The sequence below is a fragment of the Metabacillus sp. KJ11-3 genome (assembly GCF_055808295.1).
This window is the reverse complement of record NZ_CM147865.1, coordinates 5,104,215-5,161,885: the sequence shown is the minus strand read 5'-3', so window position 1 is coordinate 5,161,885 and position 57,671 is coordinate 5,104,215. Positions and strand designations below refer to the sequence as shown.

General features: G+C 38.4%; 47 protein-coding genes, 1 pseudogene and 1 riboswitch (2 of these 49 cut by a window edge). Of the genes and pseudogenes, 9 read left to right on the top strand and 39 right to left on the bottom strand.

Translation table 11 applies throughout. From position 1 onward, the window contains the following. From AC0L8O_RS25375 to AC0L8O_RS25295, 17 genes and pseudogenes are all read right to left on the bottom strand, one after another. On the bottom strand, positions 1-586 hold the 5' portion of the coding sequence (locus tag AC0L8O_RS25375; RefSeq protein ID WP_473446045.1) for a DUF4097 family beta strand repeat-containing protein. Its footprint begins 497 nt before the window's first position; the window shows 586 of its 1,083 coding nt (coding positions 1-586); it begins with the start codon at positions 584-586; the stop codon falls past the left edge of the window. A 12-nt stretch (positions 587-598) separates the two neighbouring features. Beyond that, positions 599-925 (bottom strand): magnetosome magnetite crystal formation protein family, encoded by a 327-nt coding sequence (locus AC0L8O_RS25370; RefSeq protein ID WP_026559667.1) that lies wholly within the window; start codon positions 923-925, stop codon positions 599-601. A 119-nt stretch (positions 926-1,044) separates the two neighbouring features. Then, positions 1,045-2,607 (bottom strand): glycoside hydrolase family 32 protein, encoded by a 1,563-nt coding sequence (locus AC0L8O_RS25365; RefSeq protein ID WP_473446044.1) that lies wholly within the window; start codon positions 2,605-2,607, stop codon positions 1,045-1,047. A gap of 76 nt (positions 2,608-2,683) precedes the next feature. Beyond that, on the bottom strand, positions 2,684-4,144 hold the full coding sequence (locus tag AC0L8O_RS25360) for a glycoside hydrolase family 68 protein (protein ID WP_473446043.1): 1,461 nt from the start codon (positions 4,142-4,144) through the stop codon (positions 2,684-2,686). 186 nt (positions 4,145-4,330) lie between these two features. Then, entirely contained in the window at positions 4,331-5,593 is a 1,263-nt protein-coding gene (locus AC0L8O_RS25355) for an ABC transporter substrate-binding protein (RefSeq protein WP_473446042.1), read from the bottom strand. 9 nt (positions 5,594-5,602) lie between these two features. Then, positions 5,603-6,796, bottom strand: a complete 1,194-nt coding sequence (locus AC0L8O_RS25350; RefSeq protein WP_473446041.1) for a response regulator — start codon at positions 6,794-6,796, stop codon at positions 5,603-5,605. Positions 6,797-6,828: 32 nt separating this feature from the next. Further along, complete coding sequence (locus AC0L8O_RS25345; protein ID WP_473446040.1) at positions 6,829-8,634, bottom strand: sensor histidine kinase; 1,806 nt, start codon at positions 8,632-8,634, stop codon at positions 6,829-6,831. A 300-nt stretch (positions 8,635-8,934) separates the two neighbouring features. Continuing rightward, positions 8,935-10,626: a methyl-accepting chemotaxis protein gene (locus AC0L8O_RS25340; RefSeq protein WP_473446039.1), complete on the bottom strand. Its 1,692-nt coding sequence runs from the start codon at positions 10,624-10,626 to the stop codon at positions 8,935-8,937. 437 nt (positions 10,627-11,063) lie between these two features. Further along, a complete protein-coding gene (gene uvrA, locus AC0L8O_RS25335; RefSeq protein WP_473446038.1) occupies positions 11,064-13,940 on the bottom strand; it encodes an excinuclease ABC subunit UvrA in 2,877 nt (958 codons plus the stop codon). A 7-nt stretch (positions 13,941-13,947) separates the two neighbouring features. Beyond that, positions 13,948-15,933 carry an excinuclease ABC subunit UvrB gene (uvrB, locus tag AC0L8O_RS25330; RefSeq protein ID WP_473446037.1) on the bottom strand — a complete coding sequence of 662 codons (1,986 nt, stop codon included), beginning with the start codon at positions 15,931-15,933 and terminating at the stop codon, positions 13,948-13,950. Between the two features lie 338 nt (positions 15,934-16,271). Next, complete coding sequence (locus AC0L8O_RS25325; protein WP_473446036.1) at positions 16,272-16,505, bottom strand: DUF2198 family protein; 234 nt, start codon at positions 16,503-16,505, stop codon at positions 16,272-16,274. 20 nt (positions 16,506-16,525) lie between these two features. Beyond that, positions 16,526-16,969: a GNAT family N-acetyltransferase gene (locus AC0L8O_RS25320; RefSeq protein ID WP_473446035.1), complete on the bottom strand. Its 444-nt coding sequence runs from the start codon at positions 16,967-16,969 to the stop codon at positions 16,526-16,528. Between the two features lie 89 nt (positions 16,970-17,058). Beyond that, positions 17,059-18,645 (bottom strand): annotated as a pseudogene (locus AC0L8O_RS25315) (peptide chain release factor 3). A 288-nt stretch (positions 18,646-18,933) separates the two neighbouring features. Then, complete coding sequence (locus AC0L8O_RS25310; protein WP_473446034.1) at positions 18,934-19,104, bottom strand: hypothetical protein; 171 nt, start codon at positions 19,102-19,104, stop codon at positions 18,934-18,936. A 70-nt stretch (positions 19,105-19,174) separates the two neighbouring features. Further along, positions 19,175-20,314 carry a CapA family protein gene (locus tag AC0L8O_RS25305; RefSeq protein ID WP_473446033.1) on the bottom strand — a complete coding sequence of 380 codons (1,140 nt, stop codon included), beginning with the start codon at positions 20,312-20,314 and terminating at the stop codon, positions 19,175-19,177. Positions 20,315-20,417: 103 nt separating this feature from the next. After that, complete coding sequence (locus AC0L8O_RS25300) at positions 20,418-21,416, bottom strand: anion permease (RefSeq protein WP_473446032.1); 999 nt, start codon at positions 21,414-21,416, stop codon at positions 20,418-20,420. Positions 21,417-21,430: 14 nt separating this feature from the next. Then, the gene (locus AC0L8O_RS25295; RefSeq protein ID WP_473449149.1) at positions 21,431-22,051 is read right to left on the bottom strand and encodes a DUF47 domain-containing protein; all 621 of its coding nucleotides are present in this window, start codon (positions 22,049-22,051) and stop codon (positions 21,431-21,433) included. Positions 22,052-22,382: 331 nt separating this feature from the next. Here AC0L8O_RS25295 and desA point away from each other — a divergent pair, with 331 nt between their 5' ends. Continuing rightward, on the top strand, positions 22,383-23,411 hold the full coding sequence (gene desA, locus AC0L8O_RS25290) for a Delta(5) desaturase DesA (RefSeq protein WP_026559680.1): 1,029 nt from the start codon (positions 22,383-22,385) through the stop codon (positions 23,409-23,411). A 136-nt stretch (positions 23,412-23,547) separates the two neighbouring features. Next, positions 23,548-23,709 carry a hypothetical protein gene (locus AC0L8O_RS25285; RefSeq protein ID WP_156931887.1) on the top strand — a complete coding sequence of 54 codons (162 nt, stop codon included), beginning with the start codon at positions 23,548-23,550 and terminating at the stop codon, positions 23,707-23,709. A gap of 252 nt (positions 23,710-23,961) precedes the next feature. On the opposite strand, the gene cls is transcribed toward AC0L8O_RS25285, so the two are convergent. After that, on the bottom strand, positions 23,962-25,410 hold the full coding sequence (cls, locus tag AC0L8O_RS25280) for a cardiolipin synthase (protein WP_473446031.1): 1,449 nt from the start codon (positions 25,408-25,410) through the stop codon (positions 23,962-23,964). A gap of 171 nt (positions 25,411-25,581) precedes the next feature. Between cls and AC0L8O_RS25275 the strand changes: the two genes are divergently transcribed. Further along, complete coding sequence (locus AC0L8O_RS25275) at positions 25,582-26,874, top strand: aminotransferase class I/II-fold pyridoxal phosphate-dependent enzyme (protein WP_473446030.1); 1,293 nt, start codon at positions 25,582-25,584, stop codon at positions 26,872-26,874. 275 nt (positions 26,875-27,149) lie between these two features. Here AC0L8O_RS25275 and AC0L8O_RS25270 read toward each other — a convergent pair whose 3' ends face one another. From AC0L8O_RS25270 to AC0L8O_RS25210, 13 genes are all read right to left on the bottom strand, one after another. Continuing rightward, on the bottom strand, positions 27,150-28,286 hold the full coding sequence (locus AC0L8O_RS25270; RefSeq protein ID WP_473446029.1) for a mannitol-1-phosphate 5-dehydrogenase: 1,137 nt from the start codon (positions 28,284-28,286) through the stop codon (positions 27,150-27,152). A 1-nt stretch (position 28,287) separates the two neighbouring features. Further along, on the bottom strand, positions 28,288-28,719 hold the full coding sequence (locus AC0L8O_RS25265) for a PTS mannitol transporter subunit IIA (RefSeq protein ID WP_026559684.1): 432 nt from the start codon (positions 28,717-28,719) through the stop codon (positions 28,288-28,290). Between the two features lie 3 nt (positions 28,720-28,722). Further along, on the bottom strand, positions 28,723-30,828 hold the full coding sequence (locus tag AC0L8O_RS25260; protein ID WP_473446028.1) for a BglG family transcription antiterminator: 2,106 nt from the start codon (positions 30,826-30,828) through the stop codon (positions 28,723-28,725). A 366-nt stretch (positions 30,829-31,194) separates the two neighbouring features. Continuing rightward, positions 31,195-32,637, bottom strand: a complete 1,443-nt coding sequence (locus AC0L8O_RS25255; RefSeq protein ID WP_473446027.1) for a PTS mannitol transporter subunit IIBC — start codon at positions 32,635-32,637, stop codon at positions 31,195-31,197. Between the two features lie 446 nt (positions 32,638-33,083). After that, entirely contained in the window at positions 33,084-34,055 is a 972-nt protein-coding gene (locus AC0L8O_RS25250; RefSeq protein WP_473446026.1) for an ABC transporter substrate-binding protein, read from the bottom strand. 2 nt (positions 34,056-34,057) lie between these two features. Further along, positions 34,058-34,843, bottom strand: a complete 786-nt coding sequence (locus tag AC0L8O_RS25245) for a heme ABC transporter ATP-binding protein (protein WP_473446025.1) — start codon at positions 34,841-34,843, stop codon at positions 34,058-34,060. A gap of 13 nt (positions 34,844-34,856) precedes the next feature. Then, positions 34,857-35,915, bottom strand: a complete 1,059-nt coding sequence (locus tag AC0L8O_RS25240) for a FecCD family ABC transporter permease (RefSeq protein ID WP_156931889.1) — start codon at positions 35,913-35,915, stop codon at positions 34,857-34,859. 22 nt (positions 35,916-35,937) lie between these two features. Beyond that, positions 35,938-36,936 (bottom strand): HD-GYP domain-containing protein, encoded by a 999-nt coding sequence (locus AC0L8O_RS25235; protein ID WP_473446024.1) that lies wholly within the window; start codon positions 36,934-36,936, stop codon positions 35,938-35,940. Between the two features lie 454 nt (positions 36,937-37,390). Beyond that, positions 37,391-38,716: a hemolysin family protein gene (locus AC0L8O_RS25230; RefSeq protein ID WP_026559692.1), complete on the bottom strand. Its 1,326-nt coding sequence runs from the start codon at positions 38,714-38,716 to the stop codon at positions 37,391-37,393. Positions 38,717-38,766: 50 nt separating this feature from the next. After that, a complete protein-coding gene (locus AC0L8O_RS25225) occupies positions 38,767-39,453 on the bottom strand; it encodes a zinc metallopeptidase (protein WP_026559693.1) in 687 nt (228 codons plus the stop codon). 6 nt (positions 39,454-39,459) lie between these two features. Continuing rightward, on the bottom strand, positions 39,460-39,888 hold the full coding sequence (locus AC0L8O_RS25220) for a MerR family transcriptional regulator (protein ID WP_473446023.1): 429 nt from the start codon (positions 39,886-39,888) through the stop codon (positions 39,460-39,462). 377 nt (positions 39,889-40,265) lie between these two features. Then, positions 40,266-41,327 (bottom strand): hemolysin family protein, encoded by a 1,062-nt coding sequence (locus AC0L8O_RS25215; protein ID WP_473446022.1) that lies wholly within the window; start codon positions 41,325-41,327, stop codon positions 40,266-40,268. A 61-nt stretch (positions 41,328-41,388) separates the two neighbouring features. Next, positions 41,389-42,705: a hemolysin family protein gene (locus AC0L8O_RS25210; protein WP_473446021.1), complete on the bottom strand. Its 1,317-nt coding sequence runs from the start codon at positions 42,703-42,705 to the stop codon at positions 41,389-41,391. A gap of 745 nt (positions 42,706-43,450) precedes the next feature. After that, a riboswitch (purine riboswitch) is annotated at positions 43,451-43,551 on the top strand. A 58-nt stretch (positions 43,552-43,609) separates the two neighbouring features. Between AC0L8O_RS25210 and AC0L8O_RS25205 the strand changes: the two genes are divergently transcribed. Both AC0L8O_RS25205 and AC0L8O_RS25200 read left to right on the top strand, forming a co-directional pair. Continuing rightward, on the top strand, positions 43,610-44,938 hold the full coding sequence (locus AC0L8O_RS25205) for a 5'-deoxyadenosine deaminase (protein ID WP_473446020.1): 1,329 nt from the start codon (positions 43,610-43,612) through the stop codon (positions 44,936-44,938). A gap of 173 nt (positions 44,939-45,111) precedes the next feature. After that, on the top strand, positions 45,112-45,720 hold the full coding sequence (locus AC0L8O_RS25200; RefSeq protein ID WP_473446019.1) for a hypothetical protein: 609 nt from the start codon (positions 45,112-45,114) through the stop codon (positions 45,718-45,720). Here AC0L8O_RS25200 and AC0L8O_RS25195 read toward each other — a convergent pair. Then, positions 45,706-46,203: a small multi-drug export protein gene (locus AC0L8O_RS25195; protein ID WP_473446018.1), complete on the bottom strand. Its 498-nt coding sequence runs from the start codon at positions 46,201-46,203 to the stop codon at positions 45,706-45,708. The two genes, AC0L8O_RS25200 and AC0L8O_RS25195, sit on opposite strands and share 15 nt — an antisense overlap. A 219-nt stretch (positions 46,204-46,422) precedes the next feature. On the opposite strand from AC0L8O_RS25195, the gene AC0L8O_RS25190 reads away from it, so the two are divergent. Beyond that, positions 46,423-47,247 (top strand): STAS domain-containing protein, encoded by an 825-nt coding sequence (locus AC0L8O_RS25190; RefSeq protein WP_473446017.1) that lies wholly within the window; start codon positions 46,423-46,425, stop codon positions 47,245-47,247. Between the two features lie 21 nt (positions 47,248-47,268). On the opposite strand, the gene AC0L8O_RS25185 is transcribed toward AC0L8O_RS25190, so the two are convergent. Next, positions 47,269-49,149: an LTA synthase family protein gene (locus AC0L8O_RS25185; RefSeq protein WP_473446016.1), complete on the bottom strand. Its 1,881-nt coding sequence runs from the start codon at positions 49,147-49,149 to the stop codon at positions 47,269-47,271. Between the two features lie 463 nt (positions 49,150-49,612). Between AC0L8O_RS25185 and AC0L8O_RS25180 the strand changes: the two genes are divergently transcribed. After that, complete coding sequence (locus tag AC0L8O_RS25180) at positions 49,613-51,247, top strand: alkaline phosphatase (RefSeq protein WP_473446015.1); 1,635 nt, start codon at positions 49,613-49,615, stop codon at positions 51,245-51,247. A gap of 176 nt (positions 51,248-51,423) precedes the next feature. Further along, a complete protein-coding gene (locus AC0L8O_RS25175) occupies positions 51,424-51,858 on the top strand; it encodes a VOC family protein (RefSeq protein ID WP_473446014.1) in 435 nt (144 codons plus the stop codon). A 114-nt stretch (positions 51,859-51,972) separates the two neighbouring features. Here AC0L8O_RS25175 and AC0L8O_RS25170 read toward each other — a convergent pair whose 3' ends face one another. From AC0L8O_RS25170 to AC0L8O_RS25155, 4 genes are all read right to left on the bottom strand, one after another. Next, on the bottom strand, positions 51,973-52,212 hold the full coding sequence (locus tag AC0L8O_RS25170) for a hypothetical protein (protein ID WP_473446013.1): 240 nt from the start codon (positions 52,210-52,212) through the stop codon (positions 51,973-51,975). Continuing rightward, positions 52,209-52,715, bottom strand: a complete 507-nt coding sequence (locus tag AC0L8O_RS25165) for a hypothetical protein (RefSeq protein WP_473446012.1) — start codon at positions 52,713-52,715, stop codon at positions 52,209-52,211. Before AC0L8O_RS25165 ends, AC0L8O_RS25170 begins: the two co-directional genes overlap by 4 nt. Before the next feature lie 79 nt (positions 52,716-52,794). Further along, positions 52,795-52,989 carry an IDEAL domain-containing protein gene (locus AC0L8O_RS25160; protein ID WP_026559705.1) on the bottom strand — a complete coding sequence of 65 codons (195 nt, stop codon included), beginning with the start codon at positions 52,987-52,989 and terminating at the stop codon, positions 52,795-52,797. Positions 52,990-53,300: 311 nt separating this feature from the next. After that, complete coding sequence (locus tag AC0L8O_RS25155; RefSeq protein WP_473446011.1) at positions 53,301-54,779, bottom strand: SulP family inorganic anion transporter; 1,479 nt, start codon at positions 54,777-54,779, stop codon at positions 53,301-53,303. Positions 54,780-55,201: 422 nt separating this feature from the next. Here AC0L8O_RS25155 and AC0L8O_RS25150 point away from each other — a divergent pair, with 422 nt between their 5' ends. After that, entirely contained in the window at positions 55,202-55,831 is a 630-nt protein-coding gene (locus AC0L8O_RS25150; protein WP_473446010.1) for a helix-turn-helix domain-containing protein, read from the top strand. A 520-nt stretch (positions 55,832-56,351) separates the two neighbouring features. Here the strand turns inward: AC0L8O_RS25150 and AC0L8O_RS25145 are convergent. Both AC0L8O_RS25145 and AC0L8O_RS25140 read right to left on the bottom strand, forming a co-directional pair. Next, positions 56,352-57,527: a PDZ domain-containing protein gene (locus AC0L8O_RS25145; RefSeq protein WP_473446009.1), complete on the bottom strand. Its 1,176-nt coding sequence runs from the start codon at positions 57,525-57,527 to the stop codon at positions 56,352-56,354. 81 nt (positions 57,528-57,608) lie between these two features. After that, positions 57,609-57,671, bottom strand: partial view of a swarming motility protein SwrAA gene (locus tag AC0L8O_RS25140; protein ID WP_473446008.1) — the end only. Its footprint extends 285 nt past the window's final position; only the last 63 of its 348 coding nucleotides appear in the window; its start codon lies off the right edge, out of view; its stop codon occupies positions 57,609-57,611.

Genomic DNA, 57,671 nt, shown 5'->3' with positions numbered 1-57,671 from the left:
CGTTAAACAATTTCACTTTAACTTGTTCATATGTCTGTTCTGGCAGTCTGACAATCATGTTTATTTTCATCGTCTTTTTCTCTGTAAAGAACACAAAACGGTTTCCTTCCACTTGGCAATCAACACCGGCTAAAAAGGTTTCTCTTGCTTGTTCAGTGTTTTCCACACGGAACACTTTTACATCACACTCAACCCGAATATCCTTTTCAGACCAAGGTTCGAAGCTGACACTTCCATTTGTAAGCTGAATATCAATATCTTGGAACGAATCACCTTGAAATTGAAAAATATGCTGAAGACCGATTGATTTACCAAAATTAAGATCTAAATCCATATCCTTCACCTTTTTGACGGCTGAATCGACCCAATCCATTAATTTATTTCCTATTGACTGCTTTTGTTCTGCAGAATTGTGGTCATCATTATAAGACTGCTTATCTCCCAGAACCTCGGTAGACAAAGCGGTTATCTTTTCTTCTTTCACCGCTTCCTCTTTTTCTAAGGCTTCAATAAGTGATAATGCTTCTTCGGCGGAAAGTTTTCCTTCTTCTACCAATCTTAAAATTCGTTTTCTTTGCTCTTTCATCCAAACTCCTCCTTAAGATTCTTTTGTGAAAATTTTAATTCCTTTAACAATGTTCCAAATAAATACAATAAGATTGATTAACCCGACTAGTACAAAACCAATAATGATAAGAAAAAAGGCGGTATCTTCTGAAGAACTTGAGGCTGCTGCAAAGAAAATCGTGATGAATAGACCTATAATTGATAAGAACGGAATAATGTGTGAAACAAGGGCTTTTTTGGCATGCTGTTTTACTTCGAGATGATCGACAACAAAATAAATGATGATAGGTAATAAAAATGGGGCAATACACACACTAAAATAATTTAATGAAGCAAGGAATTTATTCGTATTATCCATTTCCTTCACTCTCCTTATCTTTAGTACGTATGAAAAAGGAAGAGGTTTCAGTATTGTTTCATAAATTTTTTTATTTAATGGTAAAGGAGTTAGACCAAATCATCAAGCGATTTGGTCTGTTAGTTGTTGGCTGACTTCATATTCGTAAACGTAAGGTTAGAAAAAACAGCTTCTCCTCCTTCTGAAAAGAGTGAGATTCCTTGATCTTTTTCTTCCGGAAAAATAACTTGTGAGTGCACTTTTTTTCCATCGTCAATGAAAACCTCTATGCTGGTTGTGTCAACGAGGATCTTCAGATGAACCTGTTTCTTGTTTGTGTTAAAGGGTGATGTACTTTCTACTAATTGCAGGTTCTTATCCGGATGGCCTGTATTGGAGCGATTTACATAAAAGTAAGGCTGCTCCGGGTTATAGAAAATCCCCACATCAACATGTTTCTTCTTATCAGCCGATTCACGTAGTCTTAGGCCGACATTTTTTAATTTTTCCCATGAGATATCAGCTTCTAGTTGATAGACATCTCCTTTTAATGGGAGAAGTTTAGATCCATTTACGTTTATGTTCTTGATTGATTCTGTTGTTGTTTCCAACTTGTTCAGGGCTTCAATTGGTTGTGAGGCCAGGTAATAGTGATTGTCACCTTCATGTTTTAATTCTATTTGACGGACAATTGAATCCATCCCATTAAAATCTTCCTGTAATGTTGGAGTGTTATTGGCGTATGCCCAATTATTCATCCAGGCGAAGGCATAGCGTCTTGTTAGGTTATCTTTTTCTGTTCCATCTTCAAAAGTAACTCCACCATACCAATCAAACCCGTAATCAAGCCATTGGGGATCATTCTGTTCAGCAATGAATTCTTTTCCATTGAAATCACCGATCCAATAAGCATACGTATTTGGCTTGTTTGTTGAAAGTCCGTTTGCACTCACTCCAAGCACCCATTTTAAAGCCCCATCATCCGCTTGCATAAGATAGAGATCTGGACATTCTACAATACCCATTCCCTCGGTTGTAAAACCACTTGTATATTCCCAGTTTATCAGGTTATTTGATTCGTAGAACCCTATTTTAGCTCCTTCTGCCATGACCATTTTCCACTTTTCATCCCGCTCATCCCACATCACCTTTGGATCCCGGAAGTCATGTGTTCCCGGATTTTCCATAATTGGTTTATCTCCATAAGGAGTGAATGTTTGTCCTTTGTCGGTGCTGTACCATAAAAATTGTTCCTGCTTCCCACCATCAGCTGAAGGCTGTGTCACAATGGCAACGAAAGCCCCTTCTCCAAATCCTGCTGTATTCTCCCAATCTATGACAACTGAGCCTGACCATGGATCTCCATTTTCATTCGTATATTTCGGAATGGCTACACCTTCATCCTGCCAATGAACAAGATCTTCTGATGTGGCATGCCGCCATTCTGTACCATTTCCATCTGGGTAATCACGGTTATAAAGGTAGTAATAATGATATTTCCCATTCACATAAAGGGGTCTTTGAGGATCGTTTTTCCATTTATCAGGTACGGTAAAATGATAGTGAGCACGAATGGAGGACGTTTCTGCTTCTTTTTTATTGTTTTGAGATGGTGTTTCTTTTTTTGAATTCATGACAAACACAATTACACTTACAATCAAAATAATAATAAGGAGAAAGCTGACTTTTTTATATTTTTTCATTTTTATCACCACAGTTTTTTTCAGTATATAGAAAAAGAAAATGCCTATGTAAAGCGGCATTTTCTTTTCAACTGAATTATTTAATCGTTATTTGACCTTGCTCAAGAATTCCATTCTTCACAACAGATGTTTTATCACCTTTAATGTTTAATAGGAAGCTTGGTGCAAAGGTAGATTGATGGTCTTCAAAATACCCTCTGTTTGTCATATAACTTGTTACGACTGTATTATCGCTTCCTTCTTGCGGAATCGCGAAATGTGCGTACGTCCATGTTACATCATATGGATCAAGATCTTGATGTAACACAAGTCCTGTTTTGTTTAATGGCTTATATGGACCTGTTAATGAGTTTGACACATAACCTAATAGATAAATATCTTCATCATCAATGCCATCAATTGTCATTTTAGATCCTCTTGAGCTTGTAAATAGATACCATTTCCCATCCTTTTTAAAGATGTTTGGACGCTCAATTTCATCTGTTACTGTGTTTGAAGCAATTAGTGGTTTCATGACTTTCTTTAATGAGTAATCATCATTAATTTCAATAATTCCAAGTGCACCGTTTGATATTTCCGCTAAATCCTTTTTAGGACTATTTAATAGATTGCTTTTTTCACTTTGGAAGAATGCTTCACTTTTCCCATAATAAGCTTTATTAAATAATGAGTTCTCACCTTGGTAACCTGTTTCTGTTCCTGTGTTCGCTTCGAAAACAAGGTATTTTCGGCCATTTTCTTCAATATAATGAGGATCTCTCAGTGTATGATTATCTGAATAATTTCCACCGCCAAATGCCTGTTGTACTGTTTGATAGTTTTTTCCGTCTCCATCAAAGATTGATTTGTGGTCTTCAATTCCATCTACTTTCAATGTGTTTTCACTTGGCTCAGACACATTGATTTGTGCAGTTGTTAATGTTTGCTTACCAAAGAATCCATTTGCAGGATCCCATCCATGACGGTTTGTATAAAATAAACGAACTTCTCCGTCAGACGTTAATGTTGCAGAACCAGACCATTCTTCTGCTTGGTCTCTTAAATTTTGCTCATCTGATTTAAATTTGTCGGAATCTTTAAAGACTCTTCCTGCATTTTTCCAGCTATCAATTGAATTGTCGCCAACTTTTTTATAGAACATGTAAATGAATGTGTCCCAGCCTCTGTCAGGGTCACCTGCTAAACCAAAAACAATTTGGTAGCCGTTATAAGTTGCGACAGTCCCGTCTGCATTTTGTAATGGCCATGTATCCCATACGTCTAAATTAATTAAATTCCCTAGCTCATCATATCCTTTTGCAGATGAGATATTTTTAATTTTTGACTCATCAAATTTTGGAACAGTGTATTTAGAATCTCCTTGCTGTTCAATGAGTTTCTGCATATCATAACGTGTGATATGAGAAATTCCATAGTCCTCTTTGTGATCACGGGAATCTTTTTCTTTCGCAGACGCAAAAGACCCACCGCCCCCTAATAAAATAGCTGTACTAAGTGTTACGACTGTTGCTTGTTTGGCAAAACTCTTAAAGTTCATCGCTTATCCTCCTAGCAAGTTTTTGTTTACAACTAAAATTATAGGGTAATAGCGCTATCCGAGGATATGTCACAAATTGATCGGAATTTCGTCGTAAATTGATATATCATAGGGACAAAGGCGCTGGGGCTGAATGGGACAAAGGGACAGGTACACTGTCCCGGAATGGGACAAGGGACCTGTCCCCTAGTCCCAGGTTTCTTGAAGTTCTTGCAGCAGTTGGTCGCGGTTTAGTTGGTTGTCGATGTATAGCTGCATGGAGGAGCCGAATTCTTCTCTGATGCCGACGGGGAAGTGGAACCAGTTGGAGGATAGGGTTTTTCCTTGTTTGTAGTAAGTTAAGGTGTCGTGTGCAAGTGGGCCTAGGTGGTTTGTTTCAATGTTCTTAAACGCCGGGATGAATTTAAATTGTTCGGTCATATATGATTGACCTTGAGTTGATGAGACCATCCATTGTAAGAATTTCTTTGCTTCTTTTTTCTTTTCGGGTGATGATTGTTTATTGATAACCCAATAATTTGGAACGCTCACGACAAGAGCATCGTTTTTCGGTTCATCATTGATTGGGATCGGCATAAAACCAATATTCATATTCGGCGATGCTTGGTCTATCATCGGTTGAACCCAGTTTCCTTGAAGGAGAATGGCTGCTTCACCTTTTGTAAACATGTTTAATTCCATTGAATAGTCAGTCGTTAATGGTTGTTCATTTCCATATTTTACGGTTAGGTCAAGCAAGTCAACCAGCTCTTTGAATGCCTGATTTGTTGTAATTTTTTCACTTCCTGAATGAAGATTTTTTATAAATTCATCAGGATCATCTTGCTGAGCAAAGGCAATGTTTAATAGAAAAACCCCGAGTTTCCATTCTTCATAATATCCATTTGCAAAAGGAGTAATACCCGCCTTTTGTAATTGCTTTGCTGCTTTTTCCAATTCTGTTCTTGTTGTTGGAGGGGTTTGAATTCCTGCTTTTTCAAATAAATCTTTATTGTAGATAAAGCCGTATCCTTCCATATTGACAGGCATTCCATATAACTTTTCATCAAACGTCATAGGGGTTAATGTTTCATTATAGGCATGTGTTACCCATGGCTGATCTGATAGATCTTCTAATAGGTTCTTCCATAGCTTACCTTGCTCATATCCATTATTTGTAAAAATATCAGGACCTTCTCCTGCTGCAATATGTGCTTTTAGATCAGCAAGATCATCTGTTGCTCCTCCAACCGTTTCAACTTGAATGTCTATGTTTGGGTTTTCCTTTTCATAAGCCTTCGCCATTTGCTCAAACTGTTTTGATATTTCCACTTTTGGATTTCTAACTTGTAGTGTCAATTTGGGCTCAGCTGCTGCTTGCGATTCCTTTAGTTTCGTCGCTTCCTGACATGCTGAAAGGGTAAGACTTAAGCCTCCAACTAATAATAAACCTGCGATCCTTTTTTTCATTCTTTCACCTCAGTATGTTTCACATTCCTTACTGGTCAATGCTTGTTTTTCTTTTGCATTTCGATACTCAAAAGGTGTCATACCAACCACTTTTTTGAACAGTTTTGAAAAGTACTTTTCATCCTGATAGCCGAGCATTAATGAAATAGAGAGGATACTCTCCTCTGTTTCCATAAGCCACGTCTTCGCTTGATTAATTCTTAGGTTCATGACATATTTGGACAGTGGTAATCCTGTTTGTTGTTTAAACTTTCTTGAAATATGTTCACGACTTAAGAAAAAGCGGTTTGCCAGTTTTTCCAAACTTAGTTCTTCCATATAATACATCTCTACATATGCTACGATATCCTGCATCCGGCGGGCATCATCCAAGTCATTTACACGATGAATAGATCGATAGTTTTGACCTTCCATTTCCCTTTGTAAATCCCGAAACGACCTTGGGATTTCATTTAAAAACCTGATCGGCTTGCCGCTTACAAGTCTGATCGGAATATCAAACTGCTGACTAATCCATTCTTCAATCAAAAACCAGTTTGATTCATTTGACATCACGAGACAAAGTGTGGAGTCATGCTGAAGTGCAAAGGCATTCCCCCATCCCTTTTTCATAAGTTCATCAGCTAGTTGCTGTACATATGGTTCAGCATGATGCATTTGATAAAAAGATATAAGTGTTAATTCGTATTGATCTGCATGAGGAAGAAATGAAGCTATTTCCAACTCGTCAAATTGTTCTCCTATACAGGCTTGTGTCACGACCTGGTTCATGCGAAACCTTTTAACACTTTCCATATCTCCATTTACTTTGTTCTTTCGTTCCTTTTCTTCCTTTTTCCACGCTTCAACTGCTGCAGCCAATGTGTGATTAAACGGCTCGGCTTCAATGGGCTTTAATAAATAATCAAAGCTGCTAAACTGTATTGCTTTTCGCATGAAGGAATAGTCATCATAGCCTGTGATGAAGATCACTTTTCCTGTATATGAGTTTGCATGCAGCCATTCAATCAGCTCCATCCCGCTCATTCCTGGCATTTTTATATCAGTGAAAATGATTTCCGGACTTTCCCTTTCTATGATTCTTTTGGCTTCTTGTCCATTAGCCGCTTCAAAAAGAGTCGTAATTCCATATTTCGCCCATTCACCTAATTGCTTCATTACAAAACGGACATTGATTTCATCATCGATCATGAGAGCCTTCATTTTATCCCGTCCTCCTTTGATGTAGAAAAAAATCAATAGATGTTAGATTTATCTAAAAAGATCGTCTGCTCATCCTTTTGAATGACACCCTCAAGCGGAATAATAAGTTCCACACAAAAGCCTTCCCCATCCTTCGTATCGAGCTTTAGGCCTGCATTCTCCCCGTAGTTTAAAACTAAACGATCATGAATGTTTTTCAGACCGATATGCTCGTGGGAATTTGTTCCCTCATAAGAAGAGGAATAGATATGTTCTCTTAATGAGTTCAATTTGGAAGAAGAAACACTTGACGTGTCATTTTCCACGGTAAGGATGACGTTCTCACCTGTTCTTTTTCCATAAATGCTTAAACTGGCATCATAGAAACCTTCTTCATAACAATGCTTAAAAAAGTTCTCAACTAGCGGCTGTACGATCATACTCGGAATCTTCATGTTTAAAAGTTCTTTGTTTAACTGTATGGAAACATTCAGTTCATGTCCGAAACGCTCTCTTTGGAGAGAAAGATAACGTTCAATATACTCGACCTCATCCCGTAAGAATACCCATTGATCAGCACGAATCGAGTACCTCATCATGTTGGATAAAGTGGTTACTAATTTATAGACATTTGGAGCATCAGATCTTAATGCCACAGCCCCGATTGATTGAAGGGCATTAAATAGGAAATGCGGATTTACCTGGGCCTTCAGTGCTCTAAATTGATTTTTTCTATTTTCAATTTCCAGTTTATATTCCCGGTCAATATGAAGGTTGATTCGATCCATCATTTCCTTCATGTGATTGTCTAAATGACCGATTTCATCTTTTCTATCACTACCAAACGGAACCTGCCTATTTCCGCCCTCGATGGACCGAACTTTTTGGCTAAGAGTTTTGATCGGACGAGTAATTCTGTAGGAAACATATCCAATCATCAAAAGTCCCATCAATCCGACTCCGATCCCAACTAAGATATTGATAATGGCTGTTTTCCTCGCCTCTTGAAATAAATAGTGACTAGGTGTGATCTTCACCAATTCCCATTGATCTAGCGGTCCGGATAATGATTTTGATAAAATAATCTCTCCATTTGAATTCATGTTTTTTGCATTCATTTGCTCCATTAACCCTTTAGGTGCGGACTTTCCAATTAATGACGCATCAGTGGCGTACATGACACGATCATTCGCATCAATAAGCAACACTGATTCTTCATTCTCCTCAATCAGACTGTTACACAACCTGGCATAGACATCAAGATCCAGATCAATGGAAATGAAGCCAAGAACTTCATTTGATAAAATATCAACTATTTTATGGTGAATCGTCAATACAACCGTTTTGTCAGACTCCGGTACAATCGCCGCATCATTATAATTTTCAATCTGATGCGGCGGTTCAATCAGATCAGAACTGTTCGAATTGTATAGTTTTTTAATAGATTCTTCATTCAATACGTCCGGTTTTTGCTTCGGAGCACTCACTTTTGCATGATAAGCTGTAATCGACTCTTTCTTTTTATCAAAATAAAAACGCACCTGACGGATTTCATTTCTCATTAAGTAAAACGTTTCAACACTGTTTTCTTTTGATTGTTGAGAAAAGTCTTTTGACTCGTCTGTGAAAATAGTAAAAAAATCAGGATTTCGATAAATCAGGTAAGGCAGATTAACCATTTCATCAAAATATTGCTCCAGTTCCTCCGAAAGTTTATCCATCTGGCTATGACTAGCCTTAAGGGCTTGCTGTTCCACTCTATTTTTTGTATATCCATAAATGACAAAAACAGATAAAAAATACGGGATGATAATAAAAATAAGAAGCATAAGGAATAAACGACTTCTAATGCTCTTCATTCATATGCTCCTTTCTATAAATCCAAATCTCTTCTTACCATATCTAATTCTATTTTTAAGCTTTCGTCAACTTGGATAAATGTGTAAAACCAACACACAAAAATGCGCTATTTCCTATTCTAATAGAGTTTGTGAACGGTTACTAAACGAAATGTCCCTTCCTTCTTTTTGGAAGAAATGAACCTATTGTACTAGATGAGAAGGTATTATGAGGGGAAAATAGTGAGAAGGAACGGAATTCATAAAGTTCAAAATAGAAAAACCCGCAAGTATAGACGGGTTTTTTCGTTTTTTATCTAATTAAATCTTAAAACTACCAACAACCGTTTTTAACTCTTCAGCCATATGGGCAAGAGCCTGGGCTGATGCATCGATTTCCTGCATTGACGCCAACTGTTCCTCCGTTGATGCAGCCACTTCTTCAGAACTAGCCGCATTCTCCTGAGCCAAACGGGAAACCTCCATCGCCGAGTTCGCAATTTCATCAATACTAGCTGAAATTTGCTGTACCGTTGCTGTTACTTGTTCAATCTGCGGGGTAATACTCTTTGTACTTGCCAGGATCTGAGCAAACTTTTCAGAAGTTATTTCTGATACTTTTACCCCTTCCTCCGCATTCTGTACAACTTCATTCATAATATTGACCGATTCTTCGGTATCTTTTTGAATGAAAGTAATTAAATCTGCAATACTCTTTGTAGATACTTGAGATTGCTCCGCTAACTTACGAACTTCATCTGCAACGACAGCAAAACCTTTTCCATGTTCACCAGCTCTCGCCGCTTCAATGGCTGCATTTAACGCCAGTAAATTTGTTTGATTCGCGATGTCACTAATCACATCCAATATAGAACCTATTTCTGTTGATCGCTGTGATAGTGTTTGAACAACTTCATTTGAACGTCCAACTGATTCACGAATAAACCTCATTTGAGTCAGGCTGTTTTTCACATATTCTCCGCCTTCTACTGCTTCCTTTGTTGTTTCTCTTGATAGCTCAGAAACAGTTGAGGAACTTTCGGAAATATGATGAATTCCTTGTAAGACTTCATGTAATGAGCTTGAATTAAGTTCCAGCTTTGTCGTTGTTTCCTCTGCACTGCTTGCAATTTCTTGAATCGCCGATGAAACGGTTTCTGTTGCTTTGCTTGATTGCTCTGCGCTTGCATTCAATTGCTCTGCTGAAGCTGCAACCTGATCTGAATGATCAGCTATCGAGCGGATCATTTCCCTCAAGTTATCTGTCATGGCATTAAATGATTCATTAAGATCATGAATTTCATCTTTATTCTTCATGGTTATCTTTTCCACTTGGAGATTTCCTGAAGCCACCTGCTTTGCTGCATTCCCCAACCGTACGATAGGTTTTGTAATAAAAATCGAGATAACCACTCCACAGAAAATAGCAAAAACAGCAGCAACACTGCTTAGTACGATTAGAGTTAATTGTGCCCGATCAGACTCGTCCTTTGTTTCTTTCACTCTTTCTTCTAAAATATCATCCCTTAACCAGTTATTCATAGAAAGAGCTTCCTCTGTTAAATTCGTACTGATTGGGACAATCAGGTTTAAGCCATCCTCATTTGCCTTTGCTTCATCGATTGATTTTTCATCCATGACACGGTTCGCCGTTTCTTTAAATTGATTATTCAGCTCCTGAATGGACTGAAGACGATCCTTTGTTTCTTGTAAGGTAGATAGCTCAAGTCCTCTGGATATACTTTCATTTAATTGAGTATTTGCTTCATTCATCTTGTCTCTAAAGCTCTCATCATCGTAAAGCATATATGCACGATAATATCCTGACTGTAGGGCTGTATCTGTTTGAATTGCTTGAGTAACGGCTCTTAACTCTGCCACCGTTTCAATCACATATTCATATGATTCATTTGATTGTTTCATATTTTGATAGGAAAACAGCGAAGCTGCCCCAAAAATAATGGAGACAATCAAAAAGCTCCCAATTATTTTTCGCTTGATTGATAAATTCATGATGTTCTAAATCCTCTCTACTTGTTATTCTGGATGGTCTATTTTGGTATAGCCTTCTTGCACAATAAAAAAACACCTCTAATCCTAGGAAAATATACTTCAGCCTGGAATCAAACGCGCTTTTAGCAAGTGGCAGGATCGCTACCCTTGTACCAAATTAACTTTTGCAGAATGTAAATAAACAATTAAAAAGAAACAGGTTCGCTATTACTTGTTAATGGTTTATTTTATAAAATATTCACTTTTATAATCTGGTTTGTGCTTCGGCATCAAGGGTAATCGATTTGCCCCTTAAAAAGCCTTGTACAAGTTCTATCCCTTCCAGGATATTATATCGGCTAAAATTTTCTATTATTAAGGAAATCGGGGATTGTTTTTTTATATATAAACGTCAAAAAAAGCTGATTCCCAAAGAAATCAGCTTTTCTTCCAGAAGATTAGCTTTGTGCTACCTCTTCTTTTTCTTTTATTAATTTCCTCATTCGATCCCTGTCCCGTTCTATAACCGGTTTTAAATATTTTCCCGTATAGGATTGTTCATTGTTCATAATATCCTCCGGAGTTCCGTAGCCGACGATTTGACCGCCTTTGTCTCCACCTTCAGGACCTAAGTCAACCAAATAATCTGTTGCTTTGATCACATCTAAATTATGTTCAATGACAAGGACGGTATCACCATTATCTACCAGGCGTTGCAGGACTTTTAATAATCGTGCAATATCATCCACATGAAGACCTGTTGTAGGTTCATCCAAAATATACAATGAACGGCCTGATGAGCGTCTGTGCAGCTCTGATGCCAGCTTCACCCTTTGGGCTTCTCCGCCTGAAAGAGTTGTTGCAGGCTGTCCAAGCGTTATATAGCCAAGACCTACATCATAAATTGTTTGCAGTTTACGCTTGATTTTAGGAATATTTTCGAAGAACGAAACAGCATCCTCTACCGTCATCTCCAAAACGTCAGAAATGTTTTTGCCTTTATATGTGACCTCTAGTGTTTCACGGTTGTATCGTTTTCCATGGCACACTTCACAAGGAACATATACGTCAGGTAGGAAATGCATTTCAATTTTAATGATTCCATCACCGCGGCATGCTTCACAACGTCCGCCTTTTACATTAAAGCTGAAGCGTCCTTTTTTATAGCCTCTCACCTTTGCTTCATTTGTCGTTGCGAAAACATCACGGATATCATCAAAAACACCTGTATATGTTGCAGGATTTGATCGAGGTGTCCGGCCGATTGGTGACTGGTCAATATCAATGACTTTCTCTAGGTGCTCGATTCCTTTTACCTCTTTGTGTTCACCTGGCTTTGCCTTTGCCTTGTGAAGCTTTTGTGCTAGTGTTTTATGAAGAATCTCGTTTACTAACGTACTTTTTCCTGAGCCTGAAACACCCGTTACCGCAATAAAAGTTCCTAATGGTAACTTCACACTCACATTGCGGAGATTGTTTTCCTTCGCACCTTTTATTTCGATATAACGGCCATCAGGTTTTTTACGTTCATATGGAAGCGGAATAAACTTCTTCCCAGATAAGTATTGCCCTGTTAAGGAATTGTCATCATTCATCACTTCTTCAGGCGTTCCGGCTGAAATGACCTCTCCACCATGAATTCCGGCTCCTGGACCAATATCAATTAAATAGTCTGCAGCCATCATCGTATCCTCATCATGCTCAACAACGATAAGGGTATTTCCGATGTCACGCATATTTTGAAGGGTTTGAATTAAGCGATCATTATCTCGCTGGTGAAGGCCGATGGAAGGTTCGTCAAGAATGTATAAAACACCTGTTAAGCGCGATCCGATCTGAGTAGCAAGACGAATTCGCTGTGCCTCTCCCCCAGATAATGTCCCTGCAGCACGATTAAGGGTTAGATAATCGAGTCCAACATTATTTAAAAACCCTAATCTTTCACTAATTTCCTTCAAAATAAGATTGGCAATCTGCATTTCTTTTTCTGTCAGGGATAGATTTTGAAAGAATTCAAGTGACTCTTGAACAGATAGTTTTGTAATTTCCCCGACATGATTTCCCTGGATTAACACAGCAAGAGTTTCCTTTTTAAGTCGATATCCTTTACAGCTCGGACAATTTTGTTGGCCCATATACTTTTCCATTTGCTCACGAATGAAGTCTGAGGTTGTTTCCTTATATCGTCTTTCAACGTTTCGAATAACCCCTTCAAATTGAATATAGTTTTCGCGAACTTGGCCAAAGTCATTTTCATAACGGAAATAAATTTCCTCACCATCACTGCCATATAGTACTTTATCTAATAAATGCTTGGGAATATCCTTAACTGGGATATCCATGTCAATTCCATAATGATTGCATACAGCTTCAAGCATTTGAGGATAATATTGTGAGCTTGTTGGCTCCCACGGTGCAATTGCATGCTGCTTAAGAGACAGATCTTTATTCGGAAGCACAAGATCCAAGTCTACTTTTAGTTTTGATCCCAAACCGTCACACTCAGGACACGCACCAAACGGGCTATTAAACGAAAACATTCTCGGTTCCAGTTCCCCGATTGAAAAGCCACATTGCGGACAGGCATGATGCTCACTGAACAGAAGCTCTTCTTCTCCCATCACATCGATGATCACTCTGCCTTCTCCTAGACCTAAAGCTGCTTCAAGTGAATCAGCTAATCGTGAAGCAACCCCCTCCTTCACGACAATACGGTCAATCACAACTTCAATGGAGTGCTTTTTGTTCTTCTCAAGCTCAATTTCTTCTGCAAGCTCATGCATTTCCCCATCAACACGAACACGTACATACCCCTGTTTTTTGATATCTTCAAATACTTTCACATGTGTTCCTTTTCGTCCTGACACAATAGGAGCAAGGACTTGAAGCTTTGTTCGTTCCGGATATTCCAATATGCGGTCAACCATTTGTTCAATGGTTTGGGAAGATATTTCAATCCCATGAATAGGACAGGTTGGACGGCCAACTCTTGCATAAAGCAAGCGCAGGTAATCATAGATTTCCGTCACAGTTCCAACAGTTGAACGTGGATTTCGACTTGTTGTTTTTTGATCAATTGAGATGGCTGGTGACAGCCCTTCAATCGCATCAACATCAGGTTTGTCCATCTGGCCTAAAAATTGACGGGCATATGCTGATAGTGATTCAACATAACGCCGTTGTCCTTCAGCATAGATGGTATCAAAGGCCAACGATGATTTACCTGAACCAGATAAGCCTGTTAAAACAACAAGCTTATCACGCGGAATGGTCACATCTATATTTTTTAAGTTGTGGGCACGCGCTCCCTTCACAACAATATGTTCCATTGCCATAATTGCTTCATCCTTCCGCTTTCAGTTCTAAAATTAAGTCACGAAGCTCGGCAGCACGCTCAAAGTTCAACGATTTTGCCGCCTCCTTCATTTCAATTTCCATTTCAGCTATGACTTTATCTCGTTCTTTCTTCGTTAACTTCGTCAATTTACTTGCAACCGTTGTTTCATACTCTTCCTGGTCTTCCGCTGCCATTGTTGCACGGATCACGTCACGAATTTCTTTTTGGATCGTTTGCGGAGTAATACCATGCTGTTTGTTATATTCCTCTTGAATCTCACGGCGACGTTTTGTTTCATTGATCGCGATCTCCATTGAGTTTGTCATTTTATCTGCATACATAATCACATGGCCTTCTGAATTACGGGCTGCACGACCAATTGTTTGGATAAGTGAGCGTTCCGAACGCAGGAATCCTTCTTTGTCCGCATCTAAAATCGCAACAAGTGAGACCTCCGGGATGTCCAAACCTTCCCTTAAAAGGTTGATGCCGACTAACACATCATATTTTCCAAGACGAAGCTCGCGAATGATTTCAATCCGCTCTAACGTTTTAATTTCTGAATGAAGATAATTGACCTTAATGCCAATTTCCTTCAGATAATTTGTTAAATCCTCTGACATTTTCTTCGTTAATGTTGTAATAAGTACACGCTGATTTTTCTCAACTCTTGTTTGAATTTCTCCAATTAAATCATCGATCTGACCTTCAATTGGACGAATATCAATTGTCGGGTCAAGTAACCCTGTTGGACGGATAATTTGTTGAATCATTTCAGGTGAATGTTCTATTTCATATGGACCAGGTGTGGCCGATACAAATACGATGTTCTCGATATGTTTTTCAAATTCCTCAAAACGCAGCGGTCTGTTGTCCTTTGCAGATGGCAAACGGAAACCGTGATCAACAAGGACCTGTTTACGCGCTTGGTCTCCATTAAACATACCCCTAATTTGCGGCACAGTAACATGTGACTCATCAATAACAATAAGTGAGTCCTCTGGGAAGAAGTCCAGCAGCGTATATGGTGTGGAGCCTGCCGGGCGTAAAGTTAAATGTCTGGAATAGTTTTCGATTCCGGAGCAAAAGCCCATTTCTCTCATCATTTCAAGATCATATCTTGTTCGTTGCTCAAGACGCTGTGCTTCAAGAAGCTTGCCATTTTCGCGCAATTCTTCCAATCGCTCCTCAAGTTCTACTTCAATGTTCTTGATGGCTTTTTCCATTTTCTCTTCTCTTGTAACGAAGTGGGAAGCCGGATAGATGGCTACATGCTCACGGTCTCCCATGATTTCACCTGTTAATGCATCCACTTCACGAATCCGGTCAATTTCATCGCCGAAAAATTCCACACGGATACAATGCTCATCACGGGAAGCAGGGAAAATTTCTACCACATCTCCACGAACTCTGAATGTTCCTCTTCGGAAATCTATATCATTTCGTTCATATTGCACATCAACCAGTTTTCTTAGCAATTGATTTCGTTCAATTTCCATCCCTGTTCGTAATGAAACAACTAACTCTTTATATTCCTCAGGTGAACCGAGGCCATAAATACAGGACACACTGGCAATAATGATGACATCTTTCCGTTCAAAAAGCGATGATGTAGCCGAGTGACGAAGCTTATCTATTTCATCATTAATACTGGCGTCTTTTTCGATAAATGTATCTGTTTGCGGCACATAGGCTTCCGGTTGATAATAATCATAGTAGCTGACAAAATACTCAACAGCATTATTCGGGAAAAATTCTTTAAATTCACTATAAAGCTGTCCAGCTAATGTTTTGTTATGAGCAATAATTAAGGTTGGTTTATTTACTTCTTGTATCAGGTTTGAAACTGTAAAGGTTTTACCTGTACCAGTTGCCCCCAGCAATGTTTGGAATCGCTTGCCTTTCTTTATTCCTTCAACTAATGACTGAATGGCCTTAGGTTGATCACCCTCAGGTTTATATTTTGAGACTAATTCAAATTGATCGCTCACTCATAAGCCTCCATTCCGTTATTATCTCTATGAATAGTTTACCATATAATAGTGGAAAAACACCAAAAATACGAACTATAGTTCGTATTTTATTTTTTGTTATGTATTCGTATGCTGATCGCTTTCCTGATGTAGGGGAATTTTGCAACTTTTCATGTATTTTTGCAACGATCTAGGTTTTTTTTGCAGGTTTGCATTTATTTTTGCAAGTTCCAGGATTTTTTTTGCAACTTTTACATATTTTTTTGCAACCTTGAAATAGCCAATTTTTTATATAAAAAAAGAGCTAGTACAGCCCTTTCCTACTTAAGTATTTCTCTTTTAGTGAAACCTCAAACCTATTTCTTCTTTAGCAGCTCTGCCTTCATTTTTCTTGCGTAGAAAAACCCGACAGCAAGTGACACAATGTCGATAAAAAAGATACTTGGTCCATGGGTATATCCTTTCATATAGGAAGCAAGAAGCAGGGCCGCTGTTAATGCCGTTCCAACATAATGGTTATAACTTACCCGTGTAAAAAGAAGGACAAGAAGAAAAGGCATAATAAGTGCTAAAATCACCTTTATCATCATTTATAATACCTGTTCTTTCATTATAGTGATAAATTGTAAAAATACACAGTATCCTCTTTTTTATAGCCTACCGACTCGTAGAGGGCTTGTGCTTTTACATTATCTTTCGATGTTTCTAATAAAATTCCTGCTGCATCCGTTTGCATCGCAAATTCTTTCGCTTGATTCATTAGTGCTTTTCCAACACCGTGACGGCGATATTCTTCAGCAACAAACAAATCATTCAGCAGCCATTTTCGTTTCATTCCGACGGAAGTGAAAATCGGATAAAGCTGAACAAATCCGGCAGGAAGTCCGTCATTGCTTTTTGCCAGGAATATGGTTGATTCATTTAGCTCCATTCTTTCCTTTATAAAGGATATTGCTCCTTCAAGGTCAGATGATTGTCCATAAAAAATTCGGTAATTGTTAAACAATACAACTACATCGTCTAAGTCAGATAATGTTGCTTTTAAAATATTCACATGCTTCCCCTCGATTCTAATCATATATAGCCAATTCTATCATGAAAATCGAGCAAAAGAGGGCTAATTTTATCATTAGCCCTCTTCGTTTATTTCTGTGAAGTAACACCTTGGTAGTCGTTTTCTTCTAAAAGATCAACTAACTCGATGTCTTTTTGATTTTCTAAAAAGTATCGCAATGTAAATTCATTTTCAAACAGTACCGCATAGGCACCAAAACGGTCACGAACAAGCATGCTTCTTGAATCAAAGAAACGTTTATCAAACTTCTCGCTCTTGATCCATCTTGGAATTCGTTCTCCAAGGGCAGTGAATTCAATCTCGACATTATATTCAGCCTTCATTCGGTATTCAAACACCTCAAACTGAAGTTGACCGACTGCACCAAGGATGATCGAGTCATTTAACTCTTGGCGGTATAGTTGAATCGCGCCTTCTTGAACAAGCTGTTCAATACCTTTTCGGAATTGCTTCGACTTCATGACGTTTTTCGCACTGAACCCGCTTGAATAGCTCAGGTGGGAATTGTGGCAGCTCTTCATATTGATAAGAGTCTTTCCCCCCGATTAATGTATCACCAATTTGATAAATATTCGGGTCATAAATTCCAATAATATCACCAGGATACGCTTCATCTACTGTGTCACGGTCTTTTGCCATAAAGGCCTGCGTTTGATTTAGCTTAATCGTTTTATTTGTACGACTTAAGTTCACACTCATGCCTCGTTCAAATTTTCCGGAACATACACGGAAAAAGGCAATACGGTCACGGTGTGCCGGGTTCATATTGGCTTGGATTTTAAAGATATAACCTGAAAATTGATCTTTTTCCGGCTCAATTAAGCCTTGATCTGTTTTACGCGGCTGTGGTTGGGCAGCAAATTGTAAAAACGTATCAAAGAATGTTTGCACACCAAAATTAGCAAGGGCACTACCAAAGAAGACAGGTGTTAGCTCTCCTTTTTCCACTCGCTCAGGTGAAAATTCATTCCCTGCTTCTTCAAGCAGTTCCAGCTCACCTAATGTATCTTGATAGATGACATTTTCCTCAATATCTGTTCCAGATAACTCGCTTAGAGGGATCACTTCTTCCTCTTCATCACCTTTGAAGCGAACAAATTGTTTATTAAAGCGGTCATGAATACCTAAGAAACGTTTCCCGCTTCCAACCGGCCAGTTCATTGGATAGGATTCAATCCCAAGTACTTCCTCAATTTCAGAAAGCAATTCCAAAGGATCTCTTCCTTCACGGTCAAGCTTGTTGATAAATGTAAAGATCGGAATTCCTCTCATCCGGCAAACTTTGAAAAGTTTAATGGTTTGAGGCTCAACACCTTTTGTTGAATCAATGATCATGACAACACTATCTACCGCGGTTAATGTACGGTATGTGTCTTCACTAAAGTCTTCGTGTCCCGGTGTATCCAAAATATTGACGTGGAATTCATGATACGGGAAGCTCATGACACTTGATGTTACCGAGATTCCACGTTTTTTTCAATTTCCATCCAGTCAGATGCGGCAAATTTTCCTGATTTCTTTCCTTTAACTGTTCCTGTTGAACGGATAATTTGACCAAAGAAAAGGAGTTTTTCTGTTAACGTCGTTTTCCCTGCATCCGGGTGGGAAATGATCGCAAACGTACGTCGTTTATTTATTTCCTGTTGTAAGCTCATTCGCAATAACCTCTTTTAATTAAATTCGTGCTTCAAATATACTACAAAGCGCTTCAAAGAACAATTTTAATAAGGCTGTTTTTAATATGAGGCCGTTCCATTGCGCTCCAGACACTCGCTTTCCGCGGGGAGGAAGCTAAGCCTCCTCGGCTTCGCCTGTGGGGTCTCAGCCCTTCCTCACTTCCCGCAGGAGTCGAGTGTCTTCCGCTCCATTCCACTAACATTTTAGAGTAAGTTTTAAAAGCAACATAATTTAACATAATAAAAACAGGGACATCGTACCCCTGTTTAGCGCTGATATCGTCTTTTGTATTTTTTTCTTTCTTTATTTTTCTCCGTTTCAACTAGATTCCATGCGGTGGTGTATCGGTATTTTTTTCCCCAGATTTGAATGAGCATTTTCATTCCGGTTATAAAGCATAGAAGTAATAGACTAACAATTAGAAATAAAATGTCCATCTGCGTTCCCCCAATCATTCTTGTACACATGTATATGTTTGAGATGGGAAAACATGATGGTTTTTACTCATCATGTAAATGAAAATGTAAGTTCTGGAACCCACTGATTCATATGCTTTTTGATTTCTTCGTAAAGCTTTTCTTTACCTGATAGTTGCTCGAGCGGTTGAACATGGTATATTTCATTTACGAAGGTTGGGACGAAGGATGGTTCTTTTAGGACGATATCACCGGTTTCGAGTTTCTTTTCGACGTTTAGTTTTAAAACTCCTCCGATATCTTTGTAATCTTCGGTTTGACCTGTAAAGAAATTACCGAGTGAATAGGCAACAAATGAGCGTTTTCCATCTTCTCTTTCGATCCATTCCATTGGTTGAAGAACATGTGGATGGTGTCCGATGATAATGTCTGCTCCTGCATTTGCCGTTTTAATAGCTAACTGTTTTTGCTCTTCATTTGGCATTCTTTCATATTCTTTTCCAAAATGAAGACTTACCACAACAACATCAGAGATGGTATTCGCTTGTTCAATCTCTTGTTTGATGTTTTTCTCATCTATTCGATTCACTAAGTAAGGCTTATCTGTCGGGGTTTCAATACCATTCGTCCCATATGTATAAGCAAGGAATGAAAAAACGATTCCATTCTTTTCGATTGTGCGAATGTTCTTTTTATCTTCTTCCGATAAAAAAGCTCCGGTATAAGGAATCCCTAGTTTATTCCAATGGGAGATGGCACTTTGTATGGCCTTTTCACCACGATCCAAAGTATGGTTGTTTGCTATTGTGACTAAGTCAATACCGCTTTCTTTTAATATATCTCCCACTTCATACGGACTATTAAATGATGGATAAGTGGAAAGTCCAATTTCAGTGCCGCCAATCATTGATTCCTGGTTGGCAATTGTTATATCCGCATTGCTTAATAAGGACTGAACATTTTTCAGATGAGGGGTGAAATCATATTTTTCATCACCAATTTGTGCAGGCTCATACACACGGTCGTGGATTAAAATATCACCTATAGCCGAGATCGATGCCGTTGTCGTAATAATTTCTTCTTTTTCCTTCTCTTTCTCCACAATCTGCGGATCCTGTTTTTCTTCCACTTTCACAATTTGATTTTCAGGAGCTGATGCTAGTTTGCCAAAATATAAGCCCAGACCACAAACTAGAAGAACGAGTAGGGTGAATGTGATGACCTTTTTCATTAGGGTTACTCCTTTTTAGAAAACTACTACTTCTAGTTTAACGTATAACTTGGAAGAAATTAACCAAAAAGACAGAACTCTGTCGAATTCTGCCTTACTTTTTTTAAAGAATGAAGGTAAGAAAATAATATACTATTCCTGCAAAAACTGCTGATGCGGGCAAGGTGACAATCCATGTAAAAACCATAGCTTGAGCTGTTCCCCAATTAACTCCTTTTATTCGGTTAGAAGCTCCTACTCCGAGAATCGATGAAGATATCACATGTGTTGTGCTGACTGGGAGATGAAGAAAAGTTGCACTTAAAATAATGGAGGCTGAAGAAACGTCTGCAGCTACTCCGCTTACAGGTCTTATCTTCATAATTTTATTTCCAACTGTTTGAATAATTTTCCAGCCACCTACTGAAGTCCCGAGTGCCATTGCAAGCGCACAGGACAGCTGAACCCAAAACGGGATATCCATTGTTTTATGATAGTTATTGGCAATTAGGGCAAGTGTAATAATGCCCATCGCTTTCTGGGCATCATTTGTTCCGTGTGTATATGCCTGAAATGCCGCTGTAATAATTTGAATTCTGCGAAATCGATTATTGGATTTCGTTAAAGAATGATTTCTAAATAAGACCTTAAAGATACTGAATACGATGAAACCGATGATAAATGCTAATATTGGTGATAAAAAGAGAGACTGTGCAATCTTAGAAAAACCCGCATAATTAATACTGCCAAACCCTGAAGCGGCAATCGCTGCCCCAACAATAGAACCGATGATGGCATGTGAGGAACTGCTTGGAATTCCGTAGTACCATGTGATAAGGTTCCAGGCAATCGCTGAAATAAGAGCTGATAAAATGACAACAGACCCATTATGTAACGTAAACGGATCCACAATACCGCTTGTAATGGTTTTAGCAACACCTGTAAACGTAAGTGCTCCGATCAAGTTCATGAACGAGGCTAATATGATCGCATGCCTCGGCTTTAAAGCTTTTGTTGAAACACTTGTGGCAATGGCATTTGCTGTATCGTGAAAGCCATTAATAAAATCAAAAGCCAACGCACCAATCACAATCAACACCGTAATCATTAATGTTACATCCATATCTCTATGTCCCCTTACGCATTCTTCATGACGATGCTATCTAATGTGTTGGCAACTTTACGACAGCTATCCACAATGCCTTCAAGTGACTCATATATATCTTTATATTGAATGATTTTAATCGGGTCCTTTTCTGTTGCAAATAAATTTTTCAATGCGGTCCGCAGCAGGTTATCACTGTTTGATTCATGTTCTTTTAATGCTGATGAATGGACCGGAATTGACTGTAGTTTTTTCAATGATAATAAAGTGATTGCTTCTGAGATTTCGGTTGCACATTGATGATTGATGCGAAAAAACTTTTTCATCTGATCTGTCAGGCTAGTAACTGAATACATTTCAAGCAGTCCCGCAATATGCTCAATTCCATCTAATACATCATCAATATGCAGAGCAAGCTGTAAAATATCTTCCCTGTCAATCGGTGTAATAAATGTTTGATTCAATTCTTTTGTTATCTTTTGAATCAATTCGTCACCGGTTGATTCATACTCCTTAACATGTTCTAAAAATAGTTGTAATTCATGATGATTTGAAACCGGTTTTTCAACACAGAAGTATGTAGTTTCCTGCAGATTGCTTGTTATGCTTAATAATAACTCTGAAAATTTATCTTTTTTCCCTTTTGAAAACATCATAGTACGAATCCTCCATCGGTAAAAACTTGTCCTATATTATGAGTACGTCTGTCATCAATCAAACATACCTTCTCTATGTAAATTACTACGTATTGTAGCGTAAATCCCATGTTAAAAGCTAGCTGATCGGAAGATTATTAACTACTTTTCAGTTAATGGGAGAGTTTGGTCTGATAAATAGCCGGGTATAATTTTGATACACCCTATGTATCCCGGCTGGCTCTGCTGATAAAGATTTAATAGAACTGTATTTCCACAAACCTTCAAAGGCACTAATCGTTTTCTTTACGTAGATAAACAATATCAGGAAAGGGGAAACCTTAAAAAAATGAATGAACAGAACCCAAGGGCTTTGAGAAAATTGGTTAGCCCTTATGAAAAATCTGATTTACAAAAAAGCAATTGGCAAATCATTAACACATTGGTACCATTTTTCCTCTTATGGTGTTTGGCATATAAGAGCCTGTCAATTTCTTATTTCCTTACATTAGCGATTTCTGTCGTTGCGGCTGGTTTTCTAGTGAGGACCTTCATCATCTTTCATGATTGCTGCCACTATTCTTTTTTTAAGAGCAGAAAGGCGAATCGAATCCTTGGAACAATAACAGGAATTTTGACTCTTCATCCTTTTGACCATTGGGCACACGACCATTCTGTCCATCATGCGACAAGCAGCAATCTGGACAAACGCGGGACGGGCGATATTTGGGTACTAACCGTTGAGGAATATAAGGAAGCCTCAACTAAGACAAAAATAATGTACCGTTTGTACAGAAATCCGTTTGTTATGTTTGTTATTGGGCCGATTTACGTCTTCGGAATTACCAACCGTTTTAATCGTAAAGGAGCAAAACGCAAAGAACGGATGAATACGTATGTAACAAATCTGGGTATCGTCGCTTTGGCAGCACTTTTATGTTGGGCAATCGGCTGGCAAAATTTCCTGCTGGTTCAGGTACCAATTTTTATGATATCGGGATCCCTCGGAATTTGGATGTTTTATATTCAGCATACGTTTGAGGATTCTTATTTTGAAGAAGATGAGCACTGGGAATATGTAAAAGCAGCCGTTGAGGGAAGCTCTTTTTATAAGCTTCCAAAAGTTATGCAATGGCTAACAGGCAATATCGGTTTCCATCATGTTCATCATTTAAGCCCAAGAGTTCCAAACTACAAGCTTGAAGAAGTACATAACAGCACTGAACCATTGCAAAACGTTCCAACCATTACACTGGCAACAAGCCTTAAGTCGTTAAAGTTCCGTCTATGGGATGAAGAAGGCAAAAAATTTGTTGGTTTTAACCACTTAACAGATGCCTCTAACAACCAAGCATCAGAGCGGCTAAGATCGGATTAACTAAACTCCGCTAAATAGATATGTGAATGTTGAATCAATCTTAACTTCTCCATCCAGATGTTCGTATGTATATTCCTCATATTCCATTACCTTTTGGGAATATTAGTTCATAATCGATAGGAAAAGGAGGATGAGAATGTTTGGACTAGGAAAGAAGATCAATACGCTGTTTTGGATTGCGATCTTTGGCCTCATTTTAACGACCATCTATTCAGCTATTCTCCTTTATCAGGGGATAGACTCAAAACGAAAGTTAAATTTTATTTGGGGCAAAAGCAAGAAGGAAACTGAAGGCTAAACAAACAAGGACCTGTTTTTCAGGTCCTTGTTTCATGTTATAAATTGGATAAATCTTGGTACTTAAGTTTTAGTGCCTAGCTTCAGCGCCTAGCCCCTAAGCACAGGACGTGCAAGTGCAGTCTTTGCGACAGGACGTCGCATTCTTAGACTGCCTCTAGGGTCTAGCCACAAATGAATGGAAGACAAAGAACGTCTTCTATTCATTTGCGTCTTATGCTTGTCGGGTCTGATCAAGGCGCTTAAGCTTTTCTTATAAAATCGGCGAAAGAAGCCGCGAGACAGATTCTTTTATCCGGATTGTTCTAGAACGCTGAACATAAGCCTCAATGGTTAATTGTCTTGATTTCTCCATATCCTCGATAAATGACTCATACAGCTTTGTCGCTATCTCAACATCATATAAAAAGGCATTGACTTCAAAATTCAATCTAAAGCTTCTCATATCAATGTTTGCCGTTCCGACTGATGCAATTTCATGATCAACGACAATTGTTTTTGCATGGATAAATCCATTTTCATAAATGTAGATGTTTGCTCCGGATTTTAATAACTCACCAGCGTAGGAAAGTGTTGCCCAATACACAAAGGGATGATCAGGTTTATCCGGGATCATCAATTTCACTTCAACACCTGATAGACATGCAATCTTCAAGGCATCTAAAATACTGGCATCAGGGATAAAGTAAGGTGTTTGGATGTAAATCGACTCACTTGCTGATGATATCATCTTCATATAACCATTTTTAATTTGCTCCCATTCTGAATCAGGTCCGCTTGTCACGATTTGGATGCTGCTATCACCTGTTTTCGGCTGCTCCGGAAATAATTCAGGACTGTAGGAAATCACCCGTTTTTCTGTTGCTTGATTCCAATCAAGTATGAACCGGGCTTGAATCGCATGGACAGCTGTTCCCTGAATTTTCAGGTGTGTATCACGCCAATAGCCAAAAGACGGATCAAGCCCCAAATATTCATCACCAACATTAAAGCCTCCAACATACCCGATGCTTCCATCAATAATGACTAGTTTTCGATGGTTTCGATAATTGAGCCGCAAATTGATCCATCTAAGTTTTGATGGAAAAAACACCTCAACTTCTCCTTCTGCTTTCCGTAGATCTTTAAAAAACCTGGGCCTTAAGCTTCTTGATCCAAGATCATCATATAAAACCCTGACCTTCACACCTTGCTCAGCTTTCTTCGTTAACGCAGTAACTAACCGCTTACCAAGTTCATCCTTTTTTAAAATATAATACTGCAGGTGAATATGATGTTTTGCCTGTTCGATATCCTTCAATAATGTCTCAAATTTCTCATTTCCATCTGTAAATATCTCTACATCATTATCGTCCGTTAACAAGGCATCATTATTGAGCACATGCATGTTGATCATTTGCTTATATTTTTTGGCGATCTCACTTTTAAAAACAAATGAATTATTTCTGATCTCTTCTAATTGAGTAGCTAGCAGCTTATCGATTCCCAGCTTTTTCCGATCGTCCCATTGAAACATCCGATACCTGCTTAAATTTTGACCAAAAAGCAGATACAGTAAAAACCCCAATAACGGGATAAAAAACAAGACCAACAGCCATGCCCAAGACGATGAGGCATCTCTTCGTTCTCTAAAAATCATGACAATCGCAAAGAACGTATTTAAAAAGAAAATAAACCCGAGTAAAATTGAACCAATTTCCATATGAATTCCTCACATATCTTTTTCTACTATTAATCATAGTATATCTTGAAAGATAAATTATTTGTCAGTTTTTTTCATCTAACTACTGTGAGAACACTCTTCACTGTGATAAAATATCTCTTAATGAATTTTCAAAAATTTTTATTTCCTATAGAGGTGAAAAAAAGGATCATGAATGAATTAGCACAAGCTTTAAATCAAGCAATGAAAGAAGATAACGAACACGTTTATAACATGTTGTCTCAGCTTGGGAAGGAAATGTTCTATCCAAAAGGCATCTTAAGTCAATCGGCAGAAGCAGGGAAAAAAGCTCATCGTTTTAATGCAACAATCGGAATTGCAACTGAAAACAATCAGCCTATGCACTTTCAACACTTGCAGGACCTTTTTGGCGATAAAGTAGCACCAAAGGATCTTTACCCATATGCACCACCTCAAGGAAAAGAAGAATTACGTAAAGTATGGCAGGAAAAAATCTTTAACGATAACCCAAGTTTAAATAAAGATGTCGTAGGTTCACCAATTGTTACAAATGCCCTTACTCACGGTTTAAGCATTGCAGCCGATTTATTCGCTGATGAAGGTACACCGGTTATTGTACCTGATAAATATTGGGGAAATTACAACATCACATTTAAAACACGCCGTGGTGCAAATGTAGCCACTTTCCCATTATTTAATGAAGAAAACGGTTTTAACACAGCAGGCTTAAAAGCAACAATTGATGCACAAAAATCGGCTGATAAAGTGATTGTTCTTCTAAACTTCCCGAACAATCCAACTGGTTACACACCACTTGAGTCTGAAGCAAAGGAAATTGCCGCTGTCTTAACAGAAGCTGCAGAAGAAGGCTTAAACATCGTTGTGCTGATCGATGATGCTTACTTCGGATTATTTTACGAAGATTCAATGACTGAATCCATTTTCAGTTACCTAGCAGATGCTCACGAGCGTATTTTAGCTGTAAAAATTGACGGAGCTACAAAAGAAAACTATGTATGGGGCTTCCGTGTTGGTTTTATCACATATGCGAGCAAATCAGCAAACGTGCTGAATGCATTAGAGCAAAAAACAAAAGGCTTGATCAGGGGTACAATCTCAAGCAGCTCCCACCCTTCACAATCACTGATTTTACAGTCATTAAAATCAGACGAATTTACTGTTGAAAAAGAACAGAAATTCGCTTTAATGAAAAGCCGTGCAGACAAAACAAAAGAAGTGCTTGCAAAAGAAGAATATCAAAAATACTGGACATACTATCCGTTCAACTCAGGCTACTTTATGTGCTTGAAGCTGCACAGCATCAATGCAGAGAAATTACGTTTGCATCTGTTAGATCAATATGGAGTTGGAACCATTTCCATCAACCCAACAGATCTACGTATTGCGTTCTCCTGTGTAGAAGAAGAGGATATTGAAGAATTATTTGACTTAATTGCTCAAGGTGCTGCTGATTTGCAGTAGTTTGCGGCTGATAGTTGCTCACTGCCGATTGGTAGTGGGCATTTTTGCTTTTAAAAAGGGGTTGGAGGGTTGGAACTTCGGGCCAATGAGGTGGAATCTTGCAGATTTTCTATTAATTTTGCAAGTTTGTCGATAATTTTGCAAATTCCCAAGGAATCTTGCAAGTTTTCCGATAATCTTGCAGCTTTGGACTGGAATTTTGCAAGTTGAAAAGAATAACCTATCATTCGGCAATTTCAAAAAGCCAGCACCGAATCGGTGCTGGCTTCTTCTATTTAGAACTTCTCCGCTACACTTACAACTAACGGGTGATCCATCGCTAAACCTGAAATCTCACTAAATGCTGCAGCAGCACCTTTTTCTTCGACCATCTGCTTAAGAGTAAGTGATTCCTGATCTTCCTCAGAAACAAACTGCAGGGCAGCTACAATGACCTTCACAAGATGTGCCGGCACGTCACCGAACTCCTCAATATACACAAGGGCTGGTGCCACTAAGCGATCTTTTGCGCCAAGCTTACGCAGCGGTGCTCTTCCTACCCGTTGCACATCGTCTACGATATACGGATTTGCAAAGCGTCCGATGATTTTTTCGATATACGCTTGATGCTGATCTGCGTCAAAACCGTATTTGGTTGTTAGGACTTTTCCTGTCTCTCCAAGAGTACCTAGTACATCTTGCTTCACTTCATCTTGAGCGATAGCTTCTGCAATTGTTTTATAACCAGCTACGTTGCCTAGATAGGCTGTTGCAGCATGACCTGTGTTTACAGTAAATAGCTTACGTTCGATATAAGCTTGGAGATTTTCCACAAATAGAGCTTCTTCAATTTTAGGTTGCTCGCCCCTCATTCCAGTTGAATCGATGACCCACTCATGGAAAGGTTCAACCAATACATCGAGTAAGCGTTCATTGTTTTGATTTGGTACAATGCGGTCTACTGCTGAGTTCGGGAAGCCGACATTCTCTTCAACCCAAGCGACTTCTTCTGCACCAAGTTTTTCAACAACATGCTTTTTAAGCTCACTGCTTCCACCGACCATGTTTTCACAAGCAATGATATTCACTGGGCCTCTGTTATTTTGCTGACGTTTTTTCAACCCTTCAGCAATAAGTGGAGCAACGAATTTTAAGATATTTGGTCCGACTGCTGTTGTCACGATATCTGCTTGTGAGATCGCTTCAACAACAGCATCAGGATGTTGCTGACTATTGATTCCTGACACATTTTCAACAAAGAACTCTTGCTTCTCTTCGTTTGCCAGCATCACCCGGTACGCTTTTTCTTTGTTTAACTCATTGATTAACGTTTCATTCACATCAACAAATTCGACTGCATAGCCTGATTGATGTAACAATAAGCCGATAAAACCTCTTCCGATATTACCGGCACCGAAATGAACAGCTTTCAAGTTAGTTCACCTCGCTAAGAAGTTCGATGATTTCCTCTTTTGATTGTGCTTGGACAAGTTTTTCTACATTTTCTTCTTCAGATAACACGATCGCGATTTTTGAAAGGATTTCTAAATGCTCATCACCTTTTCCGGCAATTCCGATTAAAAATTTCACGATGTTTCCGCCGCCGAAGTCAACACCACCCGGTACTTGGATAACAGATAGGCCCGAATTTAGCACAGCAGATTTTGCATCTTCAGTTCCGTGTGGAATGGCAACAAAGTTCCCCATATATGTAGAAGATAGTTCTTCTCTTTGCATCATAGCATCGATATAAGAAGCTTCTACATAGCCTTTGTCGACTAAAATTTGTCCTGTTGCTTTAATCGCATCTGTTTTGTTATCAAATTGTTGGTTTAATAAAATATTTTCTTCATTTAAAATTGACATGTGTTAAACACTCCTTAGTTGTTGTAAATAGTTTGTGAAATATTTTTGGCTAATATAATGAGTTAATCCACTCTTTGTACCTTTTTCAAACATATGAATGCTTTCTTGCGACTCAATAATACTTGCACTAATAAAGCTCATGATTTCCAGCTCTTCTGCCTCAGCATTTTCAGGTGCAATGAGCAAAAGTATTCTCGATACTTCATTTAATTCATTGTCCATTGCCCTTAGCTTCATCGGTGTTTGAAGATCAATCATGTGGAAGCTCGGTCTCACTACAGCTTCATTTCTCGCGTGAAACAGAGCCAAGTTTGTTTCCGGAATGGCAAGCCCTCCTATATGCTCCCGTTCCAACAGCGCCTCTACAATTCTTTGTTCATTTTCTACAAGTCCTATTTGCTTCAGCTGCATACTGACAGGTAGTAGAATACTTTCAACATGATTTGTGTTATTGAGTTGAAAAACTTCCAGTTCCTTCAAAAGTCTGATCAACCGCTGTGACTGGCTTGTAAATTGTTCATATTGTTGTAAGCTAATTGTAATGTCTACCGGTTCATCAGATTCTTCAAACGACGTACTTTGTTCAATTTCAAGACCCTTTTCTTCAATATAGTCTTTGATTTTTTCCAGCTCTTGAGTCGTTAAAATTGGACTTACGAGCAGGTAATCTGTTGAAATATCCTCGATTGGTATTGTCGAAAGAATGAGATCATATTTGGTCACATCTGTTTCCTTCAGTTCAAACGCTGAAATATTGCGCAGCTCTGCAATATGTGGAAACTGATTGTTAATTTGCGTTGCCAGCATTTTTGAGGTGCCAATACCACTTGAACAAATAATAAGTGCTTTTAATTTCCTGATCGATTTCCTTTTATTTAAGGCGGCTCCAAAGTGTAATACTAAATATCCTATTTCTTCCTCAGGAACTGCATCAAATGGAAGAGCAGCTTTTACAGCTTGTTGAACAACTCCGAAAAGCTCATGATGATCGCGTTTTATTTCCTTTAATAACGGATTCGTAATTTTCATTCCTTGCTTCAAGCGATACACCGCTGGCTGAAGGTGAGCAAGCAAGCCATGAAATAAAGATGTATCATGCTTCAATTCTTTGTTTTTTAGCAGTTCTACTTGTTCAATTAACCTTTGGACAAGATAAGCAATCTCTACATTTTCATCTTGAATATCAACTTTTCCTTCGAACCGCAGCTTTGCTCCCCGCAAATGCATCGTAATATAACCTTTTTCATCCTCAGGAATCTTGATTTGAAAGGTTTCCTCAAGTTTTTCGGCTATTTCCTCTGCAAAAGCAAATTCCCTCGAGACTTTTAGTTGTTTTAGATAATCACCTTTTATTGTGATGTTTTCACCACGTTGTATACGCTCAATTGCAAGTGCAAGGTGAACAACCAGCCCAACATATGAGCTGTCTGCCAATGGATATGGCAGGCGTGAATTAATTTTGTTAATTAAATCCTCAATGATGATGAGCTTTTCCTTTTGAACAAGTCCCAGTAAACGCTCAGATATGGAATCAATCTTATTTGTTGATTTTCGTTCTATATTTTCCCGTACCATTCGTAAAAAGTCCGGCACATCAAACCTGTCTGAAATTAAGCTTTTAATTGCCTTACGCTTCGCTTCTTCCGACCCTGTCAGTTCAATCCCATACCCTCTTCTTCTAATAAGAGTAAGTCCGTATTCTTCAACAAACGGCTCCATTTTATCTAAATCATGGCTAATCGTAGCTGTTGTCACACCAAGATCATTCGCCAAACTTTGGAGCTTAATTGGATCGTGATGATCAAGCAGTGTACAAAGGGCAACAATCATCCGTTCATCTGGCGTGTATTCCTTATAATCCTGCTTTTGAATCGCAATCCTTAGTTCTGTGAGACTTGTTTCACTTCCCACCATTTTGATTCCGATCCCCGCCCGCTTCACGAGCTGGAGATTAAATTTATGCAGGACAGATTCAATATTTTTCAGATCACGATGAATCGTCCGCTCACTAACATCGATTTGTTCAGCAAGTTCCTTAATCGTCACTTCCTGATCTGCGTCTTCCATCAGCAATTGCACGATCAGACGCTCTCTTGCGGAAACAATCATGGAAATCAACTCTCTTTTATATGAGTTATTGACATAGTTTAATTATACGCCTGTATATATACAGGTTTCAAAAGATAGAAAGAGCAGTTTTTTCAATTGTGTTGCTGACATTATTTAATTAGAATGTCCTTTGGGTTTGAAAATAGCCGGGGTGAAGCAGGTTATTTTCGATTTTGCGGTTATATTTGCGATTTTGAGATTTTATTTGCGATTCTCGAAATTTATTTTCGATTTTCAAGTTTTATTTGCCATTTTACAAAATTCGACACATTTCAGCACGCATTCAACAGCACGATCCCTACTTTTTCCTCTAACCCAAAAATGGTGCCACTACCCTCCAGGTAGCCGCACCATTTTTTCACGATCTTATTTTAATTTACCCACAATCTCATCATATTTCGGGCTATTTAAGAAATTATCAACAGATACGTGGTACGCAGTTGGCAGCTTTGCTACTGCACGATCTGTTAAGTCTTTATGTGTAATAACGATATCAGCGTCAGAAGGAATGTTGTTAATTGATGTATTTGTCACATCTACTCCTTCAACTTCTGCTTTTTTCACTTTGTTACGTAAAATGGATGCACCCATTGCACTTGAACCCATACCTGCGTCACAAGCGAAGATAACTTTTTTCACGTTACCGAAATCAAATTCTTCAGAAGTTGTTGCTTCCACTTCAGCTTCCGGTTGTGCTGTAAGATTGCTGCTTACAGAACTTTTCTTCCCTTTCATTGCTTCCATTTTCGCTGTAGCTTCTGTTATATCTTCTTCTTTTTGCTTGCTTGTTTTTAAAATAAGTGATGCAACTAAGAATGATACAGCTGCAGCTACAATGACACCTAGAATGACCCCTACGTAGCCGCCTCTTGGCGTCATTGCTAGTAAGGCAATGATACTACCAGGTGATGGACTTGCTACTAAACCTGCATTGAAGATTGAGAATGTGAACACACCACTGATTCCCCCTGCGATTGCTGCAAGAAGTAACATAGGTTTCATTAAAATGTATGGGAAGTAGATCTCATGAATACCGCCCAGGAAGTGAATAATCACTGCACCAGGAGCTGTTTGTCTCGCCGAACCTTTGCCAAAGAACATATAAGCTAAAAGAATACCTAAACCAGGTCCAGGGTTTGACTCAAGTAAGAATAAAATAGATTTACCTGCATTTGCTGCTTGCTCAATACCAATCGGGCTTAAAATACCGTGATTGATTGCATTGTTTAAGAACAGAACCTTTGCCGGCTCGATGAAAATACTTGCTAATGGCAGTAAACCTGCATCAAAAATTGCTTGAACGGCACCTGCTAATACTCTGTTTAACCCTTCAACAACAGGGCCAATTCCAACTAGGGCAGCTAATGTTAAGATCGCACCTAAAATACCAGCAGAGAAGTTGTTCACTAGCATTTCAAAGCCTGAACGAACTTTATCTTTTAATAAGCCATCAAGCTTTTTAATTAAGTATCCACCAAGTGGACCCATAATCATGGCTCCGAGGAACATTGGAATTTCCGCTCCTACAATAACCCCCATTGTTGCGGTTGCACCAACGACACCACCGCGGACATCGTATACCATCTTACCACCTGTGTACCCGATTAATAGTGGAAGTAGGTATTTGATCATTGGATCAACCAATGATGCTAGTGTTTCATTTGGTGCCCAGCCTGTTGGGATGAATAGTGCTGTAATAATCCCCCATGCAATAAAAGCACCGATGTTTGGCATGATCATTCCACTTAAATGACTACCAAATCTTTGTATTTTAACGCGAATATCACCTTGCTTTTGATTCGCTTCCATGTAAGTCACCTCTTTGTTAGTTCTTGTCTTAATGATAAAGCGATTTCAGTGGAGAAACAATTTAAACTAAACTCGATTTTGTCTGACACAATGTTGACAAGATTAATTTTGGAAAGAAGTGTTAGGATTTTGTCAACAGCTAATATTGTCGAAAAATCTTTAATTTTATATAAAATATGAAGGTTTATATTCAAAACCTTCTTGCTCTGTCATTAGTCATGTGATGGTTCATTTCCGCTACAGGTTGCTCGCTTTCCGTGGGGCGTGAAGTGAGCTTCCTCGACTCAAGCGCCTGTGGGATCTCACCTGCCAAGCTGTTCCCACAGGAGTCTCACATCTTTCGCTTCAATCAACCAAAACTTATATGTTAAATAGAAAATGATAAAAACAAAAAAGGTGAATCCCTTAATGAATTCACCTTTTTAGCATCTCTAGTAAACATAAGTTTATTCAAATTTCTCCGGATAAAATCCTTTTGCCAGCGTTTCAACGGCATATGCCATTCGGTCTCCTGGCAGGACGCTTTCTAATGTGATGGAGACAAATCGTTCATTTTTCACACTGTCCAATTGTGAGAGGGCAGGGTCGTTTTTAATGTCTTTTATTTTTTGTTCTAGTGATGGAGCATCATAATCATGGACTAAAATGACATCCGGCTGTCTTGCTAAAACTTCTTCATAGCTTACGGTTGTCCATTGTTTATCTGTGATATCGTCAAAGACATTCTTTCCGCCGGCAAGTTCAATTAAGAGTGTTTCGAAGTTTGTTCCACCTGCTGTGAACACGCCGTCTCCACCGCTATCGTATACGAGCACATTTACTGGTTCCTGACTTGAAACCTTTTCCTGAACTGCAGCAATTCTAGATTTTTGATCAGTAACAAAATCGGTTGCAACATCTTCTATTTCAAAGATTTTACCGAGATCATGGATTTCCTGATAAATCTCATCTAGTGTGGTCGCACTGTTCATGTATGTTTTGATGCCAAAGCTTTCGAGCTCCTCCACATCTAGGCCTTCTCCCCCAAATTCCCAATCAATTCCATAGATAAAATCCGCTCCGCTTGTTGTAACGGCTTCTCGGGTAGCAGATCCGTATGTTAGTTCCGGAATTTTCTTGTATTCGGCCTCATATTCAGGAAGCGGACCCCGGCTATGATTGTCCAGACTATTACCGATAACATAATCTGTCAAACCTAATGCAACGAAAAGCTCTGTACTATTCGGGCCCAGTGTTAATACGTTTTGCGGTTTTTCTGTAATTTCTACGTCTCTGCCGTAATTATCAAATGTTCGAGTTTCATCGTTTTCTTCTGATTCTTTTTTCATTGGCTCACTTGAAGTAGACTGACATCCAACTAGTAAACCTGTCATCACTAAAGCTAACGCTGTAAATCCTAAAACGTGTTTTTTGCTCACATTCAAATCTCCCTTTTATCTAAACTTTTTGGTAAATATGTAATCGATACCTTATTTGTTTTCGGGTGAACCATCACGTCAACATGAATACCGTACACCTCGTATATGACTTCAGGTGTGATTATTTCCTCCGGTGTTCCGGCTTTGTATAAACGTCCTTCTTTTAACACATACATTCGATCACAATATAGTGCGGCAATATTCAGATCGTGGATGGCAGCCAAAACGGTTACACCTAACCCCTTAACCAAATCGAACATTTGCAATTGATAGTAAATATCTAAATGATTTGTTGGTTCATCTAACAGTAAAAAGTTTGTTTGCTGGGCCAATACGCGTGCAATGAGGACTCTTTGCTTTTCTCCACCTGAGAGCTGGATATAGTTTCTTTGAGCTAAACCTTCAATACCCGTTTGTTTTAACGCATTTGTGACAATCTCTTTATCTACTTGTGTATCCCCTTCAAACAGCTTTTTATATGGGTTACGTCCCATTGCGACGATTTCTTCTACTTTAAAATCAAACGGAATGGAGTTCTCTTGCCCAACAACCCCGATGTTTCTGGCAATCTTTTTTACTTTCATTGAAAGTATATCTTCATCATTTAATAGAATGTCACCAGCATCAGGCTCTAGAGCGCGATAGACCGTTTTGAGGATCGTTGATTTTCCGCTTCCATTTGGCCCTAACAACCCGACAAATTCCCCCTTATTCACATGGAGGCGAATGTCTTCAATGATTTTTTGCTCATCATAAGAAAAGCTTACATTCTCTACTTGTAATTTCACATTTCCACCTCTTTTACGCCCGAGAATTTCTTTTTAATAACCAAATAAAAAACGGACCACCGATGATTGCGGTTAAAAGGCCGATGGGCAATTCCTCAGGTGCGATGACGATTCTGGCTACAACATCTGTCCAAATAACAAAAATCCCTCCCAATAGAGCACTTACAGGGAGAACTTTTTTATGATCTGAACCAATTAATAACCTCGTAATATGCGGAACCATTAATCCGATAAACCCAATCGAACCGCTGACTGCAATCGTCGTACCTGCTAAAAGAGAGGCAACTAACACAAGTATTTTTTGCACCCGCTTCACATCAGTTCCTAATGTACCTGCAGCTTCTTCTCCTAAAAGCAGTGCATTTAGGGCACGGTATTGAATCAGAAGGATGCTCATACAAAAAAGAATGACCACAAGTGGAAGTGTTAAATAGCCCCACTTTGCTCCTGCTAAACTGCCGGACATCCAAAACGCCGCATTATGGAGGCCCAATGCATTCGGGGCACTTAAGGTGATCACATTTGTGACTGCATCCATAATCATAGCAACCGCAACACCTGATAATAATAACTGTGTGATATTAATTCTGCCTCTGACCCTGGAGATCGTATATACGATCATAATCGTTGCTGCTGCTCCTATAAACGCACTGATTGACAGGGCATATGTACCGAAGAATGAAAAGACCCCAAACAGCATGCCTAATGTTGCTGTCGCAGATGCTCCTGAAGAAACACCAAGTATAAAAGGATCTGCCAGGTGATTTCGTACCAAAGCCTGCATGGCCACACCTGTTACCGCTAATGAAGCACCAACAAGCATGCCCAGTAAAACCCGTGGCAAGCGTAAATTCCACACAATATTTTCATCAAGCCTTGTCCAGGTAGGAAAAATAAAATCTGTTACATAAGGCAGTTTGCTCATGATGATTTTTGCTACGGTACCAGGATGAACAGAAACCGGACCGATCCCAATGGCTAGAATGATTGAGATTATACTTCCTATGAAAAGAAGTAATAAAACAAGCTTCATATTTGGTTCCTTACTCATGGATACTTTATTTTCCTTCATACTTCTCTTTATCCCTTTCACACTACTTACCATCTTCTTGATTGTTATTGAGCACCCTTTTTATCACAACAGACGGATTTTCCGCTAAATCCATCTCTTCTCCATTCGTTAAGAAACGTATGACAGGTCTTTGTAAATGCTGATTGATCCTACTAACAATGGCCTGTTCTCCTGTATATAACTCGACCTTTGTGCCGGGTATATAAGATGGAACACTATTGACAAAGGCTTGGACCACTTTAAAGGAAAACTCTTCATCACTTTTCGTCATAATGTATTCTAATGCTTCATGTGGCGGCATTTTATTATTTGATAGTAAATGATCATAAACATTGGCAATTCCCACGACTTGGGGAAGCTCTAAAACAGCTTGTCCTTTCAATTTTCTTGGATATCCTTGGCCGTTTATCCATTCATGATGTTGATAGGCAATATGTGCGGACAATAAACTCATTTCCCGATTGTCCTTTATGATGTCAAATCCTTTTAATGGATGTTCTTCTTCTTGATTCGTAACCGCCTTGCCGATATCGTGTAATAAGGCACCAAGAGCCAAATCCCTTAATTGCCTTTGCGTGTAGCCTAAATGTTTGGCTATTTGTAAGCTTAAAAGTGCTACATTTACTGAGTGAGCATACCGTACCAAGCCTGTTGATAAGGAGGTAGTTGGCACAAGGATAATCGTTTTATGAGCAAATACTTCTTTAATAAGAGTTACAACAGCCCTTTGGAGAGCTGCTATATGTAATCGTTTTTTATTTGAGGCATCTTCAAACGCCTGTTGAACAACAGCAATTGTATCCATCCATGTCGGCATATCAAGCATTTCCTCAAGGGTAATACCTGTTGACTCAGCATCCTCAACAACAAGAGTTGATACACCTATTGCTTTGATCCGTTCTAAATAGTTAGGATGAATCGTTCTCCCGGCCGTTAATAACACCCTTCGCATCCGATCATAAATCGGCATCGCCAACTGCATCGTTAAGGGGTTATAGTCCTCTATATCAATAAATCTCATTGTATCTCCCTCATTTTATGTTGTTCCAGGCTAAATCCCCCTGTTCATCTTCTTAAACTATACCATGTGAATAATTAATACGGAATGGCAATAAAGCACTCATTACCATTCCATCCGTTTTCATTTTTTAGATGTGTAATAAAATAGTTGAATCACACTAAACAACACAAGGAGCAGAAAAGAAATAAAGGTTCCTAACTTACCAAATACCTCTATGGCAGGAAAATGGCTATGAAATGCTTGTGATGGAAGCATCCAAATACTTAAGGTCAAACAAAAAATCACGGTAATTGGTAATAAATTTTTCAACAAATTTGATCACTCCAGGAAAGGTAAAGTAGTAGATGTGGAAAGGAATCTTTATAAGGTATGGAGATTTTGGGAGTATGTGACGGGTGCAGCGGCCTAAAAAAAGACAAAGTCAATGGTACCCCATCAACTTTGTCTTTTTGGTCTAATTATCCGAAATCGGCACAACATTACTTTTCATTTTAAACACTTCTAAATATTGAATATGGTGTCCGTCACTTTCGTGAACTTTAAAGATATAATCTTGATCTGCAACCTCAACGCCAACATCAGCGTTGAATTTTTGAGTTAAGAACCAGCCGCCTATTGTATCAATGTCTTCGTCAGAAAAGGTCGTGTGAAGAAGGTTATTTACATCTTCTATGAGTAATTTTCCATCTAAAATGTAATGATCTTCATTTAGTTTTCGAATTTCAGGGATTTCATCTTCATCAAACTCATCCCTGATTTCTCCGACAATTTCCTCAAGGATGTCCTCAACTGTGACCAATCCGGAAGTTCCTCCATATTCATCGATTAAAACAGCAATATGTGTTCGTTCTTTTTGCATTTTTAGCAATAAATCGTGAATCGGAATGGTTTCAATTACCTGTATGACCGGATTTATATAGGCGTTGATATCAAATGGCTTAGGATCATCACATTCCGTAAAAGCGGAAGTTAAAAGCTCTTTAATATTTAAAAAGCCGACAATATGATCTTTATCACCATCTACAACAGGATATCGGGTATAGCGTTCATTTTTTATCAATTCAATGATTTCATCATAGGTGCTTTCAAGAGAAATCGTGATAATTTCTGTACGGGGCACCATTATTTCTTTCGCAATTCTTTCATCAAACTCAAAAATGTTGTTCACATACTTTAGCTCATTCTTATTGATTTCACCGCTTTTATAGCTTTCAGATAAAAGAATACGAAGCTCTTCCTCTGAGTGAGCCAATTCATGCTCTGATGCCGGCTTTAATCCAAACATGCCAACTAATACACGAGCTGAACCATTCAAAAACCAAATGAACGGATACATGATTTTATAGAACCAAATAATTGGCGGTGAAAACATTAACGTAATGAATTCTGCTTTTTGAATCGCAATTGTTTTTGGTGCCAGCTCTCCGACAACCACATGTAAAAATGTAACGAGAGCAAAGGCTATACCAAAAGATAAAATATGTGTAACAGACTCATTAAAATTGAAATAAGCAAATACAGGGTGTAGTAGCTTTTCAACAGTCGGCTCACCTAACCAACCAAGTCCTAAAGCTGTTACGGTGATCCCGAGTTGACACGCAGACAAATATTCATCTAAATGGGATACAACCCTCTTTGCAGCTATAGCCCCTTTTTTCCCCTCAGCAACAAGCTGGTCAATTTTAGACATACGAATCTTAACAATGGCAAATTCTGTTGCTACGAAAAATCCGGTTAACGCAATTAATATGATAATTAAAATTAAATTAACTGTGGTCAATGAGTTGTCTTACATTCGTAAGACCTCCACCTCCTCATTTGTGCATGTTTTTATTCTTCACTATTACCCTGCATAAAGATCATAATAAACTTAATTAACTCAAATAATGCCATTAATGCTCCGGCAACATATGTTAATGCTGCGGCATTTAACACTTTTTTCACGCCATGTTCTTCTTCATTATAAAGAATACCTTCTGCCAGCATGAGGTTTCTCGCGCGTTTACTTGCGTCAAACTCAACAGGTAGTGTTACTAACTGAAATGCTACAGCCGCCGAGAAAAAGACAATGCCAATTCCAATAAGGGATAACTGCTGTAACAACAAGCCGCCAATAAATAGAAAGGGAGCAATTCCAGAAGCAATATTTGCGATTGGAAAAATCTTATGTCTCAGCATAAGAGCCGCATATGACTGCTGATGCTGGATCGCATGTCCAATTTCATGTGCGGCAACAGAAACAGAGGCAATCGAACGCCCATAATAAACCGCTTCAGACAGACGGACTACTTTTTTGACTGGATCATAGTGGTCAGAAAGAGTACCTGGTACAACTTCTATAGGTATATTGTACAACCCATTGCTGTCCAATATACGTCGTGCTGTTTCCGCTCCTGATAGACCGGTTTTTGTTGCGACTTCCGCCCATTTATTAAAATTCCCTTTCACTCTATACTGAGCCCAAATTGAAATTCCTAATGTGATAAAGATGAGAATATCCATTGGATGAAAGAACATTTTTGATTAGCCTCCATTTTTTATATTTATTAATAAAAGTAATGTTTGAATTAATGACAGACTTTCATTTGAGATATGCTTTTTGACAAAGTCTTGATTTTCCAAGTCGTTTTTATCCAGTTGGGCTAAAACTTCTGAGACTTCTTTTTCAAGACCTTTTATTTTTAATCGTAATTCTAAGACATCAATTTCTTCAGCGGTAGCGATAATTTTCTTTTTGATTCCTTCCAGCGTCATACCGTTCGCTTTACATTCTTCTATAAATCGTAATTGCTCGATTGCAGAAGAATCATAGTAGCGGTAATTGGATGATGAACGTTCCGCCTTTAATAAGCCCAGAGTTGTGTAGTAATCGATTGTTCGTTTGGTCACGCCGGTTATTTCTGCTAATTCACCGATTTTTAATTTTTCAGTCCCAAGTTTTAAAACCTCCAAACTGTCACGTGATGGTTGTATGATATTATTGCGGTGTGAAAATTCACAAACTACTTCCTTGCTCGATAACATGTATTGGGTGGGGTGAGTGAAGCTCCATGTTGCTCGCTTTTTGCGGGGTGTACGGTGCTCCCTTGTCTTGCTCCGGTTCCTAGCCCCTCTAGGATCTAGTCACACTTTAACTGAAGACAAAGAACGTCTTCAATTCAAGTGCGTCTTATGCTTGTCGGGGCTAAACAGCCGATTCCGCATTTCTAAGCAGGAGCCTCGCACCTTCCGCTTCACTCGACCTAATTTATTTTTCATATAGAACTTTTAAAAATTCTTAAATATCAACTAAACTTATTAAAGTTTTTTAAAAAATGTCTAGTAGAAACTTACCCTGCAACGGATGGTTCTACACCTGTTTGTTCTTCTCGGATTTCACCGACGATTTCTTCCAGGATGTCTTCCATTGTCACAAGGCCGGTTGTTTGCCCTGATTCGTCTTTGATGATGGCCATATGGACCCGGCTTTGCTGCATTTTCAATAGAACTTCTTTGATTGGTGTTGATGCAGAGAGATGTGGCATTTCATGGATGAAATCTTCCAGTTTCCGCTCTCTTCCTGCAGCAATACTTGTTAGCATTTCTTTTGTGTTAATAAACCCGATGATTTTGTTCTGCCCGGCTTCTTTGACCGGATAGCGGGTGTAGTCATATTGATCATGAACCTCGATGATATCAGTCAAGTTCATGTTTTTTTCAAGCGTAATGATTTTCGTAGCGGGAATCATAATGTCTTTTACAACACGTTCGTCGAAAGCAAAAATATTTTCGAGGTATGCAAGCTCAGTTTGGTTTATTTCCCCACTCTCATAGCTTTGCGTAACGATTAACTTTAACTCTTCCTCTGAGTGTGCTGTTTCATGGCCTGCAGGCTTTACACCAAACACACCGAGTATTCCGCGTGATGCCCCATTAAGAGCAAAAATAAATGGATTCATCACTTTTCCAAACCAGTAAAGCGGTGTAGCCAAAAGCAATGTCATTTTTTCCGCAAATTGAATCGCCAAGGTTTTTGGTGCCAATTCTCCGATTACAACATGTAAAAATGTTACAATCGAAAGGGCAATCGCATAAGAGAGTGCGGTTGATAGAGCCTCTGGTACGGCAAATCTTTCAAAAAGCGGGTGAAGCATTTTTTCTACTGTTGGTTCCCCTAGTGCACCAAGAACGAGTGCAGTAATGGTTATACCAAGCTGACAGGCTGATAAATAGTAGTCAAGATTATGAGCAACTTTTTTGGCCATAACCGCTTTTTTGTTTCCTTCTGCAATTAACTGATCAATTCGTGACATTCGCACTTTCAAAATCGCAAATTCAGCACCAACGAAAAAAGCAGTAAGGCCGATAAATACAGCCACTAAAAACAAGTTTAATCCAATTAATCCGTCCAATTATTTCCCTTAAGTAAGGGATTCACCTCCAAGATTTTAAAGAGCTATTGCTATGACATCCTTACCCAACATTCGCCATGCATGCTCTTTTTAACACAACCTGTTTGATTTGATAATTATCCATTTCAATGACCGTCCATAAATCTTCACCATGGATGACTTCATCACCAATTGTAACCGGATCAACCTTTTGGTATTGAATCCAGCCAGCGATTGTATCGACTTCTTCACTTTCCTCAAATATAAGCCCAAATTGCTCTTCAAGCTCGACTAAAAGAACACGACCATTGATTGTATATTGATTTTCACCAGTAGTCCTAATATCAGCTACTTCATCATCATCAAATTCATCACGAATTTCACCAACAAGCTCTTCCAGTATGTCTTCCATCGTGATAATACCGGATGTACCTCCGTATTCATCAATTACAAGAGACATATGAACTTGTTCCTGTTGCATTTTTAGCAAGGCATCCTGAAGACGTGTTGCTTCAAGAACAAACGGAAGATCGCGGACAAATTCTTCGAGTTTACGTTCACGTTTTGCCGCAATATGGGTTAACATCTTTTTCACATTGACAAAGCCGACGATATTGTCTTTATCGCCATTTTCTGTTACCGGATAACGTGTATAGTTATTTTCGTCCAATATGCTGACGATGTCGTTATCATCCATATCCTTATCAAGTGTAACAAGCTCTGTTCTTGGTACCATAATGTCTTTTACAACACGCTCATCAAACGAGAAGACATTTTCCATATAAGAGAGCTCCGTTTTATCAATTTCACCACCCTGATAGCTTTGGGTCATGATAATTTTTAATTCTTCCTCTGAATAGGCCTGTTCATGTCCAGCAGGCTGTACACCAAAGATTTTTAATAGAACACGTGCTGCACCATTTAATGCCCATATAAATGGTGACATGATTTTTCCGAACCAATATAATGGCGGGGCAAGCAGCAATGTCATTTTTTCCGAAAATTGAATGGCTAATGTTTTCGGTGCCATTTCTCCGACTACGACGTGGAGAAAGGTAACAAGGATAAAAGCAATCGCATATGAAGAAACAGATGCGATTGAATCTGATACATTCAGAAAGTCAAACACCGGGTACATCACACGCTCAACAGCCGGTTTTCCTAATGCTCCAAGACCTAGTGCCGTGACTGTAATCCCAAGCTGACAGGCTGACAAATAGTAATCAAGATCACTTGCTACCTTTTTTGCGATGATTGCCTTTTTATTACCTTCTGCTATTAATTGATCTATTCTTGACATTCGAATTTTAACAACCGCAAATTCCGAACCAACAAAAAAAGCTGTCAGTACGAGTAAAATGACAAGTAAAAAAAGATTTGTGATTGTAATAATATCCAATTATTTCCCTCAACCTGAGGGATTCACCTCCAGAAATAGTAACGTTACATGGTAACGTTTTTCATACCGTTTCAGTTCTCGTTATACATGTTTTTCTCTTCCTCATGTACACACATCATTCTTTGAGGATCTGATTACTTTATGACATTTCTAAAAGGAGATACTAGTTTGTTTAATAATCCCGTTTAAAGAAGACTGATGTACTAAGAAGAGATATGCATGGTGTACTGTAAAGATACATCTTTTGTGTTAATTCAGCCATTTGACGAGTATGCAATAACGCCTTCCCAATAAATCCAGCCCCCCTTCTCATTTATTAGAATAAATCATAGCATATGTACAACCAAAGCGTACAGTAATACGTGTCGGTTTTGAGTAATTGTTTTAGTGGTGTTCACATGGTATTCATATTTGGTTCAAAGCTAAAGATACGCTTCTTCACTTTTTATAAGTTTTCACAAAGTATGCTATGTACTACGTGTTTTGCTTAGTTGATTGAAGCTCCAGGATGCTCGCTTTCCATGGGGTGGACGGTGAGCTTCCTCGTAAGCTGCGCGCCTGTGGGATCTCACCTGCCCACTTCTCCCACAGGGGTCTCGCACCTTCTCTTCAATCAACCCAAATAGTTATGATGTTGATACTTATAAAGACAACCTCTTCTCTAGCAGAAACTATAGAAAAACCGTCAGATAAGCTAACAAACCTGTTGAACCAAACTTTTTATCTCATTATGATTATTCTTACAACTTATTTCAGATGATTTTCACGTATATCCTTAATAATTGGTTTAAGGGTCTCTACAAAGAAACCGTAAATTTCTTACTACGGTGAAAATATGCTTTTATTGGCATATTTTTTCGTAGTTATTTTTGTGTCTTAGTTTAAGATTAGGAGATGATCATAGATGAATATACTTATAAAAAATGCACAAATCATTACGATGAATAAGGAAAACGAAATCATCACAGGTGATATTCACATTGTGGACGATCTCATAAAAGATATTGGACCTGATCTAACTGTTCAACAACCTGATAAAATCATTGATGCAACAGGGAAAACCGTTATTCCCGGCTTTGTTCAAACACATATTCATCTATGTCAAACCGTTTTCCGTGGTCAAGGAGATGATTTGGAATTAATGGACTGGCTAAAACAGAGGATTTGGCCATTAGAAGCAGCACATGATGAGGAATCCATATATTACTCTGCCATGCTCGGAATTGGTGAGCTCATTCAAAGCGGGACAACAACCATTGTTGATATGGAAACCGTCCACCATACTGAGTATGCATTTAAAGCGATTGCTGAAAGCGGAATGAGGGCTTTATCAGGCAAGGTGATGATGGATAAGGGAGATGAAGTACCTCTGCCTTTACAGGAAAACACAGAAAGATCGATTAGAGAAAGCGTCGACTTACTAGAAAAATGGCATAACTATGATGATGGCCGGATTAAATATGCATTCTCACCAAGATTTGTTGTTTCTTGTACAGAACAACTCCTACGTGAAGTCCAATCTTTATCAGAATACTATCATGCAATGGTCCATACACACGCTTCGGAAAACCGTGGTGAAATTGATATTGTCCAAAAAGAAACCGGAATGAGAAATATCGTGTATTTGGACCATTTAGGTTTAGCCAATAACCGGTTAATTCTCGCTCATTGTATTTGGCTGGACGAAGAGGAAAAACGTATCATTCGCGAAAAAGGGGTTCATGTTAGTCATTGTCCCGGATCAAATCTGAAATTGGCGTCTGGTATCGCCGATACACCTTATATGGTAAATGAACAAGTGTCACTAAGCCTGGGAGCTGACGGAGCGCCTTGTAATAATAATTTAGATATGTTCAATGAAATGAGACTAGCCGCACTCATCCAAAAACCAGTACACGGACCAACCGCAATGGATGCACATACTGTGTTTAAAATGGCGACAATTGGAGGTGCGAAGGCAGTTGGAATGGAAAATGAAATCGGGAGTATAGAAATCGGCAAAAAAGCCGACCTGGCCATCTTAAACTTACAAGACTTTCATACCTACCCCTCATATGGCGTCGATCCTATCTCCAGAATCGTCTACTCTGCCACAAGAGCTGATGTCGAAACAACCATCATCAATGGTCAAATCGTAATGGAAAACCGCATGATGAAAACCTTAGACAAAAAAGTCATCTTAACAGAAGCCAACTCTTCCATTAAACGATTGCTTGCACGAACCTCTATCTAAGTGGGCTGGTCCGGGGGGACAGGTTCCTCGTCCCAGAATTCTGGGTCAAGGAACCTGTCCCTCTGTCCCTTCTAAGCCTTAAGACTTAGAGCGAAATACAGCCACAGATTCTTCATTCGGTTGCCTGGATTCTTGATAATAGGATTTGGGTTATTTAAGGGGAGGAATTTTAGGTGGATGAAAAAAAGATCTATATTCTACTAACTGACACTGGAACAATGTTTACTAGACTTATCAAATTATATACAAAAAAATCGTTCAATCATGCATCCATTTCTTTTGACCGATCTTTATCTGAAGTATATAGCTTTGGAAGAAAAACACCTTCAAACCCCTTCATCGGCGGCTTTGTGAAGGAAAACATGGAGTCACATTTTTTCAATCTAGCAAAATGTCGGGTGTACAGCTGTACAGTCTCTACGAGTCAATATGAAAAAATGAGATGCTTCATACAAAAAGTAAATGACAATAAGGCCCTGTACCGTTATAACCTACTGGGTTTATTTGCCATTCTATTAAACAAGCAAATGACTAGAAAAAATGCTTTTTTCTGTTCACAATTTGTCGCAACTGTCCTCCAGGAGGCTGAATGTGTAGATTTTTCTAAACCACCTTCACTTATAACACCTCAAGATCTCATCACAGGAAGTGATTTTCACTTTGTTTATGAAGGGAATCTTAAAAACTATCGTGAATTAGAACAGAGGGACAGGCCTCTTGTCCCACATGGGACAAGGGACCTGTCCCCTCGTTCCTCCCCTCGTTCCTCACTCAGTATCTAATAAATTTTTCAGGAAACCGTCCTGTCCGGTTTGGGTAAATAATAAGTCAAAACCGAAATATGAAAGAAGCCCCATCACAACTGCCCAGAAAACCACACTAACTGTGATCCAAAAGAAGATTTGTTTTCTTGTGCCGCCAAAGCTCATCGCTAAAATAACACCCAGATGGCTCCCGATTAAAAATGGCGCTACAAATGTTAATCCAGGCAAACCATACTTTTTCCAAATTGATTCTGCTCGCTTCTGCTTTTTGTCTGATACTTCTTTGCCTTTCTTTTCCTTACGTTTTTGTAGCCACTCTTTTACTCGGTCCATTAATAAGATGAGTAACCAAAGGGTCAGAATATTCCCCAATAACGCAAGAATGGCAACAGGAAGTGCCGGCAGTCCTGCTGCAACTCCGATTGGAATGACCCCGACTACCTCAAAAAATGGTGTCGCCCCTAACAAAAAAATAATGACATACGCTAAAATAATACTCACGAATTCTTTTCCTCCTTCAATATCAACAATCTGATGTACATCTTCATTCGAAAGAAATGGATAATCTGGTTTTTTAAGGATAATATGTAATACGATTACCCTTAGAAAAAGTTCCCAATCTCATTACATTGAAGCAATGCATTTTCTTTTTCTGTAAAAATACCTTAAAATAAAAGGAAGGTATTGAATTTCAAAAATTCAGCATAAGGGGGAAAAGTAATGAAATTCAAATTCCAGGAATCATATGAACTTAAACAATTCTTTGAAAACAATATTCAAAGTTTTGAAGAGAGATTATTGGCAGAAGCAGTCAATGTAACAGATAAGATTGATGAAATCCTGGCAATTGGTAACATTGATCTCGTTAATAATGCGAAAAAGCTTGTTACGTATATCGTTGACGGCAAGGAGAAGGAGTTGCAACTCTTTGCAAAACATGAAGGCATCGCCTGGTCTACACATTCCATTGATTTAACATTTAAACTCGAATGGATTCAAGCAATCCGCAGGACTGTGTGGTATTTTATTGAAAAATATAACGAATATACAAACGGGAAAATTGTAGCTGACTTTTTTACCCTTGAAAAGAAAATAAATAATCATATTGATGAATTTCTAAATAGCTTTTTTATTAGTTATTCTACATACAAAGATTCTCTGATCAAAGCACATAGAAAATTAGTAGAGAACCTTTCAGTCCCGATTATCCCGATTAATTCGTCTGTTTGTATTCTGCCTTTGATCGGGTCAATTGATGATTACAGGGCAAATATCCTGGAAGAAAAGGTTTTAACTGAAATTGGCAAATCACGTATTCAAACGTTGATTATTGACTTATCAGGTATTGCAGATATGGAAGCTAATGTGATTGAACATTTATTAAAAATCATCCATGGTGCTTCCATGATGGGCTGTAATTCGGTGATCACAGGATTGAGAAAAGAGGTTGTTCGGAAAGTGATCCATCTCGGAGTTTCCTTTGACAGCAAAACAGAAACTCTTGGAACATTGCAGCAAGCTCTAACTAAATACTTGGTCCTTTAATCCATCAAAAAAGTGTGGAAGCTACTCTTCCACACTTTCTTCTTTATTATAAAATCTCAGCAAATCCCCATAGATTATTTTATCTGAAAAACTAAGTTCATCATGAGCCATGTCCTCGTAGACATCACACGTTCCCTCACGTTCAATCTCTGCACCTGATTCACGATCATAACAAAGAGTTGAAACAGATATATAATCCTCTGTGATAAAACTTCCATTTCTCAATACAGCAAATGGAGACCGCTCAGGTGAAAACAAATCCTGACCAAATTGAATCCTATCAGACGTATCAACCCCTAACAGATGTAAAAGCGTCGGCTTTACATCAATTTGACCTGAAATATCTGAAATCAACTCGGGATGCTGATCTGTAAGACCAGGTATATGAATGACAAATGGTACACGTTGAAGCTGAATCGTATCATATGGCGAGATTTCATCCTTGCCTAAAAATTGCGCTAATGCCTCATTATGATTTTCAGAAATCCCATAATGATCACCCATTAAGACGATAATCGAATTTTCATACAGGTTTTCTTCCTTTAATTTCTCTATAAATCGTTTTAATGCTTCATCCTGATAACGAACTGTCTGAAGATATCGGTTGAAGACCTCACTAGTTGAATCATATTCATCAATAAGCTTATCCTCTTCCTCAAGTTCAAAAGGAAAATGATTTGTCAGTGTAATTGAGTAGCTATAAAAAGGCTGTGGCAATGTTTTCATCAACTCAACCGTTTGCTCGAAAAACTCCTTATCCTTTAAGCCCCATCCGAATGAATTTTCAGGTGTGATGTCATAGCTTTCGATATCAAAAAATCTATCCACCTCAAAGGAATCGTACACGATATCTCTGTTCCAAAAGGTCGCATTATTCGCATGGAATGTCGCGGAGTAGTACCCATAATCCTTTAAGATTTCAGGTGTTGCATTGTACTCATTTTCACTATTTGTAAAAAAGACGGAACCCCGTCCCAGAGGGTATAATGAATTCGCCACAATAAATTCTGAATCTGACGTTTTCCCCTGTTCTGTTTGGTGATAAAAATTTTCAAAGTAATAACTTTCATTTAAAAAATCATTTAAAAATGGTGTAATCTCCTCGCCATTTAATGTTTCATTCAACACAAAGCTTTGTGTCGATTCTAATGAAACAAAAATCACATTACGATTTTTCGCAATCCCAAACATCTCTTCACTTGGCTCTTTTTCATTTGCATTCACATAGTTTTGAATTTCCACAAGCTCATCACTATCTGCCAGTGCTCTCTGTGCCGTTGTTGCTGACTGCACAATTCCATCATATATATGGAAATTAAAGATCCCAATATTTTTCACTAAAATCTCCCTGTCAAATGAACGTGTTAAAAACTGCGGGCGCTGTATTTCCGCTAATCCTACATTGAAGATAAACACGACACAAACAACGAGAAAATATGATCTTCTTTCCTTAACCGTTACAGCACCATCATCTTTATGTCTATTTTTTCTCGCTAACCAAATCAAAATAAGAATATCAACAAACATAAGGAAATAGCTCGGCTTCACGATTTCTTGAATACTACTATCAAGGTCCCCCATATTACTTGACTGGAATAATACCGGGATGGTCAGAAAATCATTGTAAAAACTATAAAAACTCATATTTGAAATTAACAAAATCGTCCCCAATGTACTAACAACGATTATGTATATATTTCTTATCCTCTGCTTCATAAATAAGCCCAACCCAAAAACTAGTAAAAAGAAGCTCAATGGATTAATGAAGAGAATAAAAGATTGCATGACATTTTCTATTTTTAAATCAAAACCTGTTCGATACACAATATACGTCTTCACCCACATAAAAACTGTGGCCACACTCAAGAAAACATACTTGCTCCATAATGTTTTATTCCGCATTGCTACCCCCGCTTAAACAAACTATTCCTATAATAAAAATACCTCTCTCTCCCTATATTTTCAAGTGGGACGGAGGGACAGGTTCCTTGTCCCACAATCAAGTAAGGTCATTTTAGCATTTTAATGATCATCATAATCAACGTTTTCCCTTAGACTTACAATAAAAAACATCTAAATTACCTTTTCACAACTATTATTTTTTTGGTAATTAATCAACCTCCCGCTAAATACAAGATTCCTTTCTACTATTTTTAAAATCAGGATAAAAATACTGTTTTTATCAATCTTCTTAAACTTTACAATTCCTTAACGTCCAGTTTACATAGTGAACTTATAATTACGTAAGCATAAGGGCTATAGAACACATCATAGGAGTTGATTGTTACATTTACTAGATTTAACATTCTTCATTAACCATTACCCACAACAATCGAAAATGAAGCAAATATTGGAGGAAATATTCATGAAATTAAACAAAAAAGTCGTTGGAATTACTCTTGCAAGTACATTAGCACTCGGTTCACTCGGTTTCTCTTCAGCTAACGAAAAAGTTGAAGCAAAAAAAGATTCTCAAAAGGCAAAAAACGTCATTGTCCTTGTGATGGATGGTGTTAGTTCCAGTACAACAACTCTTGCAAGATGGTATAAAGGACAACCGCTTGCGATGGATGAGATTTTAACTGGTGGTGTTCGTACATATTCAGCAGAGTCTGCAATCACTGACTCAGCACCGGCAGGAACAGCCATGGCAACAGGCAATAAATCAAATGATAAATTTGTTGGCGTACTCCCTGAGAAAGTGGCCAATCCCGGAGTTGATCCTGACTTAGCAGATAATCCTTACAAACCTGTTGCAAATGTCTTGGAAGGGGCAAAAATAAGCGGAAAAGCAACAGGAATTGTCTCAACATCTGAAATTCAGCACGCTACACCTGCTGCATTTTCTTCACATGCAGCACACAGAAGTGACTATGATAATATTGCCGAGCAGCAAGTATACCAGGATATGGATGTTGTCCTAGGCGGCGGTAAAAATTCTTTATTAGCTGAAAACCGTAAAGACGGCGAAAACCTGTTAGAAGTCATTGACAATAAAGGGTATGATCTTGTTGAAACACGTGATGAGCTATTAAAATCAAAATCAAGCAAACTATGGGGATCATTCGCACCAGCTGCACTTGCTTATGATATGGATCGTGAACAAACAAATCCAGATGAACCAACACTTGCTGAAATGACGAAAAAGGCCATTTCAACTCTTTCCAAAGATAAAGACGGATTCTTCTTATTTGTCGAAGGAAGCAAACCTGATTGGGCTGCACATGCAAACGATCCGATCGGCATGATCAGTGATACTCTTTCATTTGACGCAGCTGTAAAAGAAGCACTTGATTTTGCGAAAAAGAATAAGAATACGATGATTGTTGCCGTATCTGATCATGGTAACAGCGGAATTTCCATTGGAAACCAAAATACAAGCGGATCTTACCCTTCTATCCCCGTTTCTACTTATATTGATCCACTGAAAGAAGCTGAAATGACGCTGGAAGGTGCATTAAAGCAACTAAAATCTGATAAATCAAATGTGTTGGAAGTTGCCGCATTATACGGAATTGACAATCCTACACAAGAAGAAACAAAAGCGATTCAACAATCAAAGGATTTAGGTAAAACACTTGTACAACTACTTGCAAATCGTGCTAACATCGGCTTTACAACAGGCGGTCATACTGGTGAAGATTTATTCCTGTATTCATATGGACCTGGAAGTCCAACAGGATTGGTCGAGAATACTGAGATTGCCCATACTGCTGCTAAAGCAATGGGATTTGACTTAAAGAAATTAGATAACCAAGTATTTGTAAATGCAGAAGCTGAATTCAAGAGAATCGGTGCAAAAGTAAAAGTAGATTCATCTGATGCAAATAACCCTGTATTAGTTGTAACAAAAGGAAAAACAAACGCTCAGTTCCCTGTTAATAAAAACGTGTTAATTCTGAATGGAAAAGACATTGACTTAGACACTGTTACTGTTCAAAGTAATGGAGAAATCTATGTATCAAAAGAAGCAATTCAACTTGTGAAAAAAGGGAAATAATAATGATGTAAACCTCATCCATACGATGAGGTTTTTTCATCGTTACATTCCGATTATTGAAAAATGAAAACCCTATTAACTGTGTTAACATATGAATTAGGTATACATCATGACAAGCTAGAAGAAAATGATGAAATAAGGAATTTCAATCAACTAATAAAGGGAGTGCATTCATAATGGTAGGAGTAGAAATTGATTTAGTTGTGACAGATAGTTTAAAAGCATTGGAATTATACGAAAAGATATTTGAAATCGAACGTGTAGAGGTTTCAGATTTACCAAAAGGTACAAATGAAGCCGTTTTTACCCTTTACGGTGTACGCTTTCACATGTTGGATGAAAATCCGGAATTTCAATTGGTTGCACCAACCCAAGATGACCCTAAAACAATTTGGTTTAACGTCACTGTCCCTGATATTAAGGAAACCTATACAAAGGCAATGAGTTTGGGATGTACGGAGATTCAACCGGTTACTGACAACCCTGATTACGGATTGTCAAATGCAATCTTTATGGACTCTTTTGGCTATGTATGGATGCTTCACCAAATTCATAAAGTAGTGAGTCATGAAGAGCGTATACGAATTTGGCAGGAAAAAAGAGATCATTAATTTTGGGTTCATAAAATATTGGTGCTTTAGCTAGAACGTAAACCAAGAAACTCGCCAAGGCGAGTTTTTGTTTTTTATATGCCAATATAGATGTCATTTCGGCCTTCTTTCTCCTTACTTTCTATATCTCCTAATAACCTCAATCACAATCCCAACAACAAGGAACACAACAGCCACCTTACTTGCTGTACCAATTGCCGGATGGCCGCTTTGTTCCACCATAATTGCGATAAATGCCCATATAAAAGTTAGGGAATATGCAATGTCATGTTGTGTTAACGTAAATATGACTCCAAGGATGGCACCGACAATCAGCATGATAATCGCCCACACTTGTTCATCTAAACCAATCAATCGTTCAATACCATTCGCCTCAAAAATAACGAATACATTGACGATAGTGGCAACTGAAATCCAGCCAATATATACAGAAAAGGAAACCTCATATACCAAGTTGAATGAGGTAACCGTTGAATATTCTTGTAAATAATGATCAAAGTAAGCAAAATCCCTAACATGATAAAAATTGATACATTAAAGTACTCATTTTGAAACACAATAACCCATGAGCTATTAAGAATGGCATTTATAAAGAACCAAACACCAATTTTCCGATCATTTTCTTTTTGCTCATCATTTACAAAAAACTGACGAATGACCCATACTGTCAGCAGAAAATAAATCAATCCCCATATAGCAAACGCATAACCTGCAGGTGTAAAGAGTGTAAACACCTTGTCTGATACTTCCCCAGTTGTTTGACCGCCAATTGGCAATGCATTGGCTAAGTAATTCACTGCTAAAACAATTAGTAATCCCATTACATTTAAAATGGCATATAACGGAAAACGATTCAATCGGGTTCCACCTTTCAAAGATGAGTGGCTTCCTTCCATCTTGATACGTTGATTATATTTTGGTTTTTCTCTTTACATACTAAGAAATATTCTTCAACTTTTCCGTTAATCTTAGGAATTCACTCTTGTTTTTATCTTGTAAGGATTGGTCAATTTTCTGTTGAATTTTCTTTTTTCGAAAATCTAGTAAAGCCTTTTCCAATACGATTTCAGCAGATATAGAATCTATGATTGTGACATCAGGCTGTTGTGAACGAAATAAATCCTTTTTCATAAAAAACAACTCCTTGATCTTTTTTCTATTTATATTAACCAGATTTAATAATCCGAAACATTTAAGTGAGATAAAGAGTTTGCCATCTTCATAACATGTTTAAGCATGCCCAATTTGGGGAATCATTTTTTTATTATTAGCTCCCTTCGTAATGATAGCTCTGATTTGGTTTTTTACTAAAATCAAGTTAACTACGATTGTGGGGCTCATCCTTTTTAAGAGGATTTTTTCCTTTTCTTATAAGCATTATTAGCCTTTAAAAAAAGAACATCAATAGATTAGATGTTCTTCTTAAAAAATTTTGCAATTTATTAATGATTCGTTACTTTACTAAGACCGCCCGGCTTATTATGAACAGATATTTTTTCTAAAAGCTTACTGCTTTCCGTATTTACACCAATTAAATTAACTTTCACACCATGTTGACGGTATTTTAAAACGATTTTATCAATGGCACCAACTGCCGAATCATCCCACAAATGTGCATTTGTTAAATCTAAATCAACTTCTTTTACATTTTCTTTGTAATCAAAGCTTTCCACAAAGTCAGTAACAGAAGCAAAGAATAGTTGACCCGTCACCCGGTATATCTTTTTATCAGATTGACCTGAAGATAAGGTTTTAATCTTCACTTTAGATATTTTAGCCGCAAAGAAGATCGCACTTAAAATAATGCCAACAAGAACACCTTTTGATAAATCATGTGTCATAATCACCGTCATAACGGTCACAACCATTACTAATGTATCCGTTAAAGGTACCTTATGCAGAGTTTTTAATGCTGACCAATCAAATGTACCGATTGATACCATAATCATAACCCCTACAAGGGCTGCCATTGGAATTTGAACAAGAACGTCATTTAACAGCAGGATTAACACCATTAAGAAAGCTCCTGCCACAAATGTTGATAAACGTCCTCTACCACCTGATTTTACATTAATTACAGATTGGCCGATCATCGCGCAGCCAGCCATACCACCAAAGAAACCTGAGACGATATTGGCAATCCCCTGCCCACGCGCTTCTTTGTTTTTGTCACTTCCTGTATCTGTCATATCATCGACAATTTGAGCTGTTAGTAAAGACTCAACCAACCCAACAATGGCAATCGATATAGAATAAGGGAAAATAATTTGTAACGTCTCAAAGTTTAATGGAATATCAGGAAGTAAAAAAATTGGCAACGTTTGTGATAACTCCCCCATATCCCCTACAGTCCTAACGTTACTTCCAGTCATAACCGCGATAAGACTAATGACAATGATCGCAACCAATGGAGATGGAACAGCTTTTGTGAAACGCGGCAAAATATAAATAATCGCAAGCGCTCCTGCTACCATCGCAAACATCGGCCATGATTCTCCTACAAAATGAGGCAATTGTGCTGTAAAAATTAGAATAGCCAGCGCATTGACAAAACCCGTCATAACGGAACGAGGCACAAATTTCATTAGCCTTCCTAACTTTAATATACCCATGATGATTTGAATAACTCCAGTCAAAATAGTGGCTGCAAGTAAATATTGCAATCCATAATCAGCAACTAATGTCGTCATCAACAAAGCTGTTGCACCTGTTGCAGCCGAAATCATTCCGGGACGTCCCCCAACAAATGCTATAGTCACAGCAATACAAAACGACGCATACAAACCAATCATAGGGTCTACACCCGCAATGATTGAGAAAGCAATAGCCTCAGGAATTAGTGCTAGTGCCACCACAATACCTGCTAAAACATCACCTTTAATATTTCCAAACCAAGAATATTTAATTGTACTTACATCCAAAAAAGATCCTCTCCCTTTTCATTTTTTTATATAAGTTCATGACTTTCAACTCTCCTGAAAGTCGGGGCCGTTGTTAACAAATTGCATTATAAACGATTTTGGATGCTTTGTGAAGTTTAATGTGGGTCGGGGATGGGTCGGGGATGGGTCGGGGGTGGGTCGGGGGGACAGGTTCCTTGTCCCAAATAAAAAATCGGGACGAGGTACCTGTCCCCCTGTCCCGATTTATAATTGAAATTAATAAGTGCCATTAAATTGACATATAATAAAAAAAAGGAAGAATCAAGTTAGGATAAAAAATTACGAACGTTTGCCAGTGCCGCCTATGTCTCTTGTTACATCTTTTCTTTCATCTTTTGTCACGTTTAGCACCTCTCTTATTTTGTTAAGCATATCTTGTCCACGTTTAGGAGGCGATATACATGAACATGAGGAAAAAAACCAATGCCGATCATTCTAAAGTTGTGTATATGGGCTTTGGCGACAATGACACAACAGACACAGAGGGTACACTGGAAGATGATGGGTTTGTATATGTGAAAGTAGGGTTCAAAAAAGAGAATTTTGAAAAGCTGCAAGCCTATACGACATATGCCAATGTGGAAGCTAAAATGGATAAAATAAATGTTGAGTATACCCCGGAAGATTTTATCAAGGGGGCAACCATGTATTTTATTGATTCTATGCTGGACAACATTGATGCACATAAACCCAAAGAAATAACCAGGAAATTGTATGAATCTCTTCCTGAGTTTCTTCCCATTTTAAATGAGGCAGCCAAAAAACTAGGGAATACGCCAAAGGAAAATGTTGAACCGCTCATTCATTATCAGGATGGCTTGATTAAAAATAACATGAAGAAAATAATGAAAGAACGAAAAATGACTCAGAAGGAACTTTCAGAAATGACAGGCATTGATAAAAGTAATTTATCCATTTATATGAATAATAAATCACAACCATCTATCGAATTCTTTCTTAGAATTTGGCATGCTCTTGATTATCCTCCACTCAACGAAATCTTATATAGAGAAAAATCTCGTGATGCTTAAGCATATCTTTTTTGGCATGAGAGTTGAAAATTTTTAACTTTTATTAAAAATTTTCAAAAAAGGAGCATAAGACATGCACTAAGCTCAATATCCTATATCATAACTGCCAAAGTTTATGGTTATTACGATTGGGAAGACAGGTCTACTTTTTCTGCGATGACAAAAAGACACTCGCATAAGGGTTGACGGTCTTAGCCTCTCATAAGGGAGGTGTAACTGATGGATATGAATACAGCAATGTTTATGATAGCATTAGTGACTTTAATCGTCCTATTAATTGAGAAAACAAAAGAGTAATTCACCCTGCTGTTGGCGACAGGGGTGAATTACTCTCAAGTATAAAACCTTATTACTGCGAATCGCAATTGAATAGATAACCGTAGTGTTGGCGCACTGCGGTTATTTTTCATTATATGTGTGAGGTAAATAATTATTCTTTTCACCTTTACTTTTATGGATACTGCGACTATTTTTTAAATCACTTTAAGTGCATTCCGTTACATTATGCGCATTTACACAATTATACGGCTTCGTCTTCCCACTTCTTATGGTCCTGTACAAATAATATTCCTAATTCATGGTGCTCTCCGTCATATAATGCGCGTTGGTCAAAGCGGATTTCACCGTTGAAGCCAATGACTTCCAGCTTGCAGAATGCGCCGTTTTTTTGTAATGCTTGGTAAAACTCGTCGACGGTGTGAACAGAGTATCCGTTTACTTTCATGATGATTTCGCCTACCTTGAGATTCATCTTTTCTGCTGGAGATTGTGGCAGAATCCCTAATATCATTAAGCCATGATCTCGTTTTGAAAAATAAAAAGCAGCAGAAGCATCATTCATTCGTTGACGAATGGTAATGAATTCACGACCTACCATCGCAATACCTACAGCGATAAATGCTAGCGGTGTCCACCAAATACTGCCGGCAGCTAGTACAAGCGTAATTACACCGAGCCACATAACCCGCTGTCCTGTTGTGGTTATGCTCTCTTGCGGCAATGAACCTTGAACACGTTGGCTAAATCCTAAGAAAAAGGGAATCACCAGTAATAAAAAGGGCTCACCATTAATGGATAAAACCGGCCACCATGTTAAAGAGGAAGTTAAATCTCCACCAGGAACTAGCATGAGAAGCGGCAGCATCCATGTTCGATTTGCCTGATGGATACCGATCGGCAATCCTCTTGTGCTCGTTTTTAAAAAAGGAGATGTATGCTGATGTGCTGTACGCATCACCAATATGCCCTCAGCAACAAGCAATACTCCTGCTAAAATACTAAGAGAAGCAAGGCTTGTCCCGGAAAAGCCCACAAAAAAAGACTCAAATCGGTCCGGCATGAACGCAACAGCCAATAATGTTAGCCCGATTGTAAAGGCAGCCGACAACCATCTTAGCTGAAGTGTAAAACTCAGCACCGCTGTAATGATGGCCAAAATAACAACTGTTCCAAACGGAAGACTCAGACCAAGCGCGAAAATCACGATCGAGACAAACAGTCCTATCAAAAGTCCCTTTGTATACGTAAACTTCATTTCATCATATATATCCTGTACACGAATATGAAAAGAACTTCTCTCACGCTTAATACGGAGCATGCCATACATGAATGAAATAAGAAAAAATAAATAAAATAGCGGATGGATAAAAAAGCGACCAATTGCCCACAGCAACTCTAGTAACCAATTTTCAACCAAAACAGAATCCCACCTTACTGTTTCTACCCGTTTCTACTAGGTTACTCATATTTTACCATCTCAAGGTATAATTGAGTATGCTTATTTTAAGTTCTCCCAGAGACTGCTGTTCGAAAGCGAAAAATCACGAAAGTTTTGCTCTTC

Excerpts from the sequence above, each read along its gene's own strand:
- AC0L8O_RS25300 (WP_473446032.1), bottom strand. The coding sequence starts at position 21,416 with ATGGATGTAACATTAATGATTACGGTGTTGATTGTGATTGGTGCGTTG.
- uvrA (WP_473446038.1), bottom strand. The coding sequence starts at position 13,940 with ATGGCAATGGAACATATTGTTGTGAAGGGAGCGCGTGCCCACAACTTA.
- desA (WP_026559680.1), top strand. The coding sequence starts at position 22,383 with ATGAATGAACAGAACCCAAGGGCTTTGAGAAAATTGGTTAGCCCTTAT.
- AC0L8O_RS25340 (WP_473446039.1), bottom strand. The coding sequence starts at position 10,626 with ATGAATTTATCAATCAAGCGAAAAATAATTGGGAGCTTTTTGATTGTC.
- AC0L8O_RS25350 (WP_473446041.1), bottom strand. The coding sequence starts at position 6,796 with ATGAAGGCTCTCATGATCGATGATGAAATCAATGTCCGTTTTGTAATG.
- AC0L8O_RS25365 (WP_473446044.1), bottom strand. The coding sequence starts at position 2,607 with ATGAAAAAATATAAAAAAGTCAGCTTTCTCCTTATTATTATTTTGATT.
- AC0L8O_RS25295 (WP_473449149.1), bottom strand. The coding sequence starts at position 22,051 with ATGTTTTCAAAAGGGAAAAAAGATAAATTTTCAGAGTTATTATTAAGC.
- AC0L8O_RS25325 (WP_473446036.1), bottom strand. The coding sequence starts at position 16,505 with ATGATGATAAAGGTGATTTTAGCACTTATTATGCCTTTTCTTCTTGTC.
- AC0L8O_RS25150 (WP_473446010.1), top strand. The coding sequence starts at position 55,202 with ATGAACATGAGGAAAAAAACCAATGCCGATCATTCTAAAGTTGTGTAT.
- AC0L8O_RS25370 (WP_026559667.1), bottom strand. The coding sequence starts at position 925 with ATGGATAATACGAATAAATTCCTTGCTTCATTAAATTATTTTAGTGTG.
- AC0L8O_RS25205 (WP_473446020.1), top strand. The coding sequence starts at position 43,610 with ATGAATATACTTATAAAAAATGCACAAATCATTACGATGAATAAGGAA.
- AC0L8O_RS25345 (WP_473446040.1), bottom strand. The coding sequence starts at position 8,634 with ATGAAGAGCATTAGAAGTCGTTTATTCCTTATGCTTCTTATTTTTATT.
- cls (WP_473446031.1), bottom strand. The coding sequence starts at position 25,410 with ATGGAAATTGGTTCAATTTTACTCGGGTTTATTTTCTTTTTAAATACG.
- AC0L8O_RS25275 (WP_473446030.1), top strand. The coding sequence starts at position 25,582 with ATGAATGAATTAGCACAAGCTTTAAATCAAGCAATGAAAGAAGATAAC.
- AC0L8O_RS25310 (WP_473446034.1), bottom strand. The coding sequence starts at position 19,104 with ATGGACATTTTATTTCTAATTGTTAGTCTATTACTTCTATGCTTTATA.
- AC0L8O_RS25190 (WP_473446017.1), top strand. The coding sequence starts at position 46,423 with ATGAAATTCAAATTCCAGGAATCATATGAACTTAAACAATTCTTTGAA.
- AC0L8O_RS25355 (WP_473446042.1), bottom strand. The coding sequence starts at position 5,593 with ATGAAAAAAAGGATCGCAGGTTTATTATTAGTTGGAGGCTTAAGTCTT.
- AC0L8O_RS25235 (WP_473446024.1), bottom strand. The coding sequence starts at position 36,936 with ATGAGATTTATTGATATAGAGGACTATAACCCCTTAACGATGCAGTTG.
- AC0L8O_RS25255 (WP_473446027.1), bottom strand. The coding sequence starts at position 32,637 with ATGGAAGCGAATCAAAAGCAAGGTGATATTCGCGTTAAAATACAAAGA.
- AC0L8O_RS25265 (WP_026559684.1), bottom strand. The coding sequence starts at position 28,719 with ATGTCAATTTTAAATGAAGAAAATATTTTATTAAACCAACAATTTGAT.
- AC0L8O_RS25185 (WP_473446016.1), bottom strand. The coding sequence starts at position 49,149 with ATGCGGAATAAAACATTATGGAGCAAGTATGTTTTCTTGAGTGTGGCC.
- AC0L8O_RS25180 (WP_473446015.1), top strand. The coding sequence starts at position 49,613 with ATGAAATTAAACAAAAAAGTCGTTGGAATTACTCTTGCAAGTACATTA.
- AC0L8O_RS25285 (WP_156931887.1), top strand. The coding sequence starts at position 23,548 with ATGTTTGGACTAGGAAAGAAGATCAATACGCTGTTTTGGATTGCGATC.
- AC0L8O_RS25260 (WP_473446028.1), bottom strand. The coding sequence starts at position 30,828 with ATGATTGTTTCCGCAAGAGAGCGTCTGATCGTGCAATTGCTGATGGAA.
- AC0L8O_RS25305 (WP_473446033.1), bottom strand. The coding sequence starts at position 20,314 with ATGAAAAAGGTCATCACATTCACCCTACTCGTTCTTCTAGTTTGTGGT.
- AC0L8O_RS25175 (WP_473446014.1), top strand. The coding sequence starts at position 51,424 with ATGGTAGGAGTAGAAATTGATTTAGTTGTGACAGATAGTTTAAAAGCA.
- AC0L8O_RS25360 (WP_473446043.1), bottom strand. The coding sequence starts at position 4,144 with ATGAACTTTAAGAGTTTTGCCAAACAAGCAACAGTCGTAACACTTAGT.
- AC0L8O_RS25240 (WP_156931889.1), bottom strand. The coding sequence starts at position 35,915 with ATGAAGGAAAATAAAGTATCCATGAGTAAGGAACCAAATATGAAGCTT.
- AC0L8O_RS25160 (WP_026559705.1), bottom strand. The coding sequence starts at position 52,989 with ATGAAAAAGGATTTATTTCGTTCACAACAGCCTGATGTCACAATCATA.
- AC0L8O_RS25225 (WP_026559693.1), bottom strand. The coding sequence starts at position 39,453 with ATGTTCTTTCATCCAATGGATATTCTCATCTTTATCACATTAGGAATT.